At 67.9% G+C, this 55,492-nt stretch carries 58 protein-coding genes (2 of these 58 running past the window's edge); 26 read left to right on the plus strand and 32 right to left on the minus strand.

Going from position 1 to position 55,492, the window contains the following annotated elements; all coding sequences use genetic code 11:
- The 9 genes from ABC347_RS14690 to ABC347_RS14730 all read left to right on the plus strand — a co-directional run.
- On the plus strand, positions 1-519 hold the 3' portion of the coding sequence (locus ABC347_RS14690) for a heme o synthase (protein WP_413246451.1). Its footprint begins 390 nt before the window's first position; 519 of the gene's 909 nt are visible here — the last part of the coding sequence; its start codon lies off the left edge, out of view; it ends in the stop codon at positions 517-519.
- Positions 516-641, plus strand: coding sequence for a hypothetical protein (locus ABC347_RS14695; protein WP_413246452.1), 126 nt, complete (start codon positions 516-518; stop codon positions 639-641). Before ABC347_RS14690 ends, ABC347_RS14695 begins: the two co-directional genes overlap by 4 nt.
- Entirely contained in the window at positions 641-1,201 is a 561-nt protein-coding gene (locus ABC347_RS14700; RefSeq protein ID WP_413246453.1) for a cytochrome c oxidase assembly protein, read from the plus strand. Before ABC347_RS14695 ends, ABC347_RS14700 begins: the two co-directional genes overlap by 1 nt.
- A gap of 32 nt (positions 1,202-1,233) precedes the next feature.
- Positions 1,234-2,055, plus strand: a complete 822-nt coding sequence (locus ABC347_RS14705; protein ID WP_413246454.1) for a cytochrome c oxidase subunit 3 — start codon at positions 1,234-1,236, stop codon at positions 2,053-2,055.
- 77 nt (positions 2,056-2,132) lie between these two features.
- A complete protein-coding gene (locus ABC347_RS14710; RefSeq protein WP_413246455.1) occupies positions 2,133-2,501 on the plus strand; it encodes a DUF983 domain-containing protein in 369 nt (122 codons plus the stop codon).
- Positions 2,498-3,115, plus strand: coding sequence for an SURF1 family protein (locus ABC347_RS14715; RefSeq protein ID WP_413246456.1), 618 nt, complete (start codon positions 2,498-2,500; stop codon positions 3,113-3,115). The genes ABC347_RS14710 and ABC347_RS14715 overlap by 4 nt, the downstream gene beginning before the upstream one ends.
- Positions 3,116-3,126: 11 nt before the next feature.
- On the plus strand, positions 3,127-4,527 hold the full coding sequence (thrC, locus tag ABC347_RS14720; RefSeq protein WP_413246457.1) for a threonine synthase: 1,401 nt from the start codon (positions 3,127-3,129) through the stop codon (positions 4,525-4,527).
- Positions 4,524-5,753: a M16 family metallopeptidase gene (locus ABC347_RS14725; protein ID WP_413246458.1), complete on the plus strand. Its 1,230-nt coding sequence runs from the start codon at positions 4,524-4,526 to the stop codon at positions 5,751-5,753. Before thrC ends, ABC347_RS14725 begins: the two co-directional genes overlap by 4 nt.
- Positions 5,750-6,619 carry a class I SAM-dependent methyltransferase gene (locus ABC347_RS14730; RefSeq protein ID WP_413246459.1) on the plus strand — a complete coding sequence of 290 codons (870 nt, stop codon included), beginning with the start codon at positions 5,750-5,752 and terminating at the stop codon, positions 6,617-6,619. Before ABC347_RS14725 ends, ABC347_RS14730 begins: the two co-directional genes overlap by 4 nt.
- A gap of 24 nt (positions 6,620-6,643) precedes the next feature.
- Here the strand turns inward: ABC347_RS14730 and panC are convergent, their stop codons facing one another.
- Positions 6,644-7,495, minus strand: coding sequence for a pantoate--beta-alanine ligase (gene panC / locus ABC347_RS14735; RefSeq protein WP_413246460.1), 852 nt, complete (start codon positions 7,493-7,495; stop codon positions 6,644-6,646).
- A 103-nt stretch (positions 7,496-7,598) separates the two neighbouring features.
- Here panC and ABC347_RS14740 point away from each other — a divergent pair, with 103 nt between their 5' ends.
- The 3 genes from ABC347_RS14740 to pgmG all read left to right on the plus strand — a co-directional run bounded on the left by ABC347_RS14740 (position 7,599) and on the right by pgmG (position 10,250).
- Entirely contained in the window at positions 7,599-8,393 is a 795-nt protein-coding gene (locus ABC347_RS14740) for a division plane positioning ATPase MipZ (protein WP_413246461.1), read from the plus strand.
- Positions 8,393-8,803, plus strand: coding sequence for a J domain-containing protein (locus ABC347_RS14745; RefSeq protein ID WP_413246462.1), 411 nt, complete (start codon positions 8,393-8,395; stop codon positions 8,801-8,803). The genes ABC347_RS14740 and ABC347_RS14745 overlap by 1 nt, the downstream gene beginning before the upstream one ends.
- Positions 8,804-8,867: 64 nt before the next feature.
- Complete coding sequence (gene pgmG / locus ABC347_RS14750) at positions 8,868-10,250, plus strand: phosphoglucomutase/phosphomannomutase PgmG (protein ID WP_413246463.1); 1,383 nt, start codon at positions 8,868-8,870, stop codon at positions 10,248-10,250.
- 45 nt (positions 10,251-10,295) lie between these two features.
- Here the strand turns inward: pgmG and ABC347_RS14755 are convergent, their stop codons facing one another.
- The 5 genes from ABC347_RS14755 to ABC347_RS14775 form a co-directional block, all read right to left on the minus strand.
- Positions 10,296-10,847, minus strand: a complete 552-nt coding sequence (locus ABC347_RS14755) for a CHAP domain-containing protein (RefSeq protein WP_413246464.1) — start codon at positions 10,845-10,847, stop codon at positions 10,296-10,298.
- 138 nt (positions 10,848-10,985) lie between these two features.
- Positions 10,986-11,696 (minus strand): glutathione S-transferase, encoded by a 711-nt coding sequence (locus tag ABC347_RS14760; protein ID WP_413246465.1) that lies wholly within the window; start codon positions 11,694-11,696, stop codon positions 10,986-10,988.
- 43 nt (positions 11,697-11,739) lie between these two features.
- Positions 11,740-14,142, minus strand: a complete 2,403-nt coding sequence (locus ABC347_RS14765) for a ligase-associated DNA damage response DEXH box helicase (RefSeq protein ID WP_413246466.1) — start codon at positions 14,140-14,142, stop codon at positions 11,740-11,742.
- 53 nt (positions 14,143-14,195) lie between these two features.
- Complete coding sequence (locus ABC347_RS14770) at positions 14,196-14,987, minus strand: oxygenase MpaB family protein (protein WP_413246467.1); 792 nt, start codon at positions 14,985-14,987, stop codon at positions 14,196-14,198.
- A 41-nt stretch (positions 14,988-15,028) separates the two neighbouring features.
- Positions 15,029-15,223: a hypothetical protein gene (locus ABC347_RS14775; protein ID WP_413246468.1), complete on the minus strand. Its 195-nt coding sequence runs from the start codon at positions 15,221-15,223 to the stop codon at positions 15,029-15,031.
- A 90-nt stretch (positions 15,224-15,313) separates the two neighbouring features.
- Here ABC347_RS14775 and ABC347_RS14780 point away from each other — a divergent pair, with 90 nt between their 5' ends.
- Positions 15,314-16,312 carry a ligase-associated DNA damage response exonuclease gene (locus ABC347_RS14780; protein WP_413246469.1) on the plus strand — a complete coding sequence of 333 codons (999 nt, stop codon included), beginning with the start codon at positions 15,314-15,316 and terminating at the stop codon, positions 16,310-16,312.
- Positions 16,313-16,343: 31 nt separating this feature from the next.
- Positions 16,344-17,006 carry a ligase-associated DNA damage response endonuclease PdeM gene (gene pdeM / locus ABC347_RS14785; protein ID WP_413246470.1) on the plus strand — a complete coding sequence of 221 codons (663 nt, stop codon included), beginning with the start codon at positions 16,344-16,346 and terminating at the stop codon, positions 17,004-17,006.
- 1 nt (position 17,007) lies between these two features.
- Here pdeM and ABC347_RS14790 read toward each other — a convergent pair whose 3' ends face one another.
- The 5 genes from ABC347_RS14790 to pabB form a co-directional block, all read right to left on the minus strand.
- Complete coding sequence (locus ABC347_RS14790; protein WP_413246471.1) at positions 17,008-17,736, minus strand: TorF family putative porin; 729 nt, start codon at positions 17,734-17,736, stop codon at positions 17,008-17,010.
- Positions 17,733-18,161 (minus strand): hypothetical protein, encoded by a 429-nt coding sequence (locus ABC347_RS14795; RefSeq protein WP_413246472.1) that lies wholly within the window; start codon positions 18,159-18,161, stop codon positions 17,733-17,735. The genes ABC347_RS14790 and ABC347_RS14795 overlap by 4 nt, the downstream gene beginning before the upstream one ends.
- A gap of 119 nt (positions 18,162-18,280) precedes the next feature.
- Complete coding sequence (msrA, locus tag ABC347_RS14800) at positions 18,281-18,979, minus strand: peptide-methionine (S)-S-oxide reductase MsrA (protein ID WP_413246473.1); 699 nt, start codon at positions 18,977-18,979, stop codon at positions 18,281-18,283.
- 44 nt (positions 18,980-19,023) lie between these two features.
- Positions 19,024-20,226: a pyridoxal phosphate-dependent aminotransferase gene (locus ABC347_RS14805; RefSeq protein WP_413246474.1), complete on the minus strand. Its 1,203-nt coding sequence runs from the start codon at positions 20,224-20,226 to the stop codon at positions 19,024-19,026.
- Between the two features lie 64 nt (positions 20,227-20,290).
- Positions 20,291-22,033, minus strand: a complete 1,743-nt coding sequence (gene pabB, locus ABC347_RS14810) for an aminodeoxychorismate synthase component I (RefSeq protein WP_413246475.1) — start codon at positions 22,031-22,033, stop codon at positions 20,291-20,293.
- A 73-nt stretch (positions 22,034-22,106) separates the two neighbouring features.
- Here pabB and ABC347_RS14815 point away from each other — a divergent pair, with 73 nt between their 5' ends.
- Entirely contained in the window at positions 22,107-24,080 is a 1,974-nt protein-coding gene (locus ABC347_RS14815; protein ID WP_413246476.1) for a S9 family peptidase, read from the plus strand.
- A gap of 175 nt (positions 24,081-24,255) precedes the next feature.
- Positions 24,256-24,927 carry a hypothetical protein gene (locus ABC347_RS14820; protein WP_413246477.1) on the plus strand — a complete coding sequence of 224 codons (672 nt, stop codon included), beginning with the start codon at positions 24,256-24,258 and terminating at the stop codon, positions 24,925-24,927.
- Positions 24,928-24,968: 41 nt separating this feature from the next.
- Here ABC347_RS14820 and ABC347_RS14825 read toward each other — a convergent pair whose 3' ends face one another.
- The 3 genes from ABC347_RS14825 to ABC347_RS14835 form a co-directional block, all read right to left on the minus strand.
- Positions 24,969-26,783, minus strand: a complete 1,815-nt coding sequence (locus ABC347_RS14825; protein WP_413246478.1) for a DUF885 domain-containing protein — start codon at positions 26,781-26,783, stop codon at positions 24,969-24,971.
- A gap of 130 nt (positions 26,784-26,913) precedes the next feature.
- The gene (locus ABC347_RS14830) at positions 26,914-27,402 is read right to left on the minus strand and encodes an RcnB family protein (protein ID WP_413246479.1); all 489 of its coding nucleotides are present in this window, start codon (positions 27,400-27,402) and stop codon (positions 26,914-26,916) included.
- Positions 27,403-27,591: 189 nt separating this feature from the next.
- On the minus strand, positions 27,592-28,440 hold the full coding sequence (locus ABC347_RS14835; protein WP_413246480.1) for an RcnB family protein: 849 nt from the start codon (positions 28,438-28,440) through the stop codon (positions 27,592-27,594).
- A gap of 199 nt (positions 28,441-28,639) precedes the next feature.
- Here ABC347_RS14835 and fdxA point away from each other — a divergent pair, with 199 nt between their 5' ends.
- Positions 28,640-28,978: a ferredoxin FdxA gene (fdxA, locus tag ABC347_RS14840; RefSeq protein ID WP_413246481.1), complete on the plus strand. Its 339-nt coding sequence runs from the start codon at positions 28,640-28,642 to the stop codon at positions 28,976-28,978.
- A 25-nt stretch (positions 28,979-29,003) separates the two neighbouring features.
- On the plus strand, positions 29,004-29,669 hold the full coding sequence (locus ABC347_RS14845; RefSeq protein WP_413246482.1) for a YoaK family protein: 666 nt from the start codon (positions 29,004-29,006) through the stop codon (positions 29,667-29,669).
- 6 nt (positions 29,670-29,675) lie between these two features.
- Here the strand turns inward: ABC347_RS14845 and pal are convergent, their stop codons facing one another.
- The 7 genes from pal to ruvB all read right to left on the minus strand — a co-directional run bounded on the left by pal (position 29,676) and on the right by ruvB (position 35,359).
- Positions 29,676-30,224, minus strand: coding sequence for a peptidoglycan-associated lipoprotein Pal (pal, locus tag ABC347_RS14850; protein WP_413246483.1), 549 nt, complete (start codon positions 30,222-30,224; stop codon positions 29,676-29,678).
- 92 nt (positions 30,225-30,316) lie between these two features.
- Positions 30,317-31,594: a Tol-Pal system beta propeller repeat protein TolB gene (tolB, locus tag ABC347_RS14855; RefSeq protein WP_413246484.1), complete on the minus strand. Its 1,278-nt coding sequence runs from the start codon at positions 31,592-31,594 to the stop codon at positions 30,317-30,319.
- Positions 31,595-31,760: 166 nt separating this feature from the next.
- Positions 31,761-32,696: a hypothetical protein gene (locus ABC347_RS14860; RefSeq protein WP_413246485.1), complete on the minus strand. Its 936-nt coding sequence runs from the start codon at positions 32,694-32,696 to the stop codon at positions 31,761-31,763.
- Entirely contained in the window at positions 32,696-33,145 is a 450-nt protein-coding gene (gene tolR / locus ABC347_RS14865) for a protein TolR (protein WP_413246486.1), read from the minus strand. Before tolR ends, ABC347_RS14860 begins: the two co-directional genes overlap by 1 nt.
- Complete coding sequence (tolQ, locus tag ABC347_RS14870) at positions 33,145-33,837, minus strand: protein TolQ (RefSeq protein ID WP_413246487.1); 693 nt, start codon at positions 33,835-33,837, stop codon at positions 33,145-33,147. The genes tolR and tolQ overlap by 1 nt, the downstream gene beginning before the upstream one ends.
- 4 nt (positions 33,838-33,841) lie before the next feature.
- The gene (gene ybgC, locus ABC347_RS14875) at positions 33,842-34,297 is read right to left on the minus strand and encodes a tol-pal system-associated acyl-CoA thioesterase (protein ID WP_413246488.1); all 456 of its coding nucleotides are present in this window, start codon (positions 34,295-34,297) and stop codon (positions 33,842-33,844) included.
- A 39-nt stretch (positions 34,298-34,336) separates the two neighbouring features.
- On the minus strand, positions 34,337-35,359 hold the full coding sequence (gene ruvB, locus ABC347_RS14880) for a Holliday junction branch migration DNA helicase RuvB (protein WP_413246489.1): 1,023 nt from the start codon (positions 35,357-35,359) through the stop codon (positions 34,337-34,339).
- Between the two features lie 98 nt (positions 35,360-35,457).
- On the opposite strand from ruvB, the gene ABC347_RS14885 reads away from it, so the two are divergent.
- Positions 35,458-36,684, plus strand: coding sequence for an acetyltransferase domain-containing protein (locus ABC347_RS14885; protein ID WP_413246490.1), 1,227 nt, complete (start codon positions 35,458-35,460; stop codon positions 36,682-36,684).
- 11 nt (positions 36,685-36,695) lie between these two features.
- A complete protein-coding gene (locus ABC347_RS14890; protein WP_413246491.1) occupies positions 36,696-37,826 on the plus strand; it encodes a dipeptidase in 1,131 nt (376 codons plus the stop codon).
- A 30-nt stretch (positions 37,827-37,856) separates the two neighbouring features.
- On the opposite strand, the gene ABC347_RS14895 is transcribed toward ABC347_RS14890, so the two are convergent.
- Positions 37,857-38,855, minus strand: a complete 999-nt coding sequence (locus ABC347_RS14895; protein ID WP_413246492.1) for an adenosine kinase — start codon at positions 38,853-38,855, stop codon at positions 37,857-37,859.
- A gap of 127 nt (positions 38,856-38,982) precedes the next feature.
- Here ABC347_RS14895 and ABC347_RS14900 point away from each other — a divergent pair, with 127 nt between their 5' ends.
- The 3 genes from ABC347_RS14900 to ABC347_RS14910 are packed head-to-tail and all read left to right on the plus strand — an operon-like array spanning position 38,983 to position 41,209.
- Positions 38,983-39,408 carry an ExbD/TolR family protein gene (locus ABC347_RS14900; RefSeq protein ID WP_413246493.1) on the plus strand — a complete coding sequence of 142 codons (426 nt, stop codon included), beginning with the start codon at positions 38,983-38,985 and terminating at the stop codon, positions 39,406-39,408.
- Between the two features lie 60 nt (positions 39,409-39,468).
- A complete protein-coding gene (locus ABC347_RS14905) occupies positions 39,469-40,053 on the plus strand; it encodes a YdeI/OmpD-associated family protein (protein ID WP_413246494.1) in 585 nt (194 codons plus the stop codon).
- A 52-nt stretch (positions 40,054-40,105) separates the two neighbouring features.
- A complete protein-coding gene (locus tag ABC347_RS14910; RefSeq protein WP_413246495.1) occupies positions 40,106-41,209 on the plus strand; it encodes a DUF3667 domain-containing protein in 1,104 nt (367 codons plus the stop codon).
- 4 nt (positions 41,210-41,213) lie between these two features.
- Here the strand turns inward: ABC347_RS14910 and ABC347_RS14915 are convergent, their stop codons facing one another.
- The 7 genes from ABC347_RS14915 to ABC347_RS14945 form a co-directional block, all read right to left on the minus strand.
- A complete protein-coding gene (locus ABC347_RS14915) occupies positions 41,214-42,191 on the minus strand; it encodes a type VI secretion system-associated FHA domain protein (protein WP_413246496.1) in 978 nt (325 codons plus the stop codon).
- 2 nt (positions 42,192-42,193) lie between these two features.
- Positions 42,194-43,906 (minus strand): protein kinase domain-containing protein, encoded by a 1,713-nt coding sequence (locus ABC347_RS14920; RefSeq protein ID WP_413246497.1) that lies wholly within the window; start codon positions 43,904-43,906, stop codon positions 42,194-42,196.
- Between the two features lie 123 nt (positions 43,907-44,029).
- Positions 44,030-44,779 (minus strand): LysM peptidoglycan-binding domain-containing protein, encoded by a 750-nt coding sequence (locus ABC347_RS14925; protein WP_413246498.1) that lies wholly within the window; start codon positions 44,777-44,779, stop codon positions 44,030-44,032.
- Positions 44,776-46,404 carry a bifunctional diguanylate cyclase/phosphodiesterase gene (locus ABC347_RS14930; protein WP_413246499.1) on the minus strand — a complete coding sequence of 543 codons (1,629 nt, stop codon included), beginning with the start codon at positions 46,402-46,404 and terminating at the stop codon, positions 44,776-44,778. Before ABC347_RS14930 ends, ABC347_RS14925 begins: the two co-directional genes overlap by 4 nt.
- A 94-nt stretch (positions 46,405-46,498) precedes the next feature.
- Complete coding sequence (locus tag ABC347_RS14935; protein ID WP_413246500.1) at positions 46,499-47,443, minus strand: DUF808 domain-containing protein; 945 nt, start codon at positions 47,441-47,443, stop codon at positions 46,499-46,501.
- Between the two features lie 60 nt (positions 47,444-47,503).
- Entirely contained in the window at positions 47,504-49,162 is a 1,659-nt protein-coding gene (locus tag ABC347_RS14940; protein ID WP_413246501.1) for an MFS transporter, read from the minus strand.
- Between the two features lie 4 nt (positions 49,163-49,166).
- Entirely contained in the window at positions 49,167-49,445 is a 279-nt protein-coding gene (locus tag ABC347_RS14945; RefSeq protein WP_413246502.1) for a chorismate mutase, read from the minus strand.
- 97 nt (positions 49,446-49,542) lie between these two features.
- Here ABC347_RS14945 and ABC347_RS14950 point away from each other — a divergent pair, with 97 nt between their 5' ends.
- A complete protein-coding gene (locus ABC347_RS14950) occupies positions 49,543-50,556 on the plus strand; it encodes a polyprenyl synthetase family protein (RefSeq protein WP_413246503.1) in 1,014 nt (337 codons plus the stop codon).
- A gap of 28 nt (positions 50,557-50,584) precedes the next feature.
- Here the strand turns inward: ABC347_RS14950 and ABC347_RS14955 are convergent, their stop codons facing one another.
- Positions 50,585-51,217 (minus strand): beta/gamma crystallin-related protein, encoded by a 633-nt coding sequence (locus ABC347_RS14955; protein ID WP_413246504.1) that lies wholly within the window; start codon positions 51,215-51,217, stop codon positions 50,585-50,587.
- Positions 51,218-51,335: 118 nt separating this feature from the next.
- Here ABC347_RS14955 and hrpB point away from each other — a divergent pair, with 118 nt between their 5' ends.
- Positions 51,336-53,861 (plus strand): ATP-dependent helicase HrpB, encoded by a 2,526-nt coding sequence (gene hrpB, locus ABC347_RS14960; RefSeq protein WP_413246505.1) that lies wholly within the window; start codon positions 51,336-51,338, stop codon positions 53,859-53,861.
- A 34-nt stretch (positions 53,862-53,895) separates the two neighbouring features.
- Complete coding sequence (locus ABC347_RS14965; RefSeq protein ID WP_413246506.1) at positions 53,896-54,177, plus strand: ETC complex I subunit; 282 nt, start codon at positions 53,896-53,898, stop codon at positions 54,175-54,177.
- On the opposite strand, the gene hisD is transcribed toward ABC347_RS14965, so the two are convergent.
- Both hisD and hisG read right to left on the minus strand, forming a co-directional pair.
- On the minus strand, positions 54,174-55,460 hold the full coding sequence (hisD, locus tag ABC347_RS14970) for a histidinol dehydrogenase (RefSeq protein ID WP_413246507.1): 1,287 nt from the start codon (positions 55,458-55,460) through the stop codon (positions 54,174-54,176). The genes ABC347_RS14965 and hisD overlap by 4 nt on opposite strands.
- A protein-coding gene (hisG, locus tag ABC347_RS14975; RefSeq protein WP_413246508.1) for an ATP phosphoribosyltransferase crosses the window boundary here: on the minus strand, positions 55,457-55,492 show its 3' portion. Its footprint extends 627 nt past the window's final position; 36 of the gene's 663 nt are visible here — the last part of the coding sequence; its start codon lies beyond the right edge, outside the window; the stop codon is at positions 55,457-55,459. The genes hisD and hisG overlap by 4 nt, the downstream gene beginning before the upstream one ends.

The raw sequence follows: 55,492 nt of genomic DNA on the forward strand, positions 1-55,492 counted from the left end.
TATGTGCTGATCTACACCGTGTGGCTCAAGCGCCGGACGCCGCAGAACATCGTGATAGGGGGTGCGGCCGGCGCCTTCCCGCCGCTGATCGGCTGGGTCGCGGCGACCGGCACGATCGATACGCTGCCGTTGCTGCTGTTCGCGCTGATCTTCCTGTGGACGCCGCCGCATTTCTGGGCGCTCGCGCTGTTCGTGCGGCCCGATTATGCGGCCGCTGGCGTGCCGATGCTGCCGGTGGTGGCGGGCGAGCGCACGACGCGTATCCAGATCCTGATCTATGCGGTGGCGACTGCCGCGGCGGCTGTCGCTCCCTGGGCGCTGGGAATGACGGGCGCGCTCTATGGCGTGATCGCCACCGCGGGCAGCGCGCTGTTCGTCTGGCTGTCCGCACGGGTGGCGGTCAGCCGCGTTGTCGAGCCGGCGCAGATGGCGGCCGAAAAGGCGCTGTTCAAATATTCGATCGCCTATCTGTTCGTGCTGTTCGGCGCGGTCGCCGCGGATCGGATGCTGCTGGCATGACGCCCGATCCGACCCCGGAGGATATTCGCCGCCGCCAGCGGTCACGCGCCACGGTGATGGCGCTGGTGCTGGGCGCGCTGGTGGTGCTGTTCTACGCCATCTCGATCGCGAAGATGAGCTGATGGCCACGCTGCCGCAACCGCGCCGCAACGCCCGCACCGGGCTGATCTTCGCCGGATTGGCCGCGTCGATGATCGGCGTCGGCTTTGCCAGCGTGCCGCTCTACCGGATGTTCTGCCAGGTCACCGGCTTCGGCGGCACCACGATGCGCGCCGCCGACGGCACCGATGCGCCGGGCGCGGTCGGCAGGATGATGTCGGTGCGGTTCGATGCCAATGTCAGCCCCAACCTGGCATGGTCGTTCAAGCCGGAGAAGCCGACCGAGCGCGTTGCCGTGGGCGCGCGCGACATGGCGTTCTTTACCGCCACCAACGATGGCCCGACCGCCGTGAAGGGCACCGCCACCTTCAACGTCACGCCGTCGCAGGCGGGGCAATATTTCACCAAGATCCAGTGCTTCTGCTTCACGGAGCAGACGCTGAAGCCCGGTGAGACGGTGCGCATGCCGGTGATCTTCTTCATCGATCCGGCGATCCTGAAGGATCCCGATGCCGGCGATATCAGCGAAATCACGCTCAGCTACACATTCTTCCCGGTGGAAACCGACAAGACGGTGAGCTAGGGACGACCGACAAGGGACTAGAGGGCAGCACGATGGCCGGTGCCAAGAACCACGATTATCATATTCTTCCCCCCAGCATCTGGCCGCTCGTCGGCTCGATGGCGGCGCTGGTGCTGGCGTCGGGCGGCATCATGTGGATGCATTCGCACCCCTATGGGCCGTGGGTGTTCGCGCTTGGCATCGCCGGCATTCTGTTCACCTTCTACAGCTGGTGGTCCGATGTGATCCGCGAGGCGCATGCCGGCGATCATACCCCGGTGGTGTCGCTGCACCTGCGCTACGGCATGATCCTGTTCATCGCCTCGGAAGTGATGTTCTTCGTCGGCTGGTTCTGGGCCTTTTTCGATTTCTCGCTGTTTCCGTCCACGGTCGATGCGGTCGGCGGCACCTGGCCGCCCAAGGGGATCGAGGTCATCGATCCGTTCGGCTTCCCGCTGCTGAACACGCTGATCCTGCTGTGCTCGGGCACAACCGTTACCTGGGCGCATCACGCGCTGCTGCACGGCGATCGCAAGGGGCTGATCAACGGCCTCTGGCTCACGATCATCCTGGGCACCGTCTTCACCTTCATCCAGGGCTATGAATATGCCCACGCCCCGTTCGCCTTCAAAGGGCTGAACTATGGCGCGGCCTTCTTCATGGCGACCGGTTTTCATGGCTTCCACGTGCTGGTCGGCACGATCTTCCTGATCGTCTGCCTCGTCCGTGCCTACAAGGGCCACTTCACCCCGCGCCAGCATTTCGGCTTCGAGGCGGCGGCCTGGTACTGGCACTTCGTCGACGTCGTGTGGCTGTTCCTGTTCGTCACCATCTATGTCTGGGGCGGCTGGGGCGCGCCGGTCCACGGCGGCTGATCGGGCCACACGGCAACCGGATTCGCGGCCGCGTCTCCCCGGTGGAGGCGCGGCCGCATCCGTTCTGGAGACATGGGATGGCCGAGCCTGCGCCCGCCGAAGTCGCCCTGAAGGGGCTGTGCCCACGTTGCGGCGCGACCGGGCTGTTCGCCGGCTTCGCGCGATTCGCGCCGGCCTGCCGCGTCTGCGGGCTGGATTTCGCGGCTTTCAACGTCGGTGACGGGCCGGCGGCGTTCCTGACGCTCGGGCTGGGCGCACTGATCTCGATCCTGGCGATTTCGGTCGAACTGGCCTTCTCACCGCCCGCATGGGTGCACCTGATCCTGTGGTTGCCGCTGTCGATCCTGCTCGTGATCGGATCGCTCCGGTTGGCCAAGGGCGCGCTGATTGCGCTGGAATATCGCAATGCCGCGCGCGAGGGGCGGATCGCGGAGCGCCGTCCGTGAAGCGGTTGCCGCTGATCCCGACCATCATCGTCGGCTTGGCCGTCGCCGCGATGATCGCGCTCGGCATCTGGCAGCTCGGCCGGGCGCGCGAGAAGGCAGCGCTGCTGAAATCCTACGCAGCGGCGAGCGCTCAGCCGTCGACCGGCTTCCCGATGATTCCGACCGACCAGACGCTGCTGTTCCGCCGCGCGTCCGCCTTCTGCCTGCAGCCGGTGTCCGAACGGGTGGAAAGCGGTCGCAGCGCCGACGGCCGATCGGGCTGGCGTCACATCGCCGCGTGCCGGCGCGGCGGGGGCGAGGGGCCCGGCATGTCGGTTGATATTGGCTGGTCGGCCGACTTCACGACCCGCAGCGGTTGGCGGGGTGGGCCGATATCCGGCGTGATCGCGCCCGCGCCCGATCATAGCAGCCTGGTGGCGCGCGCGACGGGGCGTGCGCCACCACGCGAGATCATGCTGGTCTCGGCAACGCCCGCGCCCGGCTTGGTTGCCAGTGCACCGCCTTCTCCGGCCGATGTGCCGAACAACCATCTGGCCTATGCCGTACAGTGGTTCCTGTTCGCTGGGGTCGCCGCGCTGATCTACGGGCTGGCGCTGCGCTGGCGTCGCCGCTAAGCCGCGCCCCCATGCGTTATCAGAGCACCCGCGGCAGCGCGCCCGTCCTCGATTTCGAGCAGGTCACGCTCGCCGGTCTCGCCGCGGACGGCGGGCTTTACGTGCCGGAATCCTGGCCTGCCTTCACCCGCGATCAGATCGCGGCGCTGGCCGGGCTGTCCTATGTCGATACTGCGGTGGCAGTCATGGCGCCGTTCGTGGGCGATGCGATCTCGCGTGAAGACCTGCGCACACTGTGTGCCGATGCCTACGGTCGGTTCGATCACGCCGCGGTGACGCCGTTGGTGCAGCTTGATGCGCGGCACTGGCTGCTCGAACTGTTCCACGGGCCGACGCTGGCGTTCAAGGATGTCGCGTTGCAGCTGCTGGGACTGTTGTTCGAACGCTTCCTGTCGCGCCGCGAGACGCATCTGACGGTGATCGGCGCGACATCGGGGGATACCGGATCGGCGGCGATCGATGCGCTGGCGGGGCGCGCGAAGGTCGACGTTTTCATGCTGCATCCGCAGGGACGCGTGTCCGACGTGCAGCGTCGGCAGATGACCACGGTGCTGGCGCCCAACGTCTACAACATCGCGATCGATGGCAGCTTCGACGATGCCCAGGCGCTGGTGAAGGCGATGTTCGGCGATCGCGACTTTGCCGGGCGGTTTGATCTGTCCGCGGTCAATTCGATCAACTGGGCCAGGCTGATGGCGCAGATCGTCTATTATTTCTACGCCGCGGTCCGGCTGGGAGGGCCCGACCGGCCGGTGGCCTTCTCGGTGCCGACCGGCAATTTCGGCGACGTGTTCGCGGGCTATGTGGCCGCCAGGATGGGACTGCCGATCGTGCGGCTGATCGTGGCCACCAACGTCAACGACATCTTGCACCGAGCGCTTTCGTCCGGGGATTATTCGGTGGGCGGCGTCACGGCGACCTCGGCCCCGTCGATGGATATCCAGGTCAGTTCCAATTTCGAACGGCTGCTGTTCGATCTGCATGGCCGCGACGGCGAAGCGCTTGCTGCGACGATGACGGGGTTCGAGGCATCGAAGGCGCTCGCCATTCCTGCCGCGATGCGCACCGAAGCAGCCGGGCTGTTCGCCAGCCACCGCGTCGATGCCGACGGCATGGCGCTGGCAATGCGCTGGGCCGCGCAGGAGACTTGCCAGATCATCGATCCGCATACCGGCATCGGCCTCGCCGCCGCGCGCGCCGCGGACCTGCCGGCGGACGTGCCGGTGGTGACGCTGGCGACCGCGCACCCAGCCAAGTTCCGCGACGCGGTCGAGCGCGCGACCGGGCAGCGGCCGAATCTGCCGCGCCGGATCGCTGGCCTGTTCGAGCGCGAGGAGCGGTTCGCGACGCTGCCGGCGGACATCGCCGCGATCGAAGCGTGGATCGCCGAGCGCGCCACGCCGCGGCCATGACCGCGCGGCTGCACCGGCTGGGCAACGGCCTGACCGTCGCGGTCGAACCAGTACCGGGTGTCGAGACGCTGGCGGTGGGCCTTTACGCCGATGTCGGTGCGCGCCACGAGCCTGCCGGGCTCGCCGGCCTGGCGCACATGGTCGAGCATATGGTGTTCAAGGGCGCCGGCAACCGCGATGCGCGCGCCATCGCCGAGGATATAGAGGATGCCGGCGGCAGCATCAACGCGTGGACGGCCCGCGACCATACGGTGTTCAACGCGCGCATGCTGGCGGATGATCTTGCGCTGGGGGTCGAGCTGATCGCCGATCTGGTGCGAACGCCGCATCTGGATGCCGCCGAGCTCGACCGCGAGCGGCAGGTCGTACTCTCCGAACTCGGCGAATCGCGCGATGCGCCTGACGATATCGTGTTCGATCACTTGCAGGCGCAGGCTTATGCCGGCCAACCGCTCGGTACCCCGGTGCTGGGCGACGAGGCGAGCATCGCTGCATTCACCGATGCCGACCTGCGTGATTGGATCGCGACCCGCTACCGGCCGGGTGGGCTGGTACTGGCGGCGGCCGGGAAGGTGGATGAGGATGCGCTGCTGAAGCTGGCCGAGGCGCGGTTCGGCGATCTTGCGCCAGGCCATGCACCGGCCGCGTCGGCAGCGGCGTTCACCGGCGGCGCGCATCATGATCGTCGCCGGTTCGATCAGATGCAGCTGGCGATCGCGCATCCCGGTGTCGGCTATCGCGATCCGGCGGTGCATGCCCTGTCGCTGTTCGCGCAGGTGGCCGGCGGGGGCATGTCATCCCGCCTGTTCCAGCAGGTACGCGAGGAACGTGGTCTCGCCTATTCGATCTATGCCTGGTCGCAAAGCTATGCCGAGACCGGCATGCTGGGCGTGCACTGCGCGGCGGCGCGCGATGCCGCGGGCGAAGCGTTCGCGTTGATGCAGCGCGTGCTGGCGGAGACCGCCGAAGGGCTTACCCAGGCCGAGCTCGACCGCGCCAAGGCACAATCGCGCGCCGGCTTGCTGATGGGTCTGGAGGGGCCGAGCGCCCGCTGCGACCATCTTGCACGCCAGATCCAGGTCCATGGCCGGATCGTGCCACCGGCCGAAACCGTCGCTGCGATCGATGCGGTGACTGTGGATACCGCTCGTGCCGCCGGGAGCGCGGCGCTGGCCGGCAACGCGGCGATCGCGACCGTTGGGGGCACGTTGAGGAAGGCGGCATGAGCCGCGACCTGCTGACCCTGATCGCCGAGCCGTGGGAGGATTACGGCCTGGTCGATTCGGGCTATGGCCGCAAACTCGAACGCTATGGCCGCTTCCGCTTCATCCGGCCTGAGCCGCAGGCGATGTGGGCGCCGGCCGCCGATGACTGGCAGGCGGATGGCGATTTCATCGGTGCATCCGATGAGGACGGCGGCGGCAAGTGGCATCTGTCGCGCGATGTGCCGCATGGCGGCTGGCACCTGCGCTGGAACGAGCTGCGGTTCACCGCGCAGAACACGCCGTTCCGTCACCTCGCCTTCTTCCCGGATATGGCCCCGCAATGGGTGTGGATGCGCGATCGGGTGGCCGAGGGCGATGAGGTGATGAACCTGTTCGGCTATACCGGCGTCGGCACCCTGGCGTTGGCCGCGCGCGGGGCGAAAGTCACCCATGTCGATGCGTCCAAAAAATCGGTCGAGGCGGGCAAGGCCAACGCCTTCCTGTCCGACATGGCCGATCGCCCGATCCGCTGGATGGTGGACGACGCCGCCAAGTTCACCGCGCGCGAAGTGCGGCGCGGGCGGCGCTATCACGGCATCATGCTCGATCCGCCGAAGTTCGGTCGCGGCCCGACCGGCGAGATCTGGCGGCTGGAGGAGGGGCTGCCGGGGCTGATCGCGGATTGTGTCGCGTTGTTGGGGCCGGAGTCGAAGTTTCTGGTGCTCACCGTCTACGCGGTGCGGATGTCGGCGCTCGCGATCGGCGAATTGCTCACACAGGCGACCGCGCATCTGGGCGGCCGCGTCGAGATCGGCGAGATGGCCGTACGCGAAGAGGCGCGCGGGCTGCTGCTGCCCACCGCGATCTTCGCGCGGTGGGTCAGGTAAGGTCCTTCCCCTTCCGAGGGAGGGTTATTCCGAGGCGGGCAGAACCGCCAGATTGTCGATCAGCCGGGTGCGGCCGAGCTTCGCGGCGGCCAGCAGCCGCGCGGGACCGTCGAGCGTATCGATCGCCTCGAGCTTCCGCGCATCGACCAGCGTGACATAATCAATCGGATCGAAGCCGGCATCCGCCAGCCGTTTGCGGGCCATGTCCAGCGCATCCGCCACCGGCGCGCCCTTCGCGATGCTCGCCGCCGCTTCGCCCAGCGCGCGCGGCAAAGTCCGCGCGGCGACGCGCTCCTCGGGAGTAAGATAGGCGTTGCGCGAGGAGAGGGCGAGGCCGTCGTCGTCGCGCTGGGTGGGCAGGCCGATCACCTCGACCCCGAGATCGAGATCCGTGGCCATGCGGGCGACGATCTGGAGCTGCTGGTAATCCTTCTCGCCGAACACGGCGACATCGGGCCGCACCTGGTTGAACAGCTTGGAAACGACCGTCGCCACGCCATCGAAATGACCGGGGCGGGCGGCGCCGTCGAGATGCGCCGAGATGCCCGCAACCGAGACCGCGGTGGCGAAGCCCGCCGGATACATCTCGGCCACCTCGGGCGCCCACAATATGTCGACGCCCGCGTCGTCGAGTAGCTTGGCATCGCTCGCCTCGCGGCGCGGATAGGCGGCAAAATCCTCGTTCGGGCCAAATTGGGTGGGATTGACGAAGATCGACACGACCACCCGGTCCGCGCGCCGGCGCGCTTCGGCCACCAGCGCCATGTGCCCGGCATGCAGCGCCCCCATCGTGGGCACCAGCGCCACGCGCTCGCCAGCCGCGCGAAAGGCGGCGACGGCGCTGCGCAGCGCGTCGACTGTACGAACCGTTTGCACGCGAAGGCCCCCTCCGATAGGTGCGGAGGCGCGTCTTAGGGGGGCGCAGCCGGGAAGATCAAGCGCGGAATGCGGCTCCGCGCAGGGGGCAGCCGAGGGGCCAGTGCAAAAAGCGCATCTCATTGTGTTCGCAAACGAAAAAGGCGGTTCGGGCAAATCGACGACAGCCGTGCATGTCGCCGTGGCGATGGCGGCGGCGGGGCGGCGGGTGGCCGCGCTCGATCTGGATCACCGCCAGCGAACCTTCGGCCGCTACATGGACAACCGCGCCGCGACCATCCGGCGCGAGGGTGTCGATCTGCCGATGCCGTTCCACGAGACGCTGGATCCGATGCGCGGCCCCCATGTCGGCGAACGGATCGAGGCGCTGCGCGAAGAGGTGGACGTGATCGTGGTCGATACGCCGGGTCGCGACGATGCGCAGGCGCGCGCCGCGATCGAACGCGCCGATACGCTGGTGACGCCGATCAACGACAGTTTCGTCGATCTCGATCTGATCGGGCAGGTCCACCCCGACACGTTCAAGGTGCAGCGGCCGAGTTTCTATGCCGAGATCGTGTGGGATGCACGCAAGGTACGCGCCAAGGTGGATGGCGGCACGGTCGACTGGGTGGTGCTGCGCAACCGGCTGCAGCATGTCGAGGCGCGCAACATGCGACGCGTGGCCGCGGCGCTGGGCGAGCTTTCGAAGCGGGTCGGCTTCCGCGTCATTCCCGGCCTGTCCGAACGCGTGATCTATCGCGAGCTCTTTCCGCGCGGGCTGACCCTGCTGGATCTGCAGACGATCGGCGGCGAGGCCGGGATCGCCCATGTCGCCGCGCGCCAGGAACTGCGCGAGATGGTGGCCGGGCTGGCGCTGCCCGACTGGGTGAAGCAGAAGCTGCCGGAAGCAGTCTGATGGCGTTCGCGATCATCCTGGCGGCGCTGGTCGGGTTGTGGGCCTGGAAGCAGGGTCATCTTGGTGCATTGCGCACCGGCGACGTCGCGGTGGGCATCGCTGCCCTGGCCGGGCTCAACGCGCTGCGCCACGGGCAGATGGCGCTCGCCATCGTGGCGCTTGGAGGCGCGGCGTGCTGGATCTGGATGCGGATGCGCGCCGAACCGGCGGTAGAGCCCCGCCTTTCGGACGAAGAAGCGCGTGCGCTGCTCGAACTGCCGCCGCATGCCGATGCGGAGATGGTGCGCCAGGCGCATCGCCGGCTGATCGCCCGCGTGCACCCCGATACCGGCGGCAGCGAGGTACTGGCGCGCCGCGTGAACGCCGCGCGCGATACGCTGCTCGATGGAATGAACCGACGCCGCGATTGAGCGTCTTGTGTCCGACCGCCGCGTCGCGCCGCGCTGGCACGACCGTTCAGTTCAGGGAGTTTGCATGACCCATCAGTTCGATCCGACCTCGCTGCGCGAATATGATATCCGCGGCATCGTCGGGAAGACGCTCGGCCCGGCCGATGCCACGGCGATCGGCCGCGGCTTCGCCACGCATGTACGCCGCGCGGGCGGCACCCGGGTCGCGGTCGGCTATGACGGTCGCGAGAGTTCTCCCGTCATGGAAGCCGCACTGATCGAGGGCCTGACGCGCGGCGGCGTCGACGTGGTGCGGATCGGCCTGGGCCCGACGCCGATGCTCTATTATGCCGAAGCCACGCTGGAGGTGGATGGCGGCATCCAGATCACCGGCAGCCACAACCCCGCCGAATATAACGGCTTCAAGATGGTGCTGCAGCACAGGCCGTTCTTCGGCGCGGATATCCAGTCGATCGGTAAGATGGCGGCCGAAGGCGATTGGGACGAAGGCGAGGGGACCGTCACCAATGCCGAGGTGATGGAGGATTATGTCGCACGGCTGATGGTCGGCTACGCCGGCGGCGCATTCCGCATCGGCTGGGATGCCGGCAACGGCGCGGCCGGCCCGATCATCGATCGACTGGTCGAGCTGCTGCCGGGTGAGCATCATACCATCTTCACCGAAGTCGATGGCCGCTTCCCGAACCATCACCCCGATCCTACCGAGGAGAAGAACCTCGCCGACCTGAAGGCGCTGGTGCTGGAAAAGGGCCTGGATTTCGGCCTGGCGTTCGATGGCGATGGCGACCGGATCGGCGCGGTCGACGGGCAGGGCCGGGTGATCTGGGGCGATCAGCTGCTCTCGATCCTGGCCGAACCCGTGTTGCGCGCCGAGCCCGGCGCCACCATCATCGCCGACGTGAAGGCCAGCCAGGCGCTCTACGATCGGATCGCGGCGCTGGGTGGCCAGCCGTTGATGTGGAAGACGGGCCACTCGCTGATCAAGACGAAGATGAAGGAGACGGGTGCGCCGCTGGCCGGCGAGATGTCCGGCCACATCTTCTTCGCGCATGATTATTACGGGTTCGATGATGCGCAATATGCCGCCGTCCGGCTGATCACGGCGGTGCGCCAGCTCGGCGGATCGCTGACCGCGCTCAAGGATGCGATGCCGGCAATGGTCAACACGCCGGAACTGCGCTTCCAGGTGTCCGAAGCGCGCAAGTTCGCGGTGATCGACGAAGTGCTCGACCGGCTGGAAGCCGAAGGAGCCGACGTCAACCGTACCGATGGCGCGCGGGTCAACACGCCCGATGGCTGGTGGCTGCTTAGGGCTTCGAACACGCAGGACGTGCTGGTCGCCCGCGCAGAGGCCAATGATCAGGCCGGGCTCGATCGGCTGATGGCGATGATCGACGCGCAACTGGCGGCTTCGGGCCTCGAACGCGGGCCGCAGGCGGGCCACTGATCGGCTGAGACAACCCCCGGGGCCAAGCCTCGGGGGGTTGTCCGATCAGTTGGCGGCGATTTCCAGCGGCTTTTTCAGCGTCAGCACGTCGCCTCCGGCATCCGCCATTGCCGCGCCGGCCTGCGCCAGCTTCGCACCGGCGCCATAGATGAAGCCGTAGACTGGATAGGCGCGCAGCCCCAGCCCCTTGATGGGGGCATACCAGACCTTCACCTGGCTCCAGTCGTTGTTTGGTGACACGTCGGTCACCGTCACGTCGCGCTCGACCTGGCCGCGGCGGCCGTTGATGATCGACCAGTTGGCGTGGGTTACCTTCACGACACGTTCGGAGATGATCTTGCTGACGGTCGCGACATGGCCGACCCGCATCGGGCCGCTGGCCTTGAAGACCAGCACAGCGCCCTCCTTCGGGCTGCCGCCGCGATCATATTTGCCGGCTGCCTTCTGCCACCAGCTATAGGCATCGCCGAACAGCTGGATACCCGAAAAGATGCGCGCGAACGGGGCACACTGCCAGCTTTCGGCCTGTGCCGCGGCCGGCATCGCGGCGAGCATGAGCGCGATGGAACCGATCGCGGCCCGAATGAGTTTCTGCACTTGTGTCGACCCCGTCTCTGCTTGAGGCGGGGCTACCTGCTGCTGGTTAACGGAAAAAGAGGATTGGCCATGCTTTGCGGCGAGGTGCGCCGCGGGCCCGTCGAGCCGTTCCGTAATCATGGCCACAAGCAGATCGGGTCAGCTTTCGGCGTCCAGCTCCGGATAATGGCGGAAGATGCCGGCCGAGAACGCCTGGCGACGCTCGCTGCGCAGATAATCGCTGATCCCGTCGAGCTTCGCGACACGCTGTCGCAATCCGCCAAGCCGCGGGAATGCGGGGGACAGCGTGGCGAAGCGTCGAGGGAAGGCGAATGCCAGCCCTTCGATCAACTGGAACAGCGAGAGATCGGCATAACTCCAGTCCGGTCCCGCAAGCCATGGTCCCCGCGCATTCAGGACATGTTCGAAGTAGCCGAGGAATTTGGGCATGCGCTCGGCCCGGAACGCCTCCGCGGCGCGCTTGGCTTCGGCCGACTGGTCTTCATAGGCCAGGCCAACCGCGACCGGGTGGTGGACATTATGGGCCTCGGCGACCGCATCGGCGATGGTCAGCTGCAGCTGATTCACCCAGAGCCGTCCGGCTTCGTCAGATGGGGCGAGCCCGTGCCGCCCGCCGAGCCAGAACAGGATGTTCGCCACCTGCGCGATCCTCAGGTCTCCCGCGATCAGCCAGGGCGGCGCGAACGGCGCATCGCGGCTGCCGTCGTCGATCCCGGCGCGGACCTTATCGGCAGCGCCTTCCTCCATCGCCACGTCGCGATAGGGAATGCGCTTCGCCTCCAGCGCCAGCCGTACGAATTCGCCACGGCCGGGAAGGCCGGGCCAGTACCAGAGTTCATAGTCGGTCATGCAAGGCTGAACGGGCAGCACGCTGGCGCCGTTCCGCAAACCGTCATTCCGCCATCGCCTCGGCGGCAAGGCTCTCCGCTTCGATCAGCAGCGCATCGTCGGCCAGGCCCTGCGCCACTTTCTCGTTGCCGATCAGGACCAGCACCGGCACTGCCAGCGGCGATACCTTGTCCAGATCGACATGCAGCATCGTGTCGACGGCCCGATCGAGCAAGCTGCCGAGCCGGCCGACATCGGTCATCCGTGCGCGCGCATCGGCCCACGCCGCCTCGAGCAGCAGATGAGTGGGCTCATAGCGGCGGAGCACATCGTAGATCAGATCGGTCGAGAAGGTGACCTGCTTGCCGGTCTTGCGCTTGCCCGGATGCTGGCGCTCCACCAGCCCGCCAATCACCGCGACCTCGCGGAAGGCGCGCTTCAGCAGATGCGACCGCTCGACCCATTCCACGAATTCATGTTCGAGGATGTCGCGCGAAAAGAGCGGGCGGGGATCGCGGATCGGCTTCAGCGCATAGCAGGCCAGCGCATAATCATTGGCGACGAAGCCGACCGGCTGCATCCCCAGCGTCTCCATCCGCTTGGTCACCAGCATGCCCAGCGACTGGTGCGCATTCCACCCCTCGAAACTGTAGCAGACCATGTAGTGCAGGCCTTCGCGCGGGAAGGTTTCCACCAGTAGCTGGCCGGGCTCGGGCAGCAGCGATCGGCGCGCCTGCGCGTGCAACCATTCCTGCACGTCGGGCGGAAAGCGCGGCCATTCGGCTGGCTCGGCAAGGAAGCTGCGGACACGGTGCGCGAGATTGGTGGAGAGCGGCATCCGCGAGCCGCCATAGGTCGGGATTCGCGCCGTCTTGTGCGACATGCGGACGTAGAGGTCGGTCGCGTCCATCCGCTCGACTTCCAGGCTCAGCCCCGCGAAATAGAAGGTATCGCCGGGGGCCAGCTGGCTGGCGAAGCCTTCCTCGACTGTGCCGAGCTTGCGGCCGTTGCGGAAGCGGACTTCGAGCAGGGCAGCCTCGACGATGATCCCCGCATTCAACCGATGCTGCGCAACAAAGCGCGGATGGCTGACATGCCAGAGGCCATCCGCGTGGAGCGTCAACCGCTTGAACTTGTCATAGGCCCGGAGCGCATAGCCGCCCGATTCGATGAAGCTGAGTACGCGATCGAACGTATCGCGGCCAAGTGCAGCATAAGGTGCAGCAAAACCAATCTCTTCAAACAGTTGATCGGCCGCGAACGGCGCAGCACAGGCAACCCCCATGATATGTTGGGCCAGCACGTCCAGGCTGCCCATCCGGAAGATGTCCGGATCCAGCTCGCCAGCCTCGACCGCGTCGAGCGCAGCGCGCGCCTCTAGATATTCGAACCGGTTGCCCGGCACGATCAGCGCGCGGCTGGGCTCGTCCAGCCGGTGGTTGGCGCGGCCGACCCGCTGCAAAAGGCGCGACGACCCCTTCGGTGCGCCCATCTGAATGACGAGATCGACGTCGCCCCAATCAACGCCGAGATCGAGGCTGGCGGTGGCGACCAGCGCGCGCAATCTACCGTCCGCCATCGCCTGTTCGACCTTGCGACGCGCTTCTCGGCTCAGCGATCCATGATGCACCCCGATCGGCAGCTTCTGTTCATTCTCGGCCCACAGATCCTGAAAGATCAGTTCCGCCAGGCTGCGGGTGTTGCAGAAGATGATCGTGGTGCGGTGAGTGGCGATCTCCGCCATCACCTGGGCGGCGGCATAGCGGCCGGAATGGCCCGACCAGGGCACGCGATCCTGGGGCAGCAGGATCGAGACTTCCGCCGGCGCGCCAGCATCGCCCTTCACCAGCGCCACGCCATCGATATGGCCGTCGCGCGACAGCCATCCGCGATACCCGTCCGGATCGGCGACCGTTGCGGAAAGTGCCACGCGCCGCATGTCCGGCGCGATCCGCGTCAACCGCGCCATGCAGAGCGACAGAAGATCGCCGCGCTTGCCGGTGGCAAAGGCATGGACCTCGTCGATCACCAGCGTGCGCAGGCTGGCGAGCAGGCGATCGCTGTCGGGATAGCTCAGCAGCAAGCTCAGCGATTCGGGGGTGGTCAGCAGGATCTGGGGCGGCTTCTGCCGTTGCCGCGCCTTGCGATCGGATGGCGTGTCGCCGGTGCGGGTCTCCACCCTTATCGGCAGGCCCATCTCCTCGATCGGCGTCAGCAGGTTGCGCTGCACGTCCACCGCCAAAGCCTTCAATGGCGAGACGTAGAGCGTGTGCAGTTCCTCGGTCGGGTTCTCGACGAGATCGGCCAGGCTCGCCATGAAGCCGGCCAGTGTCTTGCCCGCTCCGGTCGGCGCGACCAGTAGCGCATCCTGCCCGGCGCGCCCGGCGGCCAGCATCTCGCGCTGGTGGCGACGTGGGTGCCAGCCCTTGGCGGCGAACCAGTCGGCGATGACGGGGGGCAGATCCACGCCGCCGATGTAGGGGGCGGGCGGCGAAAGGGAATGCGCGGGCGACGCGGCGGTCAGGCGAACGCCCAGCGCAGGGTGCTGGCGATGCCCCAGGTCCCAGCCCGCACCAGCGGCCGATGCGGCATCGCGGCGTCGAAGCCGTGCATCGCTTTGGCCCAGCCGGGCAGTTGATCGATCGCAGCAGCGCGCAGCAGTGCGCGAACCGGAGCATCGCGCAGGCGATCGGCGGGCCGGGCGAGCACCGCACGGGCGATGCTTCGGGTGCGATCGTCGACCCGCAGTGCCGGCCGCATGCCGGCGATAACTGATTCGGCCGCGGTGCGATCGCGCGGCACCGGATCGGCGCCCATGGCCGTGCCGATCGCAGCCATCTCCGCGAAATAGCGATCCTGGTCGGCACGGCTCATCCGCGGCTCGCCATAGCGGCGCCAGCCGTCGAGAAAAGACAGCGTCTCGGTAACATGCACCCAGGCGAGCAGATCGGAATCGTTGGCGGAATAGGGCGTGCCATCGGGCAGGCGGCCATGGACATGATCATGGATGCCGCGCACCTTGGCGATGATGGCTTCAGCCTGGTCGCGCCTGCCATAAGTCGTCAGCGCGATGAAGCGCGCGGTCCTGCGCAGGCGGCCCGCCGGATCGCGGCGGAAATCGGAATGGTCCCATACTCCTGCCAGGACACCCGGGTGCAGCATCTGCAGAAGCAGCGAGGCGACGCCACCGACCATCATGCCAGCGACATCGCCATGCACGCGCCACGCGACCGAACTGGGCGCGAACAGGGCGTCCGCGCTCCGCTCGACGGGGCGCTCGCCCTGCGTCGGATCGTTGAACGTGCGCACCACGGCCTGGGCGATGGCGGCACGCAGCGGTTCGAGCGGCTGGCTCAGCGCTTCACCTCATTGTCCATCGCCTTGTCCACCGCATCCTGCTCCCGATAAAGCTCGCGCGTCGCCTGCTCGGTGCGGTCGAGTTCAGCCTTGCTGGTCCGATTGCGGAAGATCGCCCAGATCAGCACGACTGCCAAGACGATCGGGCCGATGATCGTGATCAGGCTCCAGCCCATGCCGCCACTGTCCATTGTCCATCTCCTTGGATAACAAGTGTCAACGCGGGCTGCCGTGGGTTCGATCCACTGGACGTGGCACGCCCCGCCCCCCATCTGATGCGGATGAGCCGCCTTGCCGCCTGGATCGAACCGCACCGCGAGGGCATCTATGTGCCCGCGGCGGACGCCTGGATCGATCCATCGCAGCCGAAACCGCGCGCGCTGGTCACGCACGGGCATGCCGATCATGCCCGGGGCGGCCACGGCGCCGTCATGGCGACGCCGGAGACACTGGCGATCATGGACGTGCGCTATGGCCAGCAGACGGCCCAGCCGGTGCGCTATGGCGAGACGTTACGGGTAGGCGAGGTCGATGTGCGGTTCGTGCCCGCCGGCCATGTGCTGGGCTCGGCGCAGATCGTGCTGGAACACAAGGGCGAACGGGTCGTCGTGTCGGGCGATTACAAGCGCCGGCCCGATCCCACCTGCCTGCCGTTCGAGCCGGTGCCGTGCGACGTCTTCATCACCGAGGCCACGTTCGGGCTGCCCGTCTTCCGCCATCCCGACACAGGTGCCGAGATGGACCGGTTGCTCGCCACGCTCCACGCCAATCCCGATCGTTGCGTGCTGGTCGGCGCCTATGCGCTGGGCAAGGCGCAGCGGGTGATCATGGAGCTGCGCGGGCGGGGGCACCGCGACCCGATCTACATCCACGGCGCGATGCAGCGGCTGTGCGATCTCTATCGTGAGTTCGGAGTTGATCTCGGCGCCCTCATCCCTGCCACCGGGCTGAAGGCGGCGGAGATGAAGGGATCGATCGTGGTCGCGCCGCCTTCCGCGCTCAACGATCGCTGGTCGCGCCGGCTGCCCGACCCGATCACGGCGATGGCATCCGGCTGGATGCGCGTCCGCCAGCGTGCGCGGCAACGCAATGTCGAGCTGCCGCTGGTAATTTCCGACCATGCCGACTGGGACGAACTGACCGACACACTGACCGAGATCGCCCCGAGCGAGGTGTGGGTAACGCATGGCCGCGAGGAAGCGCTGGTCCACTGGTGCATGACCCGCCAGATCAAGGCGCGCGCGCTCGATCTCGTCGGTTATGACGACGAGGATGATTGAGGCGGCCGATCATCCGCGCTAGGGGCGGGTGATGGTTCCCTTTTCGTTCGGCCCCGCTGAGTTCGTCGCGCTGCCGCAGGCCGCCTTGTGGTGGCCCGCGCGGCGGGCGCTGCTGGTGGCAGACCTGCATCTGGAAAAGGCCAGCTGGTTTGCGCGCTTCGGGCAGATGCTGCCGCCCTATGATACGCTGGCGACGCTGGCGGACCTGACCGCGCTGGTGGCGGCGACGGACGCGCGCGAGATCTGGTGTCTGGGCGATAGCTTCCACGACAAGGCAGGCTGCGATCGGCTGCCCGTGGAGGCGCAGGCGATGCTCCGCGCGCTGACCGGCGGCACCGACTGGACCTGGATCACCGGCAACCATGATGCCGGGTTCGTCGATCATTGCGGCGGACGGATCGTGGAAGAAGCGATCGTCGACGGGGTGGTGCTGCGGCATGAGGCCGATCCGGTCGATCCTCGGCCAGAACTGTCGGGCCATTTCCACCCCAAGCTCCGGGTGCGTGCGCGGCGCGGGCGGGTGGCGCGGCGCTGTTTCGTGGCATCGGCCACCAAGCTGATCCTGCCCGCATTCGGATCGCTGACCGGCGGGCTGGATGCCGATCATCCCGCCATCATCCGCGCGATCGGCGGGCCGGGCCAAGCGCTGATCCCGCTCAGCGATCGGTTGCTGCGGTTCCCGCTGGCGGCCTGAACTAGAAGGACAGGCCGACGCGCGCGACGACCGTCGCGCCGCTGTCCGCACGCAGAGCCGGGGGGATGCCGGCCCGATTCTTCGCGACGTCGGTATCCGAATACGTAAGCGACAGCAGCGCCGGGCCCGCCACCCGGCGGATGCCGACCGCCCAGTCGAGATAGGTAGGATCCGGGCGCAGCCGCGCCGCGCGCAGCGGATCATGCGTCTCGCCGCTGGTGCGCCCGATGTGCGCGGCGAGCGACCAGGGCGATCCCGGCAGCCCGCCGTCGGCCGCCAGCCGCAGGTTGAGCAGGCTGCCGCCAATCGCGCGTTGGCGCGGGGCATAGCGCGCGCCGGCCGCCAGCGTGATCGGGCCGATCAGCGTATCGGCCAGCACGCCGCCTTCCCAATAGTCGAGCGGTCCGCGGCCGCCGGCGAAACCCTGCCAGCGGACATCCGCACGCAGCCGGCTGCCGCCGGATCTTAGCGTGTATCCGCCCGTCACAGTCGCCCGCAGGTCCGCCCCGCCATGCCGGGGCGAACCGCGCACAGTGGCGGCGGCGATATCCAGCGTCGGCCCTTCCGTCCCGATACCGACGCCCGCTTCCACGGCTGCCCGCCCGCCGGATTGGCTGAGCCCGCGTTCGCGCAGATCGGTGGCGGCGTCGATCCAGAACGCCGGGTCCAGCGCGGCGGCGGGGGCCGCCGCGCTTGCGAGCCCAGCGGAAAGGATCGCGGCGCGGATCAATTGCCTGCTGCCAACCGGCCCGTGCCCGCGATTTCGGCGGTCAGCGTCGCTTCGTCGCGGCGCGCGGTTTCGATCAGCACTTCGCCGATCCGGCGGCGATGGCTGGCGGCGGCATCGGCCTGCACGCCTTCACGCGTTTCCATGCAGCCGCCCGCCCGAAAGCCGCTGCCGACTTCGACGGGTGCGAAGCTGCGCGTGGGGGCAGTGTCATCGGCCACGCTGCGCGTCACCGTCGCAAAGGCCTGCCAATGGCACTGCGCGGTGCCGGGCCGTGTTCCGGGGGACATGCCGCGCTGCTGCATCCGCACGTCGACATAGGCAGTATAGGCGGCGCGCACGGAAGCGCCGGCGGCCTGCACGGTCACATCATGGGTCATGTCGCTCCCGGCCGCCGAAAGCAGGGCCATCGAAATCAGATCGAACATCGTCACGCTCCTCTACGGTCTGCGATCTGCGTCGCAATGGCCGCGATGTGGCGGTGGCGCGTTTCGGCTTCTTTTCCGGACAATTTCGAAATGCGGCGGTGGCCGATGCGGGCGTGTGATCAGCCCTTCACGAGCGCCGGGCGATCACGCCACAGGCCGGGGTAGAAGGCCTTGAGCGCCTTCACCTTGGGCACGTCGTGCATCCGGATATAGCCCGAGTTCGGGTTCTCCCAGAAATAGTCCTGATGATAGGCCTCCGCAGCGTAGAAGCTGGTCGCTGGCTCGATCCGGGTCACGATCGGGCGTTTCCAGACGCCGGCCTTGCCCAATTGGGCGATGTAGCGCGTGGCCACTGCCTTTTGCTGCGCCGTCGTCGGGAACAGCGCGCCGCGATACTGGGGGCCGCGATCCGGACCCTGATAGTTGAGCTGCGTCGGATCGGCCACGACCGAGAAATAGACCTGCAGCAGCTGCGCATAGCTGACGACACGCGGATCGAACGTCACGCGCACCGCTTCGGCATGGCCGGTCCGCCCGCTGCCGACCGCTTCGTAATTTGCGGTGGCGCGGTCGCCGCCGGCATAGCCCGAAACCGCGCTCTTCACGCCCTTCACATGGGCGAACACGCCCTGGACGCCCCAGAAGCAGCCGCCCGCGAAGATGGCGGTCTCGGCTGGCGCGGTGGCGGGCGTCGAAAAGGCCGGTGGCGGCACGCGCACGCCTTCGGCCGCCGATGCGGCACTGATCTGGCCCAGCATGGCAGTGGACAGGAGGATGGCGGCACCCGCCGCGGCGACAGAGAGGCGAAGGCTGGTCATGCCCGAGTTACGTGGGCCTGAACACCAGGGTTGCAAGGCCGCGATCAGCGCAGCGCCAGCACCGCGGTCTCGAGCCGGTCGCAGGCTTCGCTCAGGATCGCCTCCGACGTGGCATAGCTGACGCGGAATGCCGGCTCGAGCCCGAATGCCGCACCGTGCACCGCCGCCACCCGCGCCTTGTCGAGGAAATAGTCGATCAGCTGCGCGTCATTCTCGATCCGCTGGCCACCCGGCGTGGCCTTGCCGATCAGGCCGGACACTTCGGGATAGACATAGAAGGCGCCCTCGGGCGTGGGGCAGGTGATGCCCGGCATCGCATTGAAGCGACCGACCACCAGATCGCGACGGCGCTGGAAGGCGGCATTGCGTTCGGCCAGGAAATCCTGCGGCCCGTTCAGCGCTGCCACGGCCGCCGCCTGCGCGATCGAGCAGGGGTTGGAGGTGGATTGCGACTGCAGCTTGGCCATCGCCTTGATGATCGCCACCGGCCCGCCGGCAAAGCCGATCCGCCAGCCCGTCATCGCATAAGCCTTCGAACAGCCGTTCACCGTCAGCGTGCGATCGTAGAGATCGGGCGCGACCTGTGCGAAGGTGGTGAAGCGGAACCCGTCATACACGATATGCTCGTACATATCGTCGGCCATCACCCAGACATGGGAGTGGCGGCGGATCACCTCGGCCAGCGCCTTCAGCTCAGCTTCCGAATAGGCGGCGCCGGTCGGGTTCGATGGCGAATTCAGGATCAGCCACTTGGTGCGCGGGGTGATTGCGGCATCCAGCTGTCCGGGCGTGATCTTATAGTCCTGATCCGCGCCGGCCGGCACGATCACCGGGGTGCCACCCGCGAACTGCACGATATCCGGATAGCTGACCCAATAGGGTGCCGGGATCACCACCTCGTCGCCCGCGTCGACCGTGGCGACCAAGGCGTTGAACAGCGTGTGCTTGCCGCCGACGTTCACGCTGATCTGATCGGGGGTGTAGGTCAGCGCGTTGTCGCGCTTGAACTTGTCGGCCACCGCGTTCTTCAGCGCGGCGGTGCCGTCGACATTGGTATATTTGGTCTGGCCGGCGCGGATCGCTTCGATCGCGGCGTCCTTCACGAAATCGGGCGTATCGAAATCGGGCTCGCCAGCGCCCAGGCCGATCACATCGATGCCCTGCGCCTTCAACGCGAGCACGCGGCTCGTCATCGCGAGCGTGGGCGAGGGCGAGATGCGCCCAAGGGCCTGGCTGATCTGCGGCATGGAAACTTCCCCGTTGCGGCTTTGCGCGCGCGCTGTGCCGCGGGAGCGGGAAAGATTCAACCGATCATGCCGCCAGCCGCGCAGCAATCAATCCGCGCAGCGCATTCCCCATGAAGAAACCATCCGAGAGATCGTCACGCGTCAACTCCGCTTCCACCGCCCGGCCTTCCCCGATCAGGCGATCGCGCAGCGTGCCGGGGAGCAGGCCCAAATCGAGCGCCGGCGTCAGCAGGCGATCGTCGCGCGGCACGAACAGGTTGGTGAAGCTGCCTTCGGTCAGCAGCCCGTCCGGCCGCTCGAACAGCACATCCCAGGTGCCCGCCTCGCGGCGCGCGCGATCGTAGAAGCCGCGGTCACTGGTTTTGTGGCGCAACCGGAAATCGCTAGGATCGACCGGCAGCGGTACCAGTGCCACGCCGACCGTACCGCCCGGCGTCTCGGGCATCGGGCCGACCTCGATCGCCAGCGCACCACTCGGTCCCAGCATCAGCCGCACCCGCGCGGGAGCGCGCAGCCGGAAGGTTGCAGCCTGCAGCTCGTTGCGGGCGTCGTGCCGGTCGAACGCAAAGCCGAACGCGGCGGCACTGGCCCGCATCCGCGCCAGATGGCGTTCCAGCTCCACCAAACCGTCCATCGGCTCGAACCGCATCGTCTCGATCAGGTCGAAGCTGCGCTGTCCCGCCGTCACGAACCGTCCCTTCGCCAGGCATTCGCGCCATTCGGCGCCGCTTTCGGAATCCGCCACGATCCCCGATCCCAGGCCCAGCATGGCATCGTCTGCGCCATCCAGCATGTCCAGCGTGCGAATGGCAACGTTGAACGCGGCCGATCCATCCGGCGACAGATGACCGATCGATCCGGTATAGCTGCCACGCGGATGATGCTCGACCGCCGCAATCACTTCCATCGCGCGGATCTTGGGGGCGCCCGTGATCGATCCACACGGGAAGGTCGCGGTCAGCACGTCGATCGCGTCGCGCCGTTCCGCCAGCCGCGCGGTGACGGTCGATGTCATCTGCACGACCGTGGGATAGGCCTCGATATCGAACAGCGCGGGCACCGCCACGCTGCCGGGTTCGGCGACGCGGGCGAGATCGTTGCGGATGAGATCGACGATCATCAGGTTCTCCGCACGCTGCTTCGGATCGTCGCGCAGGCTGGCGGGATCGGCACCGGCGGGTGCAGTGCCCTTCATCGGCCGTGCGGTCAGCGCGCCATCGGCCGTGGCGGTGAAGAACAGCTCGGGCGAGCAGGACAGCAGCCAGCGATCCCCGGTGAAGACGATGCCGCCCCAACCTGCCTTTGCTTGCCGCAATCGCGCATAGAGCGCACGCGGATCCCCCTGGACCGCGACATGATTGGGGAAGGTGAGATTGGCCTGGTAGATGTCGCCGGCCGCGATCCAGTGTTTCACCCGGTCCAGCGCTTCGGCATGGGCCTCCCGGTCGATCAGCGGGCGGGGCGGGCCGGCCCAGGCCCCGGCGGGATCGGGTAGCAGCGCAGGCACGGCCGCGGCCGGAATCGGCTCGCAGCGATCGAACAGCCCGAACCAGAGCAGGGGCCCATCCGCATCTGCGGCGTGGCCTTTCAGCCCGGGTTCGAGCACCGCACCCGCCTCGTAGGCGATCCAGCCCGCGACGTGCAGCCCGCGGGCAACCGCGGCACGCATCCTTTCCAGCGCGACCTCGACTTCATCCGCGCGATCGGTGGAGACGATGCCGACCGGATCCCGGAACAGCCGCGCCGTGCCCGCGCCCGGATCGCGAGCGTCGTCGAGCAGCACGAAGGGGCGGTCGCGCGCGATCATGCCGTCCGTTGACCGATGCGCGCCGCCCCGTAAAGTCCGCATCCAACGACAAGATCGAAAGGGTCCCGATCCGATGCGCATCCTGCCTGCGACATTGCTAGCTTGCTCGGCCTCGATCGCGCTGGCCCAGACGCCCGCGCCCGCGCCCGTGCCGGAGCCCGCAGCGGACGTCGTGCCTAAGCCGGCGGCGCTGGTGGCGGATGGGCTGCCCCCCATTCCGGCCGCGCTGGCCGCCGCGACCCGGCCCTATCTGGAATTCCGCACCGCCGGCTTCACCGGCTGGAACCCGGTCGATCGTTCGATGCTGATCGCCACCCGCTTCGGCAATACGGCGCAGCTGCACCGCGTGCGCGCACCGGGCGCCGATCGCCGCCAGATCAGCTTCGAGCTCGAGCCCGTGCCCTTCGGCGCCATCGCGCCAAAGCGCGGCGACGTGCTGGTCGTGCAGAAGGATGTCGGCGGGAACGAGTTCTTCCAGCTCTATACGCTCAGGAATGGGCAGCTGAGCCTGCTGACCGACGGCAAGAGCCGCAACGAGTTCGGCGCATGGAGCCATGACGGTGGCCTGATCGGCTATTCGTCCACCCGCCGCACCGGTGCCGACAGCGACCTCTATGTGATGGACCCGCGCGATCCCAAGAGCGACCGGATGGTCGCGCAGGTCAAGGGCGGGGGCTGGGCGATCGCGGATTTCGCGCCGGACACCAAGTCGGCGGTGGTGGTCGAATATGTCTCGGTCACAAAGTCCAACCTCTACCGGCTGGATCTCGCCACCGGCACGCTGACGCCGATCTCTGATCCAAAGGCGGAAGTGTCCTATGGCGGCGCCAAGTTCGCCGCTGACGGGCGGCTGTGGGTCACTTCGGACGAAGGGTCCGAATTCCAGCGCCTTGGCACGCTCGATCCGGCGACGCGGCGGTTCACGCCGGTCAGCAAGGATGCGAAGTGGGATGTCGAGGATTTCGACATTGCCGCGGATGGCAGCTTCATCGCCTATCTGCTCAATGAGGCGGGCGCCAGCCGGCTGAAGCTGCTCGATCCGCGCACCGGCGCCACGCGCGCAGCGGACCAGCTGCCGACCGGGATCGCGGGCGGACTCGAGATTGCGCCATGGGGGACGATCGGCCTCACCCTGTCGTCCGCGCGCAGTCCGTCCGATGCCTATTCGGTCGATCCGCAGACGCTGGCGGTGACGCGCTGGACGGACAGCGAGACCGGCGGTCTCGATCCGCAAGCGAATGTCGAGCCGAAGCTGGTGGAGGTGAAGAGCTTCGATGGCGAGCCGGTCTCGGGGTTCCTCTACCAGCCCGACCCCCACAAGTTTCCGGGCAAGCGGCCGTTGATCGTCAACATCCATGGCGGGCCAGAGGGCCAGTCCCGGCCCGGTTTCCAGGGGCGCAGCAACTATCTGCTGAATATGCTCGGCATCGCCGTCTTCTATCCCAATGTCCGCGGATCGACCGGGTTCGGCAAGCGCTTCGTCGCGCTCGACAACGGCCCGTTCAAACGCGAGGATTCGGTCAAGGATATCGGCGCCTTCCTCGATACGCTGGGCCGGCAGCCGGGGATCGATCCGGCGCGGATGGCAGTGACCGGCGGGTCCTATGGCGGCTATATGTGCTACGCTTCGGCGATCCGGTACGGCGCGAAGTTCAAGGGCGCGAACTGCGTGGTCGCGATCTCGGATTTCGTGACCTTCCTCGAGAATACGCAGAGCTATCGCCGCGACCTGCGCCGCGTTGAATATGGCGACGAACGCGATCCGGCGCAGCGCGCCAAGCTCAAGGAAATCTCGCCGCTCACACGCGTGTCCGAATTGCGGATCCCGCTGATGGTAGTCACCGGCGGCAATGATCCGCGCGTGCCAGCTTCCGAAGCGGATCAGATCGTGAAGGCGGTGCGTGCCAATGGGCGCACTGCCTGGCATCTTCTCGGGCAGAATGAAGGCCACGGCTTCGCCAAGAAGGAGAACCAGGATTACAATTTCTGGGCCAGCCTGATCTTCTGGCAGCAGACGCTGATGAGTGGCCAATCGGCATCACGCTGAACCGCATTTCGAATCCTGTGCAGCAATCGCAACCACGCGATCAGCCGTGCGTTCAGCGCGGTAGTCCAATCCCCTTTCGGACTGGCCGTGGCGTCGCATGTCCGCCCCGGCCGGCCGCGCCGCGTTGTATTGCGGCGCGGCCAGGGGATTGGCGCTTAAAAAGGATCATGATTCCATGATGAAATTCGGCGCCGCAATTGCGGCAGCGGCGATGGTGGCGATGCCAGCGATGGCTGCTCCGCGCGATACGCTGGCGGTGGCCGCGTTCCAGACGCGTGACAAGGCGGCGGCGATCGCGCAGGTGGCCGCGGCCGAGCGCGAGGCTGCCGGCCTCGTCGCGGCCGGCGACCGCGCGGCGCTGTTCGATCGCGCCATGGCGATCGGCTATCGCGCCAAGCTCACCCGCAGCCGCAGTGACGCCCAGACCTCGCGCAAGATGTTCGAGGCGTTCGCGGCCGCCAACCCGCGCGACCCAGAAGCGCAGATCGCGCTGGGCGGCTGGCATCTTGATGCGATCGACCAGCTTGGCGGCATGATCGCGCGGACCGCGCTCGGCGCCAAGCGCGCGGTGGGGGAAGCGGCGCTCGATCGCTCGGTCGCGCTCGGCCAGCGCCGTGCGATGTTCCCGGCGCTCGCCGCGATGATGCGGATCAGACTCGACCCGAAGGATCTGCGCCGGGTGGCGACACTGGCCGAGGCCGCGACGCGCGCGCCCGCGCCGACGCCGCTGGATCGGCTGCTTCAGCGTAACGCCGCCGCGATCCTCGTGCCGGTACGCGCCGGCGACGGCGAAGCGGCCTCGAAGCTAGCCCGCCAGCTACTGCCGTTCGGGCGCCTCACAAACTAAGGGCAAAGGCCCGCACGCCACAGGTGCACGGGCCTCGCAAGTCAGGCCTTCTTCTTCGCGGCGATCCAGTCGTCGATCTTCTTTTCGAGCACGGTCATCGGCAGCGCGCCCGTCATCAGCACCTGGGCGTGGAATTCGCGCGGGTCGAACTTCGCACCGAGCGCCTTCTGCGCCTTCGCCTTGCATTTCAGGATGGTGAGCGCGCCTACCTTGTAGGCCAGTGCCTGGCCCGGCATCGCGATATAGCGTTCGACTTCGGAGGTGGCGTCCGTCTTGCCCATGCCACTGTTGGCCAGCATGTAGGCGATCGCCTGGTCGCGGCTCCACTTCTTGGCGTGGATGCCGCTGTCGACCACCAGCCGCATCGCACGCAGCATCTCGTCGTCCAGCCCGCCGAAGCGCTGGTAGGGGTCGGTCTCCATGCCGAGATCCTTCCACAGCGTTTCCGCGTAGAGCGCCCAGCCTTCGACATAGGCGGTGTTGCCGCCGAACCGCATGAAGGCGGGCAGGGCCGTATTCTCCTGTGCCAGGCTGATCTGGAAGTGGTGGCCGGGCGATCCTTCGTGCAGGTACAGCGTCTCCATGCCCGGCGTCGTGCGTGACGGCAGGTCATAGCCGTTGAAATAGAAGATGCCGGGCCGCGATCCATCGGGCGTGCCCTGCTGATAGCTGCCGCCCGCCTCGTTCTTCTCGCGGAATTCCTCGACCGGGCGGATCTCCAGCCTGGCCTTGGGCAGCGTGGAGAACTGCTCGCCGATGCGCGCGTCGACGCGCTTGCCGATCGCATAATATTGCTCGGTCAGCCACTGCTTGGAGGCCGGTTTGAACTTCGGATCGGTGCGGATATATTCGAAGAATTCGGGCAGCGTGCCCTTGAAGCCGACCTCGGCCTTGATTGTCTCCATCTCGCCGCGGATCCGCGCCACTTCCGACAGGCCGAGCTGGTGGACCTCCTCCGGTTTCATCGGCAGCGTGGTGTTCGACCGGATCAGGTAGGTGTACAGCTTGTCGCCGCCGGGCATGTAGGCCAGACCGACACCATCGCGCGATGCGGGCAGATATTCGTTCTGCAGGAAATCGCGCAGCTTGGTGTAGGCCGGGTAGATGCCGTCGCGGATGATCGCGGCATATTCGGTCTTGAGCCGCGCCTGATCGGCCGCCGAGATGCCTTCAGGGAATTTCGTCACCGGCCCGTAATAGGGCGACTGTTCGATCGGCATCTTTAGCTGCGTATCAAGCTGGCCGATCATGTTGACCACGGTCAGCTTCGGCTGGACGACGCCGGCCTTCATGCCTTCGCGGAAGCGCGCGACGACGATATCGAACGCCTTCACGAATTCGCGGTGGCGCTTCAGATTATTCTCATAGTCGACGAGCGTCTTGAACGGCGCCGCGCTCTGGCCTGAAGCAAACACCGGATAGAAGGTGTGGAAGCCGGTGAAATGATCGAGCGGGCGGACCGCGGTCAGCGCCAGATAGTCGGGCTGCAGGCCGATCAGCGTGACATCAGTCTGATCCTTGAAGACATCATAGGCGATCTGGTTGGTCGGATTGAGCTTCGACCGGTCGATCGACTTGAGTGCGGCCAGATCGGCCTGGCCCGCGGCGCGCTCTGCATCATAATAGGCGTCGGTGCCGAACTCGCCCAGTCGATCGGCGTAGCGCAGGTCGCCACGGAAGATCGCCATGATCGGGTTGCGCTGGAGGCTCGCCTCATCGCTGTCATGGAACAGCTTGGTCAGCTTGGCATCCTCGGCAGATTGCGGCGCGGTCGTCGCCGGCGCAGGCTGCGCCGCGGCGATGGTGGGCACGAGCATCAGGCTCGCGGCGGCGAGCAGCGCGGAACGGATCGACATGAAGCGGGATCTCCGGGGCTAGAGCGTTGCCCTGTCCTAAGGCGGCAACACACCGCCGGCAAGCCTGCCGCGCATGAAAAAGGGGCCCGCGACGATCGCCGCGGGCCCCTTGATTTCAAGTCGGATCGCGTCAGAAGAAGAAGCGATCATAGACCTGGACGACACGGCCGGAACGCATGTCCACCAGCACGACATCATTGCCGTAGCGGATCCAGCGCGTGCCCGGACGGCTCGCCGGGAGGCGGTAGCGATACGGATCGTTGATCCAGTAACGCTGTCCGTAATAGGCCGGCTGGAAGCGATAGCCCGGCGTCACCGGGCGATAACGCCAGCCCTGCGGGCCGACATAGGCCGGGCGGCGATAAAGGTTGCGGTTGCGATCGCGATACTCGCGCCATTCCTCGCGCACCTCGCGGCGGGCCTGGCGCACGTCGCGGCGCTCCTCGCGCACATCGCCGCGATCGCCATAGCGGCGGGCGTCGCGCAGCTCGCGCTGTTCCTCGCGCAGATCCTGGCGGGCATCGCGGATGTCGCGGTTCTGGGCGCTGGCCATGGTCGGGACGGCCAGGCCGGTTGCGGTGGTGGCGGCCATCAGGCCGGCGATGATCAGCTTACGCATGGTGCGCACTCCTTCTTCTCCGTTGCGGATCGAGCGTGGAAAGCCTCGCTCGCCGAACGGTTCCTGATTCGCACAGCGGCGCTGAACGGGCTGCGAACGGCGCTGTAAGCCGCGCGAAAGCTTTGCGGCCGATCTACGAGAAAAGGGCGCCCGGTTGCCCGGACGCCCTTTCCCCGTGACGATCGTCGATCAGTAAAAGAAGGAATAGATGATGTCCTCGATCAGCCCGCTGCGGACGTCGATCAGCATCACATCATCATAATAGCGGACCCAGCGATAGCCGCCATAAGCCGGCGGCAGCCGATAGGCCCAGGGATCGCTGATCCAGTAGCTCGACCCGTAGAAATAGGGCTGGATGCGATAACCGGGGGACCAGCGCCGATACTGGCCGGCATAGCCGCGCGGGGCATAATAGCGCGGCAGGCGATACGCGTTGCGGTTGTTGTTGCGCCAGCCCCGCCAGTCATAGCGGCGATCATTGCGCCAGTCGCGGCTCCAGCCGCTATTGCCCCGCCCGCGATCATTGCCCCAGTTACGGTCGTTGCCGCGATTGTCGCCCCAGCGACGATCATTGGCCCAGCGGCCATCGCGACCGCGATCGTCGCGCCAGTCACGGCGGTCGTCGCGGCGATCTCCGCGATTGTCGCGCCAGTCGCGATTATCGTCACGCAGGCCCTGGCGGACATCGCGATAGCGCTCGGCCTGCCTCTGCGAAGTGCCGCCCCGCACGGCCTGGCGATCGCGCCACTGCTCTGCGCGATCGCGGCCCAGTTCGCGGCGATCCTGGCGCAGTTCGGCACGGTCGCGCTGCAGCTCGCGCTGGTCGCGGCGCGCCTCGCCGTAACGGCCCTGCGCGACATCGCGACGGACTTCCTGGCGCTGCTGCTGCACTTCACGACGGCCTTCGCGTACTTCCTGGCGTCCCTGGCGGACTTCCTGGCGGTTCTCGCGCGCCTCACGGCGATCCTGCCAATTCTGTGCCGCCAGCGGCGACGCCATCGTCGCGCCCAGCAGCAATGCGGTGATGATCCTGCGCATGCCCTTCATCCTCATCGAGCGGTGACGCAGGAAATGCGTCACCCTGTTGCAGGCTTGCCTGATTCGCGGTGGCGCGTTGCTGAATTGAAATGTCAGCCGATTGAAAGGATTCGGCTTCGGTGCGAACGTCTCTCATCAAGCCGCCCGGCATTGACCTGCCGGATCGCGCGAAATAGGCGAGCGCCGGAAGGAGCCCTCCATGACCTATGTCGTCACCGACGCCTGCATCCGCTGCAAATATATGGACTGCGTCGAGGTCTGCCCGGTCGACTGCTTCTACGAAGGTGAGAACATGCTCGTCATCAACCCCAGCGAATGCATCGATTGCGGCGTGTGCGAGCCGGAATGCCCGGCGGAAGCCATCCTGCCCGACACCGAGGGTGGGCTGGAGAAGTGGCTGGAGCTGAACACCAGCTTCTCCGCACAATGGCCCAACATCACCCGCAAGCGCGAAGCGCCCGCCGATGCCGACGAGCACAAGGGCGAGGACGGCAAGTTCGACAAATATTTCTCGCCCGAGCCCGGCGAGGGCGACTGACCGCCGTACGCGCGATCGCCGAGCCATGAGCGGCTATCCGCTGCGCTTTCGCCTGCTCGCGATATGCCTCTCGGTGCTGGCCGGCTTTGTCGATGCGATCGGCTTTCTCGCGCTCGGCGGCTATTTCGTCTCGTTCATGAGCGGCAATTCGACGCGGCTCGGCGTCGATATCGCGACCGGAGAGGCCATGCTCGTGCCGGCGATCGCCATCCTCTCGTTCGTGGTCGGGGCGATGGCGGGCGCGCTGGTGGCGGCCGGCACGGGTGACCGGCGCAAGCCGGCCGTGTTGGCGCTGGTTGCGCTGCTGCTCGCTACGGGCGCGGCAGCGGCCGGCGAAGGGGTCGTGTTGCTCGCGCTTGCCGTGGTCGCGGCGGCGATGGGGGCCAGCAACGCCGTGTTCCAGCGCGATGGTGAGGTCAGCATCGGCGTGACCTACATGACTGGGGCGCTGGTGAAGCTGGGTCAGCGGCTGGCAGGCGCCCTGCTGGGCGAGCCGCTCTGGGCCTGGCTGCCGCACGCGCTGCTTTGGGCGGGGCTCGCCAGCGGTGCGCTGGCGGGGGCCCTGATGCATGCTGCGATCGGCCTCGCCGCGTTGTGGATCGCCGCTGCCGCCGCTGCGCTATTGGCAATCGCCGCCGCGCTGATGGGGACGGCAGTCGATGTACGGGGGCCGGACGCGCCGACCCCCTGAACAACCTCAGAAGCCGCCGGTCGGCGCGCCGTTCGGCACCACCGTCACCGCGCGGCGGTTCTGCGCCCAGGCGGCATCGTTCGATCCGGTATCGAACGGCCGCTCCTTGCCATAGCTGATCACCGAGATCCGGCCCGGATCGACGCCGTTGGATGCCAGGAAGTTCTTGGCGGCGTTGGCGCGGCGATCGCCCAGTGCGAGATTATATTCGCGGGTGCCGCGTTCGTCGCAATGGCCCTCGATCGTCACGCGCACAGCGCCGTTCTGCTGCAGCCATTCGGCATGCCGGCGCAGCGTGCCCTGTGCCTCGGCGTCGAGATCATGGCTGTCGGTCGCGAAGAACACGCTGTCGGTGCCCGCCTTTGCCAGGAAATCGGCCCGGCTGCCGGGTACAGCGCCGGTGCCGACACCGCCATCGGTGGCGCCGGTGTTGCCGGTCGTCGGGGCCACGCTCTCGGCAGGCGGCGGCGGCAGATCGGCAGGCTTCTTCTTGGCGCAGCCGGCGACCGCGATCAGCGATACCGCTACCATGAGCTTGACGGGAAGATGGGCCATGTCGGTCTCCTTGTTTAGTCGGCGGCCCCGCTACCGGCCGCGTGAGCTTAGAGCGGTTATCGTTTCAGCCCGGCAACAGTTCCGGGCGCCGATCAGGGCAGCAGCGGCCCCCAGGCGGGATCGGATCCGTCCAGCGGCGTGGGCACGCGCTTCTCGTTGACCCCGGTCAGGTCGACCGACCAGAGATCGGCCTTGCCCGAGCCTTGCCCGGTCCGGAAGAACATGATGACCCGGCCGTTGGGCGCCCAGCTCGGCCCTTCGTCCTGCCAGCCGTTGGTCAGGATTTTCTCACCGCCGCCGCTGGGCGACATCACGCCGACCGAGAAGCCGCCGCCGATCCTGGTAAAGGCGATCAGATCGCCGCGCGGGCTCCAGGCCGGGGTCGCATAGCGGCCGCCGCCGAAGCTGATCCGGTTCTGGCCCGATCCATCGGCGCCCATCACATAGAGCTGCTGGGTGCCCGACCGGTCGCTTTCGAATACGATCTTCGATCCGTCCGGAGAGAAGCTGGCACCGGTATCGATGCCGGGCGATGTCGTCAGCCGCTGCGGCGTGCCGCCCGATGCGGAAACCCGGTAGATGTCTGTGTTGCCGTTGACCGCCATCGAGAAGACGATCGTACGGCCATCGGGCGAGAAGCGCGGTGCGAACGTCATGTTGCGCTGGTTGACGACGAGGCGGGAGCGCCCCGAGCCGACATCATAGACATAGATGCGCGGCTGCTGGTTTTCGAACGACATGTAGGTGATGGTCTGCTGGTTGGGCGCGAAACGCGGCGTCAGCACGATCGACTGGCCGTTGGTGATGAAGCGGTGGTTGGCGCCGTCCTGATCCATGATCGCCAGACGCTTGGTGCGCTTCTTCTTGGGCCCCGTCTCGGAGACATAGACGACGCGGCTGTCGAAATAGGGCCCCTCGCCGGTCAGCCGCGTATAGACGGTGTCGGCGCACTTGTGCGCGGCGCGGCGCCAGTCCGCTGGCTTCACCACGAAGCCCTGGCGGGTCAGCTCGGTCTGGCCGAAGACATCGTACAGATAGCAGCCGACCGTGAGCGTGCCATCGCCATTGGCTTGCACGAAGCCCTGCACCAGCGCCTGCGCGCCGGTCGACGTCCAATAGGGATATTCGGGGGCGTTGACCTGATTGAAAGCGACCGGGCGCAACTGCGCGGCGCCGAGCGGCGTGAACAGGCCGCTGTTGCGCAAATCGTTCGAGATCACCTCGGACACACGATTGCCGAGCTCGGCAGTGGTGCCTGCCGCGGTTTCGACAGGGCTCGGCGTTGGCATCCGCGGGATCGCGATCGGCGTCGGCGCAGCGATGCCGCCAGTGATGTCGACGCGAATCTGCGCGGCGGCAGCCCCTGCCATCACCGTCGTCCCGGCGAAAGCCGGGATCCAGAGCCACGCATGGTAACGCTTGCGGCTCCTGGATTCCGGCTTTCGCTGGAATGACGAGGTCAGTCTTGGGCGGGCGACAAGGCTCATCTTCATCTCCTGCCCCCGGGGGGCGTGTGGCCTATCGGGATCACAAGTGTCAACGCGCGGCGATCTGGCTGAAGCCGGCTTCGATGTCGCGCCAGCCATTCTCGTAGAGTTCGGCCGGCAGCTTGAGCGGAGTGCATTCCATCACCGATGCGATCGCCACCTCGGCCGCGCGGGTGGCGTAACGGCGGTTCTCGTCGTCGACGCCGGTCTGCTCGGATCGCGTCGGCCGGGCGGTCAGCGTGCCGTCCGGATCAAACCGCAGCCGCAGCACGGTGATGATCCGTTCGGCGCCGGGGCCGACGATCCCCTTGCGCTCGTAACAGGGCTGCACTTGGCGCTTGATGGCGGCGGCAAGCCCGTTCATCTGCGCCTGGCCGACCGCGGCGGCGCGCGGTGTCTGCGCCTTGCCCGCGCTCTTCTCGGGGGTGATGCCTTTCAGGAAATCGTCGCCGATCGATCCCCCGGCAGCTTTCGGGCGGGTGCCGCTGCCGGCGGAACTGGCCGGCGCTGCCTTGGCCGGCGTCGGCCGCGCCGGGGCCGCCTTGGCCGGCGTCGCCTTCGGCGGTGTGGCCGGGGCCTTGGGCGCGGGCTTGGCAGGGGCGGCAGGCTTGGGAGCCGGCTTGGCCACCGGCTTTGGCACCGGCTTCGGGGCAGGAACCGGCTTCCGCGCGGGGGCGGGTGGTGCCGGCGCCGGGGGGGCGGGTGTCGGTTTCGGCGGCGGTGGCAGCGGCTCCGGTTCGGGCGCTGCCGGCGCGGCTTCCTCGGGCGGGCCGATCTCGGGCGCGACAGACGGCGCCGGCGCTTCCTGCGTCAATACTGGCGCTTCGGATCGCAGGCCGATCGCATCGACCAGTTGCACGTCGACCGGTTCGCTGATCTTGGGCAGTGGCTTCGGCGTGGTCAGCAGGCCGACGGACAGCGCGCCGAACAGCGCGATATGGCCGGCCGCCGCGATCGCGAAGCCGTTGCGTTCGGCGCGATCCATCAATTGCCCTGCTTGGTATCGGCGCCCACGGTGACGAGCGCGACCCGGTTCAGCCCGGCGCGGTTCAATTCGCCCATCACCCGCATCACACGGCCATAATCCAGCCCGGTATCGGCGCGCAGCAGCACCTGCCGCGGCTCGCCCGACGGGCGGCTGGCGGCGATCTCGGCCAACCGCGATCCGAGTGCGGCTTCGGCCACCTGATCCTCGCCGATGAAGATGCGGCCCTGATCGTCAATCGCGATATCGACCGGTTCCCGTTCCTGATCCAGCGCGCCGGCCTTCGAATCGGGCAGGTTCACCGGCACGCCCGCGGTCAGCAGCGGCGCGGTGATCATGAAGATGATCAGCAACACCAGCATCACATCGACCAGCGGGGTGACGTTGATATCCGCCATCGGCGCGCGGCGGCCATTGCCGCTGCGGCCGGAGATCGGGCCCATCGCCATCACTCGATCTCCAGCTCGCGGCTCAGCGTGGCGTGGAAACCGTCGGCGAAGCGGTTGAGCTTGGCTTCGAACTTGTTCAGCTTGTGGGTCAGCCGGTTGTAGGCGATCACCGCCGGGATCGCGGCGAACAGGCCCAGCGCCGTCGCGAACAGCGCTTCGGCGATGCCGGGCGCGACCACGCCGAGCGAGGTGTTCTGGCTGGCGGCGATATCGGTGAATGCGCGCATGATGCCCCACACGGTGCCGAACAGCCCGACGAACGGCGCGACCGAGCCGATTGTGGCCAGGATGTTCAGCCGATCGGAAAGCTTGTCCATCTCCTGCGCGGCGGCCGCTGCCATCGCGGTCGCCAGCCGGGCGCGGGTGCCTTCTCGATCGACCGGCTTGCGCGCGGTGGAGCGCCGCCATTCGGACACGCCGGCTGAAAAGATTTTCGCGGACGGCAGATCCTCGCGGCCGGCACCGTCATACAGCCGGTCGATATCCTCGGCCTTCCAGAAATCCTGCTCGAACCGCGCGCTGGCCTTGGCGACTCGGGACAGCTTCAGCTGGTGTGCGATGATGATCGCCCAGGTCCAGATGCTGGCAAACAGCAGGCCAAGCATCACCGTCTTCACGACGATGTCGGCTTGCAGGAACAGCGTGATCGGCGACAGGAGATTGCCCTGGGTGGTCAGCTCGATACCGGTCATTCGATCAATCAGCCCCTTGCAGCCGCGAAAAAAGTGCGACCCAGTCGCGCGGCTGACGCCGGGGCCGTCCATCGGGAGCCAGGAAGGCCGCGGTCACATCCGCGCTCGCCAGTTCCTCATCCCCGCGCATGACTCGTTGCTGAATGACGCACGAAGCCGCGCGGATATCCGTCAGCCGCGAGATGATCAGGAGCGCATCGTCCAGTCGCGCCGGCCGTCGATAGCGGATCGCCAGTTCGGACACTGCATAGGCGCCGGTGCCATCTTCCTGCGCGGCGCGCTGGTCGATGCCGGCTGCGCGCAGCATGTCGCTGCGGGCGCGTTCCATGAAGCGCAGATAGTTCGCGTGATAGACGATGCCGGTGAGGTCGGTGTCCTCGAAATAGACGCGCACCGCGAAGCGATGTTCGGGCCCGTCGAAATATCCGGCATGCGGCTGGTCGCGGTCGTCCTTAACCATCCGCGCGGGCTTAGCGGCTGAGGCGAGGGGGGCAACCCCCTACAGATCCAGCCCGCCCTGAGCGCCTTCGGGCGGCACCAGCCCGAGATGCGTCCAGCCCCGCCCGTTCAGGCAGCGGCCGCGCGCGGTGCGGGCGACCAGGCCGAGCTGGATCAGATAGGGTTCGATCACTTCCTCGATCGTGTCGCGCGGCTCGCTCAGGCCCGCGGCCAGCGTCTCCACGCCCACCGGGCCGCCGCGATAGATGTCGGCGATCATCGCTAGGTAGCGCCGATCCATCGCGTCGAGCCCGAGCGCATCGACCTCGAGCCGGGTCAGCGCCGCATCGGCCGCGCGCGCATCGACGATCGCGGTGCCCGCGACATTGGCGAAATCTCGCACCCGGCGCAGCAGTCGCCCCGCGATCCGCGGCGTGCCACGCGCGCGCCGGGCGATCTCGGCCGCGCCATCGGGGGCGATGCCCAGTCCGAGCAGCCCGGCCGCGCGCCGCACCACGCTTTCCAGTTCGGCCACGGTATAGAATTGCAGCCGCACCGGGATGCCGAAGCGATCGCGCAAGGGGGTCGTCAGCAGGCCCTGGCGAGTGGTGGCGCCGACCAGTGTGAAGCGCGGCAGATCGATCCGCACGCTGCGCGCGGACGGCCCCTCGCCGATCATCAGATCGAGCGCGCGATCCTCCATCGCCGGATAGAGCACTTCCTCAACCGCGGGCTGCAGCCGGTGAATCTCGTCGATGAACAGGACATCGCCATCCTCGAGATTGGTCAGCAGCGCCGCCAGATCGCCTGATTTCTGGATCACCGGGCCCGATGTCGCGCGGAACCCTACGCCCATTTCGCGTGCAACGATCTGCGCCAGCGTGGTCTTGCCCAGGCCCGGCGGGCCGAACAGCAGCACATGATCCAGCGCCTCGCCCCGCGTCTTCGCCGCGCTGATGAAGATGCGCAGATTGTCGCGCGCGGCCGCCTGGCCGACGAAATCGTCAAGCGTCTTTGGGCGCAGCGCCGCATCCACATCCTCGGGCCGGCGGGCGGCGGTCAGCAGGCGATCGTCTTCGTCCATCGGTACGCGCTTAGCGTGCGCGACGCTTTGCGGGAACCGCGTTGCACCATTCCATTCACCGCGCTCCTGACATAGCGTGCGCCCCGGGGGACATCATCATGGCGACGGCTGCGATTCCCGATGCGGTGCGCGATCCGCTGGTCGAGCCGGCCGGCGCGGGGCTGACGCGGGCCGGGACGGTGCGGGTGGATGCGATCGATCGGCTGCGCGGACTGGTGATCGCGCTGATGGTGCTCGATCATGTCCGCGACTTCTTCCATGTCGACGTGATCGCCTATGACCCGACCGATCCGGCGCGGACCACCGCGATCCTGTTCGCCACGCGCTGGATCACCCATCTGTGTGCGCCGACCTTCGTGTTCCTCGCCGGCGTGTCCATCCACTTCCAGAAGGCGGACGGCAAGCCGGATGCCGCGCTGTCCCGCTTCCTGCTGACGCGGGGGGCATGGCTGGTCGTCCTGGAATGCACGCTGGTCAGCTTCGGCTTCAACTTCGGCGCGCCGTTCCTGTTCCTGCAGGTGATCTGGGCGATCGGGATGAGCATGATCGCGATGAGCCTGATCGCGTGCCTGCCCACGCGCGCGGTATTGGCGATCGGCGGTGCACTGCTGCTGGTCTGCCCACTCCTGCTGGCCGCCACCGAGGGGGCGACCGGGCTTGGCGCAATCGTGCGAACGATCGCGATCGCGCCCGGGACGCTGCCGGGCCTGCCCACTTTCCAGCCCTATCCGGTGCTGCCCTGGCTGGCAGTCATGTGCCTGGGCTTCGGGCTCGGCCCTGTCTTCCGCCAGCCTGCACGCGAACGGCGCCGCGCGGTGCTGGGGATCGCACTCGGGCTGCTGGCCGCATTCCTCGTGCTGCGCGGGCTCAACGGCTATGGCGATCCTGCACCCTGGCATGGCTGGCCGACAGCCGGCCAGACGGTGATGGGGTTCCTCAACATCTCCAAATATCCGCCTTCGCCGGATTATGTCGCGATCACGCTCGGCCTGTCGCTGCTGCTGTTCCTGCTGCTGGAGAGGCTGGGCGGTGCGGCATCGCGCGTCCTGCTCGATTTCGGGCGGACGCCGCTCTTCACCTATCTGTGCCATCTCTACATCGCGCACGGGCTGATGCTCTTGACTGCGGCAGCGATGGGGATGCCGGCCGTCGCCATCAACCTGTTGCCGAACTGGTTCGCAGGCACGATCCCGGCGAGCTGGGGTTTCTCGCTCACCACCGTCTATTGCGTCTGGCTGCTCGTGCTGGCGATGCTGGTGCCGCTGGCACGCTGGTTTGCAGGCGTGAAGCGGCGTCGGCGGGACTGGTGGCTGGGCTATCTGTGAGGGAGAGGGCATTGATCGATCGACGCAACCTGCTCGGCCTGATAGCCGCCGCGCCGCTGCTGGCCCGACCCTCCATGGCGTTCGCGGCGTCGCCCTTTCCGACGGCGCGATTCGATCAGGCGATCGTGATCGACGGGCTTGGCGGGTTCGACGATCCATATGGCAAGGAGGGCGATGTCCGGATCAGCGATCGCGGTTGGGCCGAAATCCGCGCCTCGGGGGCGACCGCGTTTCATTTCACGATGGGCGAAGTCGGCAACGAGAAGGACGGCGGCTGGCTGGATACGCTGAAGTCGTTCGGCCAGATCGGCGGTTTCCTCGACCCCAATGCCGATCGCTTCATGCTGGCGCGCTCTGCCGCCGATATTCGCGCGGCCAAGGCGGCGGGCAAGATCGCGATCATCTACGGTTTGCAGGATACGGCGATGGTCGGGGCGGACCTCGATCGGCTTGCCGTGCTGAAGGGGCTGGGCGTACGCATCGTCCAGCTAACCTACAATCTGCGCAACCTGTCGGGCGATGGCGCGCTGGAGCCCGCGCAATCGGGGCTATCGCGGCTCGGCCGGCGGACGATCGAGCGGATCGAGGCCGAGAAGCTGCTGCTGGATCTGAGCCATGGCGGGCGCCGTACGATTGCGGAGGCGGTAGCCGCGGCGAAGCGGCCACCCATCATCAGCCATACCGGCTGCCGCGCGCTGCACGACAATCCCCGCAACGTCGACGATGCATCGCTGAAAGCGGTGGCAAACAAGGGCGGCGTGATCGGGATCTACTGGATGCCGTTCCTGGTGGCGAACGGCAAGCCAACGGGGGCCGATCTCGTGCGCCACATGGATCATGTCGTGAAGCTCTGCGGCGAGGATCATGTCGCGATCGGCACCGACGGCAATCTGAGCAAGACCGTGATCGACGACAAGGCGCGCGCCCGCCAGAAGAAGTTCTACGAGGATCGCACCGCGCGCGGCATCGCTGCCCCGGGCGAGGGGCCGGACATCTTCAATATCGTCACCGAATGGGATGGCCCGATGCGGTTCCGCAAGCTGGCCGACGGTCTTGCCGCTGCCGGCTGGAGCAGCGCGCGCATCGAAAAGGCGCTCGGCGGCAATCTGATGCGGCTCTACGCCGACGTGTGGGGCAGTTGATCTGATCCTCCCCCGCATGGGGGAATTGGCTCAGCCCAGCTGCTGCGCAACCAGCGCCTTCAGGTCCGCTTCCGGTCGCGCGCCATAGTGCGAGATCACTTCGGCCGCTGCGATCGCGCCGATGCGTAGCGACTCCTCCAGGCTGCGGCCGCGGACATGGCCGAACAGGAAGCCGGCGGAGAACAGGTCACCCGCGCCAGTCGTGTCGACCACCTTGTCGATCGGCTGGGCCGCGACCTCGGCGCGCTCCCCGCCCGAGACCGCGATCGCGCCCGCGGCACCCCGGGTCGTCACCAGTACCGGCACCTGCGCCGCAATCTCCGCGACCGCCGCCTCGAAGTCCGATGCGTCGGCCAGCGCCAGCAGCTCCTCTTCGTTGGCGAACAGGATGTCGATGTCGCCATCGGCGATCAGCTTGCGGAAATCGGCGCGGTGGTTGTGGATGCAGAACTCGGCCGAAACGCCGAGCGCCACCTTGCGGCCGGCCGACTTGGCATAGCGGATGGCGCGCTTCATCGCTTCGCGCGGCTCGGCGGGATCCCAGAGATAGCCTTCGAGCAGCAGGATGCCTGCGCCCGCCACCGCGTCCGCGTCGATCGAATCGGCGGGCAGATACTGGGCCGCGCCGAGATAGGTGTTCATCGTGCGCTGGCCGCACTGGCTGACCAGGATCAGGCAGCGCGCGGTCGGCACGTCGCTGCCGCCACGTGCCGGCACGTCGAACGCCACGCCCTGCGCGCGAATATCATGGGCGAAGACTTCGCCGAGCTGGTCGTCGGCGACCTGGCCGACAAACGCGCAGGATCCGCCCAGCGCTGCGAAGCCGGCCAGCGTGTTGGCGGCCGACCCGCCACTCACTTCGCGGCCCGGGCCCATCTTCGCGTAGAGATCGGTCGCCTGGCCCGCGTCGATCAGCCGCATCTGGCCCACCGTCATCCCGTTATCGGTGATGAAGTCATCGCTGGCAGGCGCCAGCACATCGACGATGGCATTGCCAATTGCGATGATGTCGAGGGTGGGTTCGGTCACGGGCAACTCCGGCGGTCGAAAAGGCGGAGCCGCGCCTAGCGGGCGGATCGTCGGCGTGCAACCGCGGCGCATTGCCAAGCCCGAATGTTATGATATGCAATCTCATCATCATGATGGAGGCCGTGTCATGCGTCGTTCCGCCGTCCGCCCCGCTGCCGAACCCGCGCTGTTCGGAGAGATCAACACGACCCCGTTGATCGATGTGATGCTGGTGCTGCTGATCATGATGATCCTCACCGTGCCGATCACCACGCACAAGGTGCCCCTCGACCTGCCTCAGGCCGGGCCAACAGCCGGGGCGCCGCGCCCAACGCATCGGCTTGCGCTCGATCCCGCCGGGGCACTGTCATGGGATGGTGTGCCGATCGCAATTGCGGAGCTCCCCCGGCGGCTGGCCGCGCATGTCGCTGATCCGGCTGCGCCGCAGCTGACTTTGCGTGCCGAAGCTGAAACCCCTTATCTCCGCTTCGACGAGACGCTGGCCACCATCCAGCGCGCCGGTGTCACCCGGCTGGGGCTGGTCGATAATGGACGGTTCGTATCCGGCGACTAATCGCATCGGGGTTGCGCCGCGGCTGGTGCGGCGCGATCCTGCCAGGCGGGAGGTTCGGCCATGAACCGGGATCCGCGGATCGATGCCTATATCGAACGGGCGCAACCTTTTGCGCAGCCGATCCTGCGCCATATCCGGGGGCGGATGCACGCCGCCTGCCCCGACGGCGAGGAAACCATGAAATGGTCGTCGCCCAGCTTTACCTACCAAGGCGAGATCTTGGCGGGGATGGCCGCCTTCAAGGCCCATGCGGCGCTCAACTTCTGGAAGGGCGGCGCAGTCACCGACGGGATCGACGGTGCGATGGGCCGGTTCGGCAAGCTGACCAGCATTGCGGACCTGCCGGACGACGCGGCATTCGATGCGCTGGTGACGAAGGCGATGGCGCTGGTGGGAACCCGTACCGCGCGACCGAAGCCAGACCCCAAGCCACGGATCGATACACCCGCCGACATGACCGCGCGGCTTGCCGCCGATCCGGCGGCTCAGGCGGTCTGGAATCGCTTCCCGCCCGGCCAGCGTCGCGAATATGTGACCTGGATCGTCGAGGCCAGGCGACCGGAGACGCGCGCGAAGCGGCTCGATCAGGCGATCGCGTGGATCGCGGACGGCAAGCGCCGCAACTGGAAATACGAGAATTGCTGATCGTTGCGCCCGCCGCTAGCTAGGGAGGTGGGCGACAGGCGGGGTCTTGCGGGTGGACGGCGACGCAATCGGGGAATTGGGCGCGATCGCCACGGCCGGGATGGCGGCGCGCGCGATCGAGCCGGGCGCCGGCGAGGCGCATGCGGCCGGGCACGGCGCCTGCCTAAATTGCGGCTGCAAGCTCGACGGGGCCTATTGCCCTTGCTGCGGTCAGGCAGCGCATGTCCATCGCTCGCTGGCGGCGTTCGGCCACGATATCGCGCACAGCGTGCTGCACTTCGAAGGCAAGATCTTCCGAACGCTGCCGCTGCTGTTCTTCCGCCCTGGCGAACTTACCCGGCGCTACGTGCATGGCGAACGCGCGAAATTCGTGTCGCCGATGGCGCTGTTCCTGTTCTCCGTATTTACGATGTTCGCGGTGTTCAGCCTGGTCGGCGGGCCGGTGCCGCTCGCATCCGGCGAGGAGATACGGCAGGGCGTTGCCCAGGCACGCGTCAATATCGCCGCCGAGCAGCGCAACCTAAGTAGCCAGCGCGACCGGATCGATCGCGAGATCGCCGCCGCACGCGCCGCGAACCGGCCGACGACGGCACTGGAAATGAGCCGCAAGGCGTTCGATGCGAAGATCGCCGATACGCAGCGTTCGGATGCGTTCGTCCGGCTGGGCGAAACCGGCACCAGTGCGCTCCGCCCGAATATGGAAGAGCTGAAGATCAACACTGGCGATCCCGCGTTCGACAGGAAGCTCGGCCATCTGCTCGAGAATCCGGATCTCGCGCTCTACAAGCTGCAATCCAGCGCCTATAAATTCTCGTGGGCGCTGATTCCGATCTCCGTGCCGTTCATCTGGCTGATGTTCTTCTGGAAGCGCGGGTTGACGGTCTACGACCATGCCGTGTTCGCGACCTATTCGATCAGCTTCGTGACTCTGCTCGTGATCCTGCTGTCGCTGATCCGCCCGATCGGGCTAGGCGCCGGCTTTGCGCTGACCGTGCTGACCTTCGTGCCGCCGGTCCATATGTTCGTGCAGCTGCGTGGGGCCTACCCGATCGGCCGCTTCGGCGCGCTGTGGCGCACCGTGTATCTGGTCACGGTGGCGACCTTCTCGTCACTCGCCTTCTTCGCCAGCCTGCTGGCAATCGGGCTGCTGGGCTGAACGATCAGCGGCGGCGGGTATCGCTCGCCTGCATATAGGCCTGGCGGAAGCTGCGCGCGACGCCGCCTTCCGTAAGCGTCTTGTGGCGACGCACCGCAATTTCCCAGCACTGCGCGGCCTTGCCGCGGATCGAGAAGCCGGTGCCGGCGGCTTCCGCCTCGATACCGGGCGGATCGAGCGCGTCGATCGCGGCGGTCGCGGCGGCGGTCGCTCCGGCGCTGACCCCGGCCAAGTGATCGGCCAGATCCTCGAACGACGCGCGCACCGCTTGCGCATCGGACAGAAAACCATCGGTGCGACGCGCGAGCAGCGTTTCCGCCAGCTTGCGCGTCGGGGCCCATTTGAACGGATTATTGTCGACCGCGCCGATCGTGGTGCGATCGAGCCCGCTTTCCTGCTTCAGCCGGGTCCGATCGGCAAGTAGGCCGGCAAGCCCGAGAATGGTCTGGCGATACATCGCGCCCGCACGCTGCATCACCTCGGCCGGATCCTCGCCAGACAAAGCAGATGCATCGATCCCGGCACCTGCGCAGAAGGCCTCGATCAGCGATGCATCGCGCGGCGCGGGGCGCAGCGCAGCGACTGGGTCGCTCCAATCGCGCGGCAGGCTCGGCACGGTCAGCGGCACCATCTGGGCGATGCAGGTGGCGTCGCCGTCGCTGGCCTGTTGCGGCGCGCGATCAACACGGATGGCAAGGCCGCCCAGGGTCAGCACCGTCTCCGGCTCGATCGAGACCGGAACGTCATGGGCCACGCGCTCGCCGCTGCCCAGCAGCACGCCGTTGGTGCTGCAGTCGCGCAGCACCAGCCCGCCCTGCTCGACCGACAGCAGGCAGTGGATCCGCGACAGCGTGCCTTCCGGATCGTCGAGCATCCAGTCGGCCGAAGGATCGCGGCCGATCGAAATCCGGCCATCGGCCAGCAACCGGGCATCGATCTGCTCGGCAGGCGCGTCGCGGTGAAAGAGGCGGCAGATATACATGGTCAGGCGCTCCGCGCAGTGGGGGCGGGGGTGGGGATACGCGCAACCGGCGCCGCCGCGATCCGCGTGGCGGCCAGCGCGCGTGGGCTGCCCGACGGTCGGTCGGCGGCTTCCAGCCGTTCCTGCATCGCAGTCGCGAACAGGTTGAAGCGATCGAACAGCGCGCCGAACTCATCGCGCCGCTGGTGCGAAATCCGGAAATCGAGATCGCCGAGCGCGGCATCGGCCAGCGCGCGGTTCAGCCGGCGCACGGGCCGTGCCAGCAATCGCGCGACCGTGAAGCTGACCCCCGCGACCACCAGCAGCACGATCCCGCCCAGCGCGATCAGCAGCGCGCGGCTGGTGGCGGCCGCGGTCTGCAGTTCGGCCTTGCTGATGCTGACTTCGATCGTGCCGAAGGTGCGATCGGCATAGAGAATCGGGTGGACGAAGCGGAACCCGGCGCGGCCATCGTCCAGCTTGATGTCGGTCACGGTCACCTGGCCGGCGCGGTGGACAACCGCCTCGCCCTGGGGCGCGTGATAGCGCGTGCCGAGCTTGGCCGGATCGCTCGATCCCCGGATGATGCCGTCATTGTCGACCATCGTCATCCAGCGCACCGATGTGTCGCGCGCGGCGGCGGCGATGAACGCCTGGACCGGCAGCCAATCGCGCTCGATGCCGGGCAGCGCCGCATTCTCGACCGAGGGCAGCGCCGCATTGCTGGCGACGAACGAGGCGATCGACGATCCCGATGCCAGCGCCATCCGCTCCATGGCCGCATATTGGCGGTCGAGCACCGCGCCGATGCAGAGGAACAGCGCCACCGCGGTCACGGCGACCATCGCCAGCGTCACCCGCACCGTGATCGGCACATAACGTCCGCGTGCGGCGGCGTCCGCACGCACCGCTTCGAACGCCTTGGTCTCGCGCTCGATCGCGCGGGCAAGGTCATTGCCGTCGGCAAAGCGCCGCTCGGGCCGCTTGGACAGGAGTTTCTCGATGATGAAGCGCAGGCCGCCGGGGCAATCGTCGGCCGATGCGGTGATCGGTTCCGGATTGCCCTGGGTGATCTGCAGCGCCAGCGTCGCGGCGCCGGTGCCGTCGAACGCGGGCTTGCCGGTCACGAGTTCGTAGAGAACCGCGCCGACCGAGAAGAGATCGGATCGGCCGTCGAGCGGGCGGCCGAGCGCCTGTTCGGGGCTCATGTATCGCGGCGTGCCGATCACCTGGCCGATCTGGGTCTTCAGATGATCGCCCTCGCGGGCCTCGACCCGGGCGATCCCGAAATCGAGCAGCTTGATCGATCGCCCATCCTTGGCGAGCATGATGTTGGACGGCTTGATATCGCGGTGGACGACGCCGGAGAGATGCGCGTAGCTCAGCGCCGAAGCCAGCTGCGCGCCGATCGCCAGTACGGTTTCCGCCGACTGCCGGCCCTTTTGCGCGATCACCGTATCCAGCGTGTCGCCATCCAGCAGCTCCATCGCGATATAGGCGAAGCCATCGGCCTGGCCGACGTCATAGATGGTCACGATGGCGGGATGGGCGAGCGCACCGGCAGCCTTGGCTTCGCGCAGGAAGCGATCGGCCGATTCCGCATCGGCGGCGACATCGGCCTTCAGCAGCTTGATCGCCAGCACGCGATCGATGCTCGGATCATAGGCGCGATAGACTTCCGCCATCGCGCCTTCGCCGATCTTGTCGCGCAGCTCATATCGTCCGACCAGCCGCATGGCTCCGCCTCTTCCCGAACGATTCCGGGCCGCAGGCGCAGCCCCAAATCCCATAGTCCGTGGGAGACTAACCGCGCAGCCGTTAAGAGAGCGTTCCAACTATTACAGATTATCCAGACATCTTTACGACTTGGCGCGGACCGTGCGGCGGATCCGTAGCGCCCGTTCCAGATCGCGGCGCACCAGCGGGTTGGCCGGATCGAGCCGTGTGGCCTGGTTGAGCAGGCCGACGGCGCGATCGATCTGGCCGCGGTTCATCTGTTCCAGCGCAGCCGCGCGCAGCCGCTGTGCACCGGCCGGATTGGCGGCCGGGGCAGGTCGGGGGGCAGCAACGACCGGCGCAGGGCGCGGCGCGGCCTTTGCCTCGGCCGGGGTGCGATCGGGCCGGGGGGTGGCGCGCTGGGGTTCGCGCCCGGGGACGCGAATCTTCTGCCCCGTCGTGACCGTGCCCGCGGCCTGCAGGCCGTTGTACCGCGCGAGCGCATAGAACATCATCGGATCCCCGAGATGGCGCTGGGCCAGGCTCGAGAAGCTGTCACCGCTGCGCGCGGTGACCGTGTAGGACTGGCTGCCGAGCAGCGTTTCGGCCGGCGTGTCGATCTGCCGCAGCAGGCTGGCCGCGACCGCATCGCCGGGCTGGCGGGCGACGACCTTGGCCAGCAGCTTGCGCGCCTTTTCGGCCTCGCCCGCGTTCAGCAACGCGATCGCGTCGCCCACCTTCTCGCGGCCTTCCCAGCCGCTGGCGGCGGGCTGGGCTCCAGCGCTTTCGACGCGCCCGCCGCCTTTCGACGATGGGCCGCAGCCGGCCAGCGTGGCGCTGGCGATCAGCAGCGTTGCCGCCATCAGGCGGTTCGGGAGACGGCTCTGGATCATGCGGACAGGCGGCTTTCGATTGCGTCGATCTGACGGTGAACGGGGGGCGCGAGCCGGGCCAGGAATGCTGGATCCTCGGCCAGCGCCAGGAAATCGTCGCCGGCGAGCGGGCGTGCGAAATGATAGCCCTGGAACAGGCCGCAGCCGAGCGCGCGGAGCGCGGCGACCTCGGTCTCGGTCTCCACGCCTTCGGCCAGCACGCGCAGGCCGAGACCATTGCCAAGCGCGATCAGCGCGGCGCAGATCGCGCGGCTATCGGGCCGGGTATCGATGCCGCTCACGAATTCGCGGTCGATCTTCAATTTGTCGAACGGAAGGTTCTTCAGATAGCTGAGGCTGGAATAACCGCTGCCGAAATCGTCGATCGCCAGGCTGATGCCCATCGCGCGAAGCGTGCCGAACAGGTTCAGCGTGCGCGACGCATCGGCCATCGCCGCGGTTTCCGTCAGCTCAAGTTCGATCGCGTTCGCCGGCAGGCCGTGCCGATCCAGCGTGCGCGCGATCTTGGTCGCCAGCTGGTCGTCCAGCAGCTGGCGGGCGGACAGGTTCACCGCCATCTTGAAATCGGCATGGCCGGCATCGCGCCAGCGCCGCGCCTCGCGTGCGGCCGTGTTCAACACCCACAGGCCGTAGCGTTCGCCGAGACCGATCGCTTCCACCACCGGAATGAAGCGCGCGGGCGAGACATTGCCCAGCGTCGGATGCTCCCAGCGCAGCAGCGCCTCCGCCCCCACGATCCGGCCCCGCGCCAGATCGACGACCGGTTGGAAGAACATCGTCAGCTGATCCTCGGCGATCGCCTGCGCCAGATCCTGCTCCAGCACGAAGCGTTCGCGCGCCGCCGCACGCTCCTCGGCGCGGCCAGGTGCCAGGCCGCCGGCGGCATCGCTGCTGCATTCGATCAGCGCGGCCACTGCCTGCGCCAGCAACATGGCCGGTGCCGCGCCGTCCTCTGGCCAGCAGGCGCTGCCCGCGGCGATGGTCGGGGTCAGGATCGTGCCGACATCGTCCAGTTCCTGCGCGGCGACGAACAGGATCGATCGCAGCTGCGCTGCCTGTGAATCGCAATCGCCGTCGCAATCGCCGAACCAGAGCGCGAACGCATCGCGATCGACCTGCGCCAGCAGCACGCCACGCGGCACGGCGCCGGCCAGCCGCTTGGCGAAGCCGATAAGCACACGATTGGCGGCCGCCTGGTCGAAGGCGGCGATGCGATCATGGTCGATCAGCCGGATCACACCCAGCAGGCGCGGCGCGGCGGGATCGCGCGCCACCGATTCGATCGCGGCGAACAGCGGTTCGCGAGTCACCAGCCGGGTCACGGGATGGATTGGCATGGTGCGGTGTCGCACCGCTTCCAGCCGGGCATCGAGCGCGGTGATCAGCCGGTGAAGCCCGCCGCTCGCAGCCCCATCCTCGATCAGGCCGGCAAGGTGGCGCTCCGCACGGCCCACGCGCCAAGCGGCGCTGAGGGCCAGGCCGCAGGCAGCCGCCGCCGGGATCGCGGACAGCGTTCCCGAACCGGCCATCGCCAGCACCGACGCCGCGCCCGCCAGCAGCGCTGCGACGCACATGCGCAGGCTGTCGCGGCCGGGCGGCCCGGGATTGGCAGGAGCGAACGGCATGATTTCGCAGGGTTCCTTGCAGCTGCGCGCTGCTGGCACCCTAGGCGGAAACGGTTAACGGAAGATGGTGACAGGTGAAACCGTCAGGCTAAGCTCAAGCGTGGGCGGCATTCTTGTGGAACAGCTTGTTGACGATCACCGCCACGATGCTGCCGATCACCAGCCCGAACAGACCCGACAGCGCGGCCGCTACGATCCATTCCAGCGCACCACCGATCGCGGGTACCGCATGGCCGGCTGCGGCGCCGGCGTCGTGGATCCAGTCGGGCAGCGGGGTCAGATGGAAATAGTGGAGCTGGTGGACGATGATCTGCCCACCGACCCACAGCATCGCGGCCGTGCCGATCACCGCCAGCGCGCGCATCAGGATCGGCATCGCCTTCACAAGGCCGCGGCCGAACGATGCCATCGCGCCGGTCCGCGTCTTGGCGAGATGCAGGCCGATATCGTCCATCTTCACGATCAGGCCGACGACGCCATAGACGCCCGCAGTGATCACCAGCGCCACGATCGCCAGGACGATCGCCTGATTGAGGATCGGCAGCGTGGCGACCTCGGCCAGCGCGATCGCCATGATTTCGGCCGACAGGATGAAATCGGTGCGGATCGCGCCGGCGATCTTCTTCTTCTCCAGCTCGGCTGGGTCACCGGTCACGTCTTCGTCTGCGCCATGCTTCGCACCGCCCAGCGCCTCGATCACCTTCTCGGCGCCTTCGAAGCAGAGATAGGTGCCGCCCACGATCAGCAGCGCCGGGATCGCCCAGGCCGGTGCGAACGCGCTCAGCAGCAGCGCGGCCGGCAGCAGGAACAGCAGCTTGTTGCGGATCGAACCGACCGCGATCTTCCAGATGATCGGCAATTCGCGCTTGGGCGTGAAGCCGGTCACGTAGCGTGGCGTGACCGCGGCATCATCGACCACAACGCCGATAGCCTTCGATCCGGCCCGGCCGGCAGCGGCGGTCACATCGTCCAGCGAGGCCGCGGCCAGCTTGGCGATCGCCGCCACATCGTCGAGCAACGCAACCAGACCGGATGCCATCGATAACCCCCTGTTCCCTGTCGGATCGGCCACAGGTAGCGCGTGGCCGACGCGATGCAATCAGCTCGAACGGCTGGGATCGGTCATCGGCTCCGCCAGTTCGCTCGGGCCGGCTGCGCGCATCACGGGCAGCGATCCGGTCTGGCGTTCGATCCGGCGATGGACGACGGGCGGCCAGGATCCGCGATGCAGGGCCTTCAGTCGCTCGCTATTGGCGGTGTCGGCCTGGGTCCGGCGCTGATTGTGGCGGACATAATCGAGCCAGGTCGAGACCTTGTAGCGTTCGATCCACAGATCAGGCTCGCCCAGATCGCGCAACAGCGTCCAGCGATGCGCGCCATCGCGGCGGCGGATGCGGCGGCGCTCTGCCATCGCCTCCAGAAAGGTGGGGATGTCGGTCGCCTCCAGCCGATATTCGATCGACACCACGATCGGTCCGCTGCGCGGCTCCACCGGGATCGCCGTCTCAGGCTCCTGCCAGCCGCGCGGATCGAGGTTCAGCGATTCGACCTGCGGCAGCGGCGCGCGCAGGCCCAGCAGGAGCCCGGCCGCCTGGCAGCCGCCGGCGATCACCAGTGCCTCGCCCACGCCGTGGCGCTCGGCCAGCAGCCCGAACAGCCAGGCGCCGACCGCCATGCCCCCGAACGCTGCCATCTGGTACAGCGCCAACCCGCGCGCGACGACCCAGCGCGGCGTCGCCATCTGGATCGTGACATTGAAGGTGGACAGCGCGACCACCCAGCCGGCACCGGCCAGCATCAATGCCGCGATCGTCAGCGGCAGCGCGCGGCTGAGCCCGACCGCGACTGCCCCCGTCGCCAGCGCAAGCGACCCGATGCGCACGATCGCCTCGGTCGGAAGCGCGCGGCGGATGCGCGTGCTGGCGAGCGCGCCCGCCACGGCGCCGATCCCGAACGCACCCAGCAACGCGCCATAGATCAATGGACCGCCCGCCATCAGCCCCCGCGCGACCAGCGGCATCAGCGCCGGAACCGCGCTGGCGGCGAGCCCGAACATGGCGGCACGCAGCATCACGGTGCGCAGGATCGGTGACAGCGCCACATAGCGAACCCCCGCCGCCATCGCGGTGCCCAGCCGTTCGCGCGGCAGCAGCCGGGGCGGGGTCTGCGGTCGCCAGCGCAGCAGCACCACGATCAGCCCGACATAACTGAGCGCATTGGCCAGGAAGGCGGCAGCCGCGCCGGCTGCCGCCACGATCGCGCCGCCGATCGCCGGCCCCACGCTGCGCGCGATGTTGAACCCCATGCTGTTCAGCGCGACCGCGCCCGACAGCGACGCGCGCGGCACCATATCGCCGACCGACGCCTGCCAGGCCGGCCCGTTCAGCGCCGTGCCGCAACCGATCAGGAAGGTGAATCCCAGCAGCAGCCATGGGGTCAGCAGCCCGGCCCAGGCGGTCACTGCCAGCGTGGCGGATACCGCCAGCATGAAGCCCTGCGCCGCCAGCATCACCCGGCGCCGATCGAGATTGTCCGCGATTGCGCCCGCCCAGAGCGAGAAGAACATGATCGGCAGCGTGGTTGAAGCCTGCACCAGCGCCACCAGCTGCGGCGAACTGGCAAGGCTCGTCATCATCCATGACGCGCCGACCGATTGGATCAGCCCGCCGAAGTTGGAAACCAGGCTGGCGATCCAGACCGCGCGGAAAATGGGGATGGAAAGCGGCGCTTGGCCGGGGGCGGGCGCCGGCGTCGTCAATGGATCAGCCGCGCGCCGTCTCGTGATGGCGGATCACCTCGTCGATGATGAAGCGCAGGAACTTCTCGGAGAAATCGGGATCCAGTTTCGCTTTGTCGGCCAGATCGCGCAACCGGGCGATCTGGCGGCTCTCGCGATCGGGATCGGCCGGCGGCAGCCCGGTGTGCGCCTTGTAACGGCCCACCGCCTGCGTCACCTTGAAGCGCTCGGCGAGCATGAAGACGAGCGCGGCATCGATATTGTCGATGCTCTCGCGATAGGCGGTCAGCGTCTCGTCGGTCATGCGTCCTCCCGGTCCGCCGCCTTTTCGGCACTCGCCCCCGTGCTGGCAACCCCCGGCGGCTTGCCTTCGCGGCTGTCCCCGGCCAGAGCGGAACGAGATGACCGCCACGATTCACCCGATCGGCCGCGCCGCCGCCCCCTCGCTGGATCCGATGATGGCGCTGGTTGCCGCCGATATGCACCGCGTGAACGAAGTGATTCTGGCACGGATGCAGAGCCGGGTGCCGCTGATCCCCGAGCTGGCCGGCCACCTGATCGCCGGCGGTGGCAAGCGGATGCGGCCGATGCTGACGCTGGCCTGCGCCAAGCTGCTCGATTATCCGGGCACCCGCCACCACAAGCTGGCTGCCGCGGTCGAGTTCATCCACACCGCAACGCTGCTGCACGACGATGTCGTCGATGGATCGGGCCTGCGCCGCGGCAAGCGCACCGCGAATATTATCTGGGGTAATCCCGCCAGCGTGCTTGTCGGTGATTTCCTGTTCTCACGCTCGTTCGAACTGATGGTCGAGGATGGCAGCCTGCGCGTGCTCAGGATCCTGTCCAACGCCAGTGCTGTAATCGCGGAAGGCGAGGTTGATCAGCTATCCGCCCAGCGCCGGATCGAGACGTCGGAAGAACAATATCTGCACATCATCGGCGCCAAGACGGCCGCGCTGTTCGCCGCCGCCTGCCGGATCGCGGCCGTGGTGTCGGAACGTGACGAGGCGGTCGAGCAGGCGCTGGACAGCTATGGCCGCAACCTCGGCATCGCGTTCCAGCTGGTCGACGATGCGATCGACTATGAATCCGACGGCGCGACTATGGGCAAGGATGCCGGCGACGACTTCCGCGATGGCAAGGTCACGCTGCCGGTGATCCTGGCGCATGCCCGCGGCGATGCCGATCAGCAGCGCTTCTGGCGCGATGCGATGGAAGGCCGCCGCGTGGCCGACGCCGATCTTGCCCAGGCGACGGCGCTGCTGCGCGCGACCGGCGCGCTGGAGGACACGCTGGCGCGTGCCCGCCATTACGGCCAGCGCGCGATCGACTCGCTCGCCGGGCTGGGCGGCGGTCAGGCGAAGGCGGCGCTGGTCGAAGCGGTCGAGTTCGCGATCGCGCGCGCCTATTGATCGCGCACCTGCGGCCGATGCGCCCGGCCTAGCGGCGGCAGAGCACGTCCTTCAGCGCGAAGCCGCGCGTCTTCACCTTCGCCGCGATATCGATGATGTTCGAACTTTGCGACCGTGCCCGCCCCGCATAGGCGGCAGTCGCGTAGCCCGCGACCTTGCAGAAGGCGGTCCCCGCGGCGACGTCGTTCGATCCTGCCGAAACCGCGGTGCCGCTGAGTGTCGGCGTCGCGAAGAAGGCGACATCCTGGCCCTCGGTGCCGCTGCTGGCATCTAGCGTATCGAGATCGACCGCCGTCCCGGTCGATGCGGCCGCGGTCGAGCTGTTGCTGGTCGAACTTGAGCTTGCTGTCTGCGCGGATGCGCCACTGCGCCGTGCCGAGGCGACAGTGGATTTGCGCAACAGCGGCTGATCCGCATTCAACGTCTGGCAGCCGCCGGCGAACCCGCTTTGCGGGCAGACCTGCCACTCGCCGACAACGCGTGCACTCTGCGCCCGCTTCGCGAAGCCCTGCGTGGCCAGGTCGGGCGAATCCGTCGTCAGCGTCACCGATCGCCCGATATAGGCTGGCAGCTCGTAAAAGGTGATGCTGGCGCTGGGGGATTGCGCCTGGCCGGGCGCCATCGGTGCCAGGGCCGCGGCGATGAAAAGGGCGCTGCGCATGATCCGTCTCCTGAAAATCCTGCGCTTTCAATGATCGAGCCGCCGATCGGGTTTCCTTTGCACCGCTGCTGCTCCGCGAACTGTCCCTTGAAGGCACCGGCCTGATAGGGAAAATGCGATGATGCAGGAGCTGCCGATCCATGCCGTGCTGTCCGAGCTGCTTGGGGCATTGCGAGCCGCGCCCAACGCGGTGCTGGTCGCGCCGCCGGGGGCGGGCAAGACCACCGCGGTCGCCCCGGCATTGCTGGCCGAACCCTGGTGCGACGGCCAGATCCTGCTGCTGTCGCCACGGCGGCTAGCCGCGCGCGCGGCGGCGGAACGGATGGCGGCGCTGGCGGGCGAGCCGGTGGGCCGTACGATCGGCTATGCCACCCGGCTCGATGCGAAACAGTCGGCCGCCACGCGTGTGCTGGTGCTGACCGAGGGCATCTTCCGCAACCGCGTCCTGGCCGATCCGGAGCTCGCCGGGATATCGGCGGTGCTGTTCGACGAGGTGCACGAACGCAGCCTGGACAGCGATTTCGGCCTGGCGCTGGCGCGCGATGCGCAGGCGCTGCGGCCCGACCTGCGGCTGGTGGCGATGTCGGCAACGCTGGACGGCGCGCGCTTCGCCCGGTTGCTGGGCGACGCGCCGGTGATCGAGAGTGCGGGCCGCGCCCATCCGCTGGACCTGCGCCACATCGGCCGGGCGAACGAGCAGCGGATCGAAGATGCGATGGCCGCCGCAATCCGGCGCGCGCTGGCGGAGGAGCCGGGGGGGTGCCTGGCTTTCCTGCCGGGGGTGGCGGAGATCGAGCGGACCGTGGAGCGGCTTGATCGCCTGCCAGCGGACGTCGTTCTGCACCGGCTGCACGGCAGCCTCGATCCGGCGGAACAGCGGGCCGCGATCGCGCCGGCGGCGGCGGGCACCCGGAAACTGGTGCTGGCGACATCGATCGCGGAAACCAGCCTGACGCTGGATGGCGTACGGATCGTGGTCGATTCGGGGCTTGCGCGGCGGGCACGCTATGATCGCGCTGCGGGCATCACCCGGCTGGTGACGGAACGCGCCAGCCAGGCTGCCGTCACCCAGCGTGCGGGCCGCGCCGCCCGTCAGGCGCCCGGCGTCGCCTATCGCCTGTGGGAAGAGGCGGCGACCGCCGGATTGCCGCGCTTCGATCCGCCCGAGATATTGGAGGCGGATCTATCCGCGCTGCTGCTCGATTGCGCACTATGGGGCGTGACCGATCCGGCCACGCTCGCCTGGCTCGATCCGCCGCCGGCGGCCGCGGTGGCGGAAGCGCGTTCGCGGCTGATGACGCTCGGCGCGCTCGATGGCGATGGCCGGCCGACCACGCATGGCCGGGCGATCCAGCGGCTGCCGCTGCCGCCGCGGCTGGCGCACATGCTGGTCGCCGCAGGTGCGCGCGGGTTCGCGACGCTGGCCGGCGAGGTCGCGGCGCTGCTGTCGGAACGTGGCTTGGGCGGCAGCGATGCCGATCTGGATACGCGACTGCAGCGCTGGCGGCGCGAGCGCGGGCCGCGTGCGGAGGCGGCGCGTGGCCTCGCCCGGCGATGGGCGGCGATGGTTTCGATCCGTCATCCCGGCGAGCGCCGGGATCCAGAGCCCGGAACGTCACCGCCTGCCGCCCTGGATTCCGGCGTTCGCAGGGATGACGACCAGGGAAGCGTCGCCGCCTGCGTGGCGCTGGCCTTTCCCGATCGTGTCTCGCGCCGGCGCGGCGGGGACGGGGCGGATTGGGTCTCGATCGGCGGACGCGGCTTCCGCCTCGATCCTGCGGCGCCGTTGGCGCGTGCCCAGTGGCTGGCGGTCGCCGAGGCGCAGGGGGCGGCGGCGGGCGCGCGGATCCTGTCTACCGCGGCGATCGAGGAGGCCGACGTGCTGGCGCTGTTCGCCGACCGCGTGGAGACGCGGCGCAGCGTGCGGTTCGATCCCGCCACGCGCGGTGTGCAGGCGGTGCGCGAGCGGCGATTGGGGGCCATCCGCCTGGCATCCGGCCCGGACGATGCCGCCAATCCCGCCGCGATCGCAGCGGCGCTGGTGGAAGGCGTGCGTGCGCACGGGCCGGCCTTGCTGGACTGGCCGGATACAACTCGTGCGCTGCGGGCCCGCGCCGCATTTGCGGCAGCGCACGGTTTCGACACCGCGGACCTCAGTGACGAGGCGCTGCTCGCTCGACTGGAGGATTGGCTGCCCCCACTCGTCGCCGGGCGCCGCCGGCTAGAGCAGATCCCGGCCGATGCGCTACATCAGGCGATCCTGGCGCTGATCGACTGGCCCCAGCAGCGCCTGCTCGACCGCATCGCCCCGACCCATTTCGAATCCGCCGCCGGCAGCCGCCATCCGATCGATTATGAGGGCGATGGCGCGCCTGCGGTCGAACTGCGCCCGCAGACGCTGTTCGGCCGCGCCGATCACCCGATGCTGGCCGATGGCCGGGTGCCGCTGCTGCTGCGGCTCACCTCGCCCGCGGGGCGCCCGATCCAGACGACGCGCGATCTGCCGGGCTTCTGGTCGGGCAGCTGGGCCGCCGTCGCGCGCGAAATGCGCGGCCGTTATCCGCGCCATCCCTGGCCGGACGATCCCGCCGCGGCAGATCCCACGCTGCGCACGAAGAAGGCGGCCGCGCGCGGCAGGGCTTGACGACTCGCGGCCGCGCGCGGCATCGCGCAAGGCCATGAGCCATGCCCGCATCTATCAGCTCGACAAGAGCGCCATGCAATCCGGCCGCGCACGCGCCGGCCGCTGGGTGCTGGAACATGAACCGGCCGAGGCAAAGCGCGCCGATCCGTTGACCGGCTGGGCAGGATCGGGCGACACCAACGGCCAGGTCCGGCTGACCTTCGATACGCTGGATGCCGCGCGCGCCTATGCGGAAAAGGCCGGGCTCACGCCGCGGATCGTGCCTGCCGCGGAACGCGTGCTCAAGATCCAGGCCTACGCCGACAACTTCCGCTAAAGCCGGAGCGCCACCGACGCCGCGTGCGCGGGCAGCCCTTCGGCTTCCGCCAGCGCCACGGCCGCCGGCCCGATCGACCGGATCGCGGCGGCGTCGCAGCCCAGGAAACTGGTGCGCTTCATGAAATCCAGCACCGAAAGCCCGCTGGCGAAACGGGCGCGCCGGCCGGTGGGCAGCACATGGTTCGGCCCGCCGACATAATCGCCGACCGCTTCCGGCGTGTGGCGGCCGAGGAAGATCGAACCGGCATGCCGCACCGCGCGGAACAGCGGATCGGGATCGGCGACGGCCAGCTCGAGATGCTCGGGCGCCAGCCGGTCGATCAGCGGCGGCGTATCCGCCAGATCGGCCACCACGATGATCGCGCCGTTCGCCTGCCAGCTGGTCCGCGCCGTCTCGCCAGTCGCCAGCGTCGCGAGCTGGCGATCGACTTCGGCGGCGACCGCGTCGGCGAAGCCCTGATCGTCCGTGAACAGGATCGACTGGCTGGTCGGATCATGCTCCGCCTGGCTCAGCAGATCGGCGGCGATCCAGGCCGGGTCGTTGGCCGCATCGGCGACCACCACGATCTCCGATGGGCCAGCGACCATGTCGATCCCGACGACACCGTAAAGCTGGCGCTTGGCCTCCGCCACCCAGGCATTGCCCGGGCCGACGATCACGTCGACGGCCGCGATCCGCCCGGTGCCGTGGGCAAGCGCGGCCACCGCCTGGGCGCCGCCGACCCGGAACAGTTGATCGACGCCGGCCAGTTCGGCAGCGGCCAGCACAAGCGGATTGGCCTCGCCACCGGGGGTGGGCGTGACCATCACCAGCCGATCGACGCCGGCGACCTTGGCCGGCAGCGCGTTCATCAGCACCGACGAGGGATAGGCAGCGCGCCCGCCCGGCACGTACAGCCCGGCCGCTTCCACCGCCGACCAGCGCGCGCCGAGGCGGACACCGGCGCGATCGGTTTCGTCGCGGTCGGCGGGGCGCTGCGCGGCATGATAGAGGCGGATGCGATCGGCGGCGAGATCGAGTGCTGCGCGCAGGTCGCGGGGCAGGCCATCGAGCGCTGCGCGGCGTTCGGCGCGGGGCACTTCCCAGCCGGTGGCATCCAGATCATGGCCGTCGAAGCGCCGGGTGAGATCTGCCAGCGCCGCATCGCCTTCGCGCCGCACCCGCGCGATGATCGCAGCGACGGCTTCGCGAACATCCTCGTCCGCCTCCCGGCGGCCATCGACGAGCGCGGCAAAGCCGCTCGCAAACCCGGGATCGACAGTGGCCAGCCGGATGGTCATGCCGCGCGGGTGGCCCCGACCGCGGTGCGGAA

It is taken from the genome of Sphingomonas canaveralia, assembly GCF_047238125.1.
Lineage (GTDB): Bacteria > Pseudomonadota > Alphaproteobacteria > Sphingomonadales > Sphingomonadaceae > JBDFMH01.

Bases quoted from the DNA above. Each gene is read 5' to 3' on its own strand.
- ybgC (WP_413246488.1), bottom strand. From the start codon at position 34,297: ATGGTTAAGGACGACCGCGACCAGCCGCATGCCGGATATTTCGACGGG.
- ABC347_RS14965 (WP_413246506.1), top strand. From the start codon at position 53,896: ATGAGCCATGCCCGCATCTATCAGCTCGACAAGAGCGCCATGCAATCC.
- ABC347_RS14930 (WP_413246499.1), bottom strand. From the start codon at position 46,404: ATGCCGTTCGCTCCTGCCAATCCCGGGCCGCCCGGCCGCGACAGCCTG.
- ABC347_RS14830 (WP_413246479.1), bottom strand. From the start codon at position 27,402: ATGCGTAAGCTGATCATCGCCGGCCTGATGGCCGCCACCACCGCAACC.
- thrC (WP_413246457.1), top strand. From the start codon at position 3,127: ATGCGTTATCAGAGCACCCGCGGCAGCGCGCCCGTCCTCGATTTCGAG.
- ABC347_RS14805 (WP_413246474.1), bottom strand. From the start codon at position 20,226: ATGCCGCAGATCAGCCAGGCCCTTGGGCGCATCTCGCCCTCGCCCACG.
- tolB (WP_413246484.1), bottom strand. From the start codon at position 31,594: ATGGCAGGGGCTGCCGCCGCGCAGATTCGCGTCGACATCACTGGCGGC.
- ABC347_RS14700 (WP_413246453.1), top strand. From the start codon at position 641: ATGGCCACGCTGCCGCAACCGCGCCGCAACGCCCGCACCGGGCTGATC.
- fdxA (WP_413246481.1), top strand. From the start codon at position 28,640: ATGACCTATGTCGTCACCGACGCCTGCATCCGCTGCAAATATATGGAC.
- ABC347_RS14925 (WP_413246498.1), bottom strand. From the start codon at position 44,779: ATGATCCAGAGCCGTCTCCCGAACCGCCTGATGGCGGCAACGCTGCTG.
- ABC347_RS14820 (WP_413246477.1), top strand. From the start codon at position 24,256: ATGATGAAATTCGGCGCCGCAATTGCGGCAGCGGCGATGGTGGCGATG.
- ABC347_RS14860 (WP_413246485.1), bottom strand. From the start codon at position 32,696: ATGGATCGCGCCGAACGCAACGGCTTCGCGATCGCGGCGGCCGGCCAT.
- ABC347_RS14725 (WP_413246458.1), top strand. From the start codon at position 4,524: ATGACCGCGCGGCTGCACCGGCTGGGCAACGGCCTGACCGTCGCGGTC.
- ABC347_RS14845 (WP_413246482.1), top strand. From the start codon at position 29,004: ATGAGCGGCTATCCGCTGCGCTTTCGCCTGCTCGCGATATGCCTCTCG.
- ABC347_RS14705 (WP_413246454.1), top strand. From the start codon at position 1,234: ATGGCCGGTGCCAAGAACCACGATTATCATATTCTTCCCCCCAGCATC.
- pdeM (WP_413246470.1), top strand. From the start codon at position 16,344: ATGGTTCCCTTTTCGTTCGGCCCCGCTGAGTTCGTCGCGCTGCCGCAG.
- ABC347_RS14955 (WP_413246504.1), bottom strand. From the start codon at position 51,217: ATGCGCAGCGCCCTTTTCATCGCCGCGGCCCTGGCACCGATGGCGCCC.
- ABC347_RS14745 (WP_413246462.1), top strand. From the start codon at position 8,393: ATGGCGTTCGCGATCATCCTGGCGGCGCTGGTCGGGTTGTGGGCCTGG.
- hrpB (WP_413246505.1), top strand. From the start codon at position 51,336: ATGATGCAGGAGCTGCCGATCCATGCCGTGCTGTCCGAGCTGCTTGGG.
- ABC347_RS14815 (WP_413246476.1), top strand. From the start codon at position 22,107: ATGCGCATCCTGCCTGCGACATTGCTAGCTTGCTCGGCCTCGATCGCG.
- ABC347_RS14885 (WP_413246490.1), top strand. From the start codon at position 35,458: ATGGCGACGGCTGCGATTCCCGATGCGGTGCGCGATCCGCTGGTCGAG.
- ABC347_RS14730 (WP_413246459.1), top strand. From the start codon at position 5,750: ATGAGCCGCGACCTGCTGACCCTGATCGCCGAGCCGTGGGAGGATTAC.
- ABC347_RS14935 (WP_413246500.1), bottom strand. From the start codon at position 47,443: ATGGCATCCGGTCTGGTTGCGTTGCTCGACGATGTGGCGGCGATCGCC.
- ABC347_RS14710 (WP_413246455.1), top strand. From the start codon at position 2,133: ATGGCCGAGCCTGCGCCCGCCGAAGTCGCCCTGAAGGGGCTGTGCCCA.
- ABC347_RS14835 (WP_413246480.1), bottom strand. From the start codon at position 28,440: ATGCGCAGGATCATCACCGCATTGCTGCTGGGCGCGACGATGGCGTCG.
- pabB (WP_413246475.1), bottom strand. From the start codon at position 22,033: ATGATCGCGCGCGACCGCCCCTTCGTGCTGCTCGACGACGCTCGCGAT.
- tolR (WP_413246486.1), bottom strand. From the start codon at position 33,145: ATGGCGATGGGCCCGATCTCCGGCCGCAGCGGCAATGGCCGCCGCGCG.
- msrA (WP_413246473.1), bottom strand. From the start codon at position 18,979: ATGACCAGCCTTCGCCTCTCTGTCGCCGCGGCGGGTGCCGCCATCCTC.
- ABC347_RS14950 (WP_413246503.1), top strand. From the start codon at position 49,543: ATGACCGCCACGATTCACCCGATCGGCCGCGCCGCCGCCCCCTCGCTG.
- ABC347_RS14825 (WP_413246478.1), bottom strand. From the start codon at position 26,783: ATGTCGATCCGTTCCGCGCTGCTCGCCGCCGCGAGCCTGATGCTCGTG.
- ABC347_RS14780 (WP_413246469.1), top strand. From the start codon at position 15,314: ATGAGCCGCCTTGCCGCCTGGATCGAACCGCACCGCGAGGGCATCTAT.
- ABC347_RS14915 (WP_413246496.1), bottom strand. From the start codon at position 42,191: ATGTATATCTGCCGCCTCTTTCACCGCGACGCGCCTGCCGAGCAGATC.
- ABC347_RS14775 (WP_413246468.1), bottom strand. From the start codon at position 15,223: ATGGACAGTGGCGGCATGGGCTGGAGCCTGATCACGATCATCGGCCCG.
- ABC347_RS14795 (WP_413246472.1), bottom strand. From the start codon at position 18,161: ATGTTCGATCTGATTTCGATGGCCCTGCTTTCGGCGGCCGGGAGCGAC.
- ABC347_RS14900 (WP_413246493.1), top strand. From the start codon at position 38,983: ATGCGTCGTTCCGCCGTCCGCCCCGCTGCCGAACCCGCGCTGTTCGGA.
- ABC347_RS14905 (WP_413246494.1), top strand. From the start codon at position 39,469: ATGAACCGGGATCCGCGGATCGATGCCTATATCGAACGGGCGCAACCT.
- pgmG (WP_413246463.1), top strand. From the start codon at position 8,868: ATGACCCATCAGTTCGATCCGACCTCGCTGCGCGAATATGATATCCGC.
- ABC347_RS14945 (WP_413246502.1), bottom strand. From the start codon at position 49,445: ATGACCGACGAGACGCTGACCGCCTATCGCGAGAGCATCGACAATATC.
- hisD (WP_413246507.1), bottom strand. From the start codon at position 55,460: ATGACCATCCGGCTGGCCACTGTCGATCCCGGGTTTGCGAGCGGCTTT.
- ABC347_RS14920 (WP_413246497.1), bottom strand. From the start codon at position 43,906: ATGCGGCTGGTCGGACGATATGAGCTGCGCGACAAGATCGGCGAAGGC.
- ruvB (WP_413246489.1), bottom strand. From the start codon at position 35,359: ATGGACGAAGACGATCGCCTGCTGACCGCCGCCCGCCGGCCCGAGGAT.
- ABC347_RS14760 (WP_413246465.1), bottom strand. From the start codon at position 11,696: ATGACCGACTATGAACTCTGGTACTGGCCCGGCCTTCCCGGCCGTGGC.
- tolQ (WP_413246487.1), bottom strand. From the start codon at position 33,837: ATGACCGGTATCGAGCTGACCACCCAGGGCAATCTCCTGTCGCCGATC.
- ABC347_RS14695 (WP_413246452.1), top strand. From the start codon at position 516: ATGACGCCCGATCCGACCCCGGAGGATATTCGCCGCCGCCAGCGGTCA.
- pal (WP_413246483.1), bottom strand. From the start codon at position 30,224: ATGGCCCATCTTCCCGTCAAGCTCATGGTAGCGGTATCGCTGATCGCG.